At 46.7% G+C, this 57,671-nt stretch carries 45 protein-coding genes and 2 tRNA genes (2 of these 47 only partly in view); 28 read left to right on the top strand and 19 right to left on the bottom strand.

The genetic code is table 11. The annotated features are described in order from the left end of the window. The 8 genes in view from nuoG to L3C95_RS08395 are tightly spaced (at most 25 nt apart) and all read left to right on the top strand, a layout consistent with a single transcriptional unit that may run on beyond the window. Positions 1–2,462, top strand: partial view of an NADH-quinone oxidoreductase subunit NuoG gene (gene nuoG / locus L3C95_RS08430; RefSeq protein ID WP_236386652.1) — the 3' portion only. It extends 247 nt beyond the left edge of the window; 2,462 of the gene's 2,709 nt are visible here — the last part of the coding sequence; its start codon lies off the left edge, out of view; it ends in the stop codon at positions 2,460–2,462. Then, entirely contained in the window at positions 2,459–3,415 is a 957-nt protein-coding gene (gene nuoH / locus L3C95_RS08425) for an NADH-quinone oxidoreductase subunit NuoH (protein WP_236386650.1), read from the top strand. Before nuoG ends, nuoH begins: the two co-directional genes overlap by 4 nt. A gap of 25 nt (positions 3,416–3,440) precedes the next feature. Further along, positions 3,441–3,956: an NADH-quinone oxidoreductase subunit NuoI gene (gene nuoI / locus L3C95_RS08420; RefSeq protein WP_236386649.1), complete on the top strand. Its 516-nt coding sequence runs from the start codon at positions 3,441–3,443 to the stop codon at positions 3,954–3,956. Between the two features lie 12 nt (positions 3,957–3,968). After that, positions 3,969–4,502 (top strand): NADH-quinone oxidoreductase subunit J, encoded by a 534-nt coding sequence (gene nuoJ / locus L3C95_RS08415; RefSeq protein WP_236386648.1) that lies wholly within the window; start codon positions 3,969–3,971, stop codon positions 4,500–4,502. After that, positions 4,502–4,810, top strand: coding sequence for an NADH-quinone oxidoreductase subunit NuoK (gene nuoK / locus L3C95_RS08410; protein ID WP_149694548.1), 309 nt, complete (start codon positions 4,502–4,504; stop codon positions 4,808–4,810). Before nuoJ ends, nuoK begins: the two co-directional genes overlap by 1 nt. 7 nt (positions 4,811–4,817) lie before the next feature. After that, complete coding sequence (nuoL, locus tag L3C95_RS08405) at positions 4,818–6,707, top strand: NADH-quinone oxidoreductase subunit L (protein ID WP_236386647.1); 1,890 nt, start codon at positions 4,818–4,820, stop codon at positions 6,705–6,707. Next, positions 6,704–8,173 (top strand): NuoM family protein, encoded by a 1,470-nt coding sequence (locus tag L3C95_RS08400; protein ID WP_236386646.1) that lies wholly within the window; start codon positions 6,704–6,706, stop codon positions 8,171–8,173. The genes nuoL and L3C95_RS08400 overlap by 4 nt, the downstream gene beginning before the upstream one ends. Then, positions 8,166–9,605, top strand: coding sequence for an NADH-quinone oxidoreductase subunit N (locus L3C95_RS08395; RefSeq protein WP_236386643.1), 1,440 nt, complete (start codon positions 8,166–8,168; stop codon positions 9,603–9,605). Before L3C95_RS08400 ends, L3C95_RS08395 begins: the two co-directional genes overlap by 8 nt. Before the next feature lie 125 nt (positions 9,606–9,730). Here L3C95_RS08395 and L3C95_RS08390 read toward each other — a convergent pair whose 3' ends face one another. Then, positions 9,731–10,372, bottom strand: coding sequence for a MarR family winged helix-turn-helix transcriptional regulator (locus L3C95_RS08390; protein ID WP_236386640.1), 642 nt, complete (start codon positions 10,370–10,372; stop codon positions 9,731–9,733). A 129-nt stretch (positions 10,373–10,501) separates the two neighbouring features. Here L3C95_RS08390 and L3C95_RS08385 point away from each other — a divergent pair, with 129 nt between their 5' ends. The 4 genes from L3C95_RS08385 (at position 10,502) to L3C95_RS08370 (ending at position 14,116) form a co-directional block, all read left to right on the top strand. Next, entirely contained in the window at positions 10,502–10,963 is a 462-nt protein-coding gene (locus tag L3C95_RS08385) for a hypothetical protein (protein ID WP_236386639.1), read from the top strand. Positions 10,964–10,982: 19 nt separating this feature from the next. Further along, the gene (locus L3C95_RS08380) at positions 10,983–11,369 is read left to right on the top strand and encodes a DoxX family protein (RefSeq protein ID WP_236386637.1); all 387 of its coding nucleotides are present in this window, start codon (positions 10,983–10,985) and stop codon (positions 11,367–11,369) included. A 140-nt stretch (positions 11,370–11,509) separates the two neighbouring features. Further along, positions 11,510–12,967, top strand: a complete 1,458-nt coding sequence (locus L3C95_RS08375) for an SDR family NAD(P)-dependent oxidoreductase (protein WP_236386635.1) — start codon at positions 11,510–11,512, stop codon at positions 12,965–12,967. Between the two features lie 39 nt (positions 12,968–13,006). Next, positions 13,007–14,116, top strand: coding sequence for a hypothetical protein (locus tag L3C95_RS08370; RefSeq protein ID WP_236386633.1), 1,110 nt, complete (start codon positions 13,007–13,009; stop codon positions 14,114–14,116). Between the two features lie 4 nt (positions 14,117–14,120). Here L3C95_RS08370 and L3C95_RS08365 read toward each other — a convergent pair. After that, positions 14,121–14,192 (bottom strand) — tRNA-Cys (locus L3C95_RS08365). Positions 14,193–14,202: 10 nt separating this feature from the next. After that, positions 14,203–14,275, bottom strand: a tRNA-Gly gene (locus L3C95_RS08360). Between the two features lie 159 nt (positions 14,276–14,434). Between L3C95_RS08360 and L3C95_RS08355 the strand changes: the two genes are divergently transcribed. Both L3C95_RS08355 and L3C95_RS08350 read left to right on the top strand, forming a co-directional pair. Continuing rightward, positions 14,435–14,902 (top strand): ankyrin repeat domain-containing protein, encoded by a 468-nt coding sequence (locus L3C95_RS08355; protein WP_236386631.1) that lies wholly within the window; start codon positions 14,435–14,437, stop codon positions 14,900–14,902. Positions 14,903–14,940: 38 nt separating this feature from the next. Next, positions 14,941–15,879 (top strand): hydrogen peroxide-inducible genes activator, encoded by a 939-nt coding sequence (locus tag L3C95_RS08350; RefSeq protein WP_236386629.1) that lies wholly within the window; start codon positions 14,941–14,943, stop codon positions 15,877–15,879. A gap of 200 nt (positions 15,880–16,079) precedes the next feature. On the opposite strand, the gene L3C95_RS08345 is transcribed toward L3C95_RS08350, so the two are convergent. Beyond that, positions 16,080–17,558: a catalase gene (locus L3C95_RS08345; protein WP_236386627.1), complete on the bottom strand. Its 1,479-nt coding sequence runs from the start codon at positions 17,556–17,558 to the stop codon at positions 16,080–16,082. 210 nt (positions 17,559–17,768) lie between these two features. Between L3C95_RS08345 and L3C95_RS08340 the strand changes: the two genes are divergently transcribed. From L3C95_RS08340 to L3C95_RS08305, 8 genes are all read left to right on the top strand, one after another. Continuing rightward, on the top strand, positions 17,769–18,251 hold the full coding sequence (locus tag L3C95_RS08340) for an ankyrin repeat domain-containing protein (protein WP_236386625.1): 483 nt from the start codon (positions 17,769–17,771) through the stop codon (positions 18,249–18,251). 301 nt (positions 18,252–18,552) lie between these two features. Next, positions 18,553–21,981 (top strand): PA14 domain-containing protein, encoded by a 3,429-nt coding sequence (locus L3C95_RS08335; RefSeq protein ID WP_236386623.1) that lies wholly within the window; start codon positions 18,553–18,555, stop codon positions 21,979–21,981. 94 nt (positions 21,982–22,075) lie between these two features. After that, positions 22,076–22,762 (top strand): RibD family protein, encoded by a 687-nt coding sequence (locus L3C95_RS08330; protein WP_236386620.1) that lies wholly within the window; start codon positions 22,076–22,078, stop codon positions 22,760–22,762. 85 nt (positions 22,763–22,847) lie between these two features. Next, positions 22,848–24,173 carry an APC family permease gene (locus L3C95_RS08325; protein ID WP_236386617.1) on the top strand — a complete coding sequence of 442 codons (1,326 nt, stop codon included), beginning with the start codon at positions 22,848–22,850 and terminating at the stop codon, positions 24,171–24,173. Positions 24,174–24,287: 114 nt separating this feature from the next. Then, positions 24,288–24,905, top strand: coding sequence for an RNA polymerase sigma factor (locus L3C95_RS08320; RefSeq protein ID WP_236386615.1), 618 nt, complete (start codon positions 24,288–24,290; stop codon positions 24,903–24,905). 93 nt (positions 24,906–24,998) lie between these two features. Further along, the gene (locus L3C95_RS08315; RefSeq protein ID WP_236386612.1) at positions 24,999–26,045 is read left to right on the top strand and encodes a FecR family protein; all 1,047 of its coding nucleotides are present in this window, start codon (positions 24,999–25,001) and stop codon (positions 26,043–26,045) included. 36 nt (positions 26,046–26,081) lie between these two features. Next, positions 26,082–29,600: a SusC/RagA family TonB-linked outer membrane protein gene (locus tag L3C95_RS08310; protein ID WP_236386610.1), complete on the top strand. Its 3,519-nt coding sequence runs from the start codon at positions 26,082–26,084 to the stop codon at positions 29,598–29,600. A gap of 17 nt (positions 29,601–29,617) precedes the next feature. Continuing rightward, positions 29,618–31,366 carry a RagB/SusD family nutrient uptake outer membrane protein gene (locus L3C95_RS08305; protein WP_236386608.1) on the top strand — a complete coding sequence of 583 codons (1,749 nt, stop codon included), beginning with the start codon at positions 29,618–29,620 and terminating at the stop codon, positions 31,364–31,366. A gap of 195 nt (positions 31,367–31,561) precedes the next feature. On the opposite strand, the gene L3C95_RS08300 is transcribed toward L3C95_RS08305, so the two are convergent. The 5 genes from L3C95_RS08300 to L3C95_RS08280 form a co-directional block, all read right to left on the bottom strand. Continuing rightward, entirely contained in the window at positions 31,562–32,305 is a 744-nt protein-coding gene (locus tag L3C95_RS08300; RefSeq protein ID WP_236386606.1) for a hypothetical protein, read from the bottom strand. A gap of 266 nt (positions 32,306–32,571) precedes the next feature. Then, a complete protein-coding gene (locus L3C95_RS08295; protein WP_236386604.1) occupies positions 32,572–34,083 on the bottom strand; it encodes a RagB/SusD family nutrient uptake outer membrane protein in 1,512 nt (503 codons plus the stop codon). 25 nt (positions 34,084–34,108) lie between these two features. Then, complete coding sequence (locus L3C95_RS08290) at positions 34,109–37,195, bottom strand: SusC/RagA family TonB-linked outer membrane protein (RefSeq protein WP_236386602.1); 3,087 nt, start codon at positions 37,193–37,195, stop codon at positions 34,109–34,111. 441 nt (positions 37,196–37,636) lie between these two features. Further along, positions 37,637–38,311, bottom strand: a complete 675-nt coding sequence (locus tag L3C95_RS08285) for a GNAT family N-acetyltransferase (RefSeq protein ID WP_236386600.1) — start codon at positions 38,309–38,311, stop codon at positions 37,637–37,639. A 31-nt stretch (positions 38,312–38,342) separates the two neighbouring features. Next, positions 38,343–38,630: an ArsR/SmtB family transcription factor gene (locus tag L3C95_RS08280; protein WP_236386596.1), complete on the bottom strand. Its 288-nt coding sequence runs from the start codon at positions 38,628–38,630 to the stop codon at positions 38,343–38,345. Positions 38,631–39,035: 405 nt separating this feature from the next. Here L3C95_RS08280 and L3C95_RS08275 point away from each other — a divergent pair, with 405 nt between their 5' ends. Further along, positions 39,036–39,575: a hypothetical protein gene (locus L3C95_RS08275; RefSeq protein WP_236386595.1), complete on the top strand. Its 540-nt coding sequence runs from the start codon at positions 39,036–39,038 to the stop codon at positions 39,573–39,575. A 255-nt stretch (positions 39,576–39,830) separates the two neighbouring features. Here L3C95_RS08275 and L3C95_RS08270 read toward each other — a convergent pair whose 3' ends face one another. After that, positions 39,831–40,706: an alpha/beta hydrolase gene (locus L3C95_RS08270; protein WP_236386593.1), complete on the bottom strand. Its 876-nt coding sequence runs from the start codon at positions 40,704–40,706 to the stop codon at positions 39,831–39,833. Positions 40,707–40,811: 105 nt separating this feature from the next. Between L3C95_RS08270 and L3C95_RS08265 the strand changes: the two genes are divergently transcribed. Further along, the gene (locus L3C95_RS08265; RefSeq protein WP_236386591.1) at positions 40,812–42,287 is read left to right on the top strand and encodes a S8 family serine peptidase; all 1,476 of its coding nucleotides are present in this window, start codon (positions 40,812–40,814) and stop codon (positions 42,285–42,287) included. A gap of 9 nt (positions 42,288–42,296) precedes the next feature. After that, positions 42,297–42,539 (top strand): hypothetical protein, encoded by a 243-nt coding sequence (locus L3C95_RS08260; RefSeq protein ID WP_236386589.1) that lies wholly within the window; start codon positions 42,297–42,299, stop codon positions 42,537–42,539. A 2-nt stretch (positions 42,540–42,541) separates the two neighbouring features. Here the strand turns inward: L3C95_RS08260 and L3C95_RS08255 are convergent, their stop codons facing one another. The 7 genes from L3C95_RS08255 to L3C95_RS08225 form a co-directional block, all read right to left on the bottom strand. Then, the gene (locus L3C95_RS08255; RefSeq protein WP_236386587.1) at positions 42,542–43,201 is read right to left on the bottom strand and encodes a DUF4272 domain-containing protein; all 660 of its coding nucleotides are present in this window, start codon (positions 43,199–43,201) and stop codon (positions 42,542–42,544) included. A 167-nt stretch (positions 43,202–43,368) separates the two neighbouring features. After that, positions 43,369–43,641 carry a hypothetical protein gene (locus L3C95_RS08250; RefSeq protein ID WP_236386586.1) on the bottom strand — a complete coding sequence of 91 codons (273 nt, stop codon included), beginning with the start codon at positions 43,639–43,641 and terminating at the stop codon, positions 43,369–43,371. Between the two features lie 816 nt (positions 43,642–44,457). After that, the gene (locus L3C95_RS08245) at positions 44,458–46,821 is read right to left on the bottom strand and encodes an ABC transporter permease (RefSeq protein ID WP_236386584.1); all 2,364 of its coding nucleotides are present in this window, start codon (positions 46,819–46,821) and stop codon (positions 44,458–44,460) included. A 188-nt stretch (positions 46,822–47,009) separates the two neighbouring features. After that, the gene (locus L3C95_RS08240) at positions 47,010–47,762 is read right to left on the bottom strand and encodes an SDR family oxidoreductase (RefSeq protein WP_236386582.1); all 753 of its coding nucleotides are present in this window, start codon (positions 47,760–47,762) and stop codon (positions 47,010–47,012) included. A 67-nt stretch (positions 47,763–47,829) separates the two neighbouring features. Next, complete coding sequence (locus L3C95_RS08235; RefSeq protein ID WP_236386580.1) at positions 47,830–48,864, bottom strand: alpha/beta hydrolase; 1,035 nt, start codon at positions 48,862–48,864, stop codon at positions 47,830–47,832. Positions 48,865–49,109: 245 nt separating this feature from the next. Next, positions 49,110–50,480, bottom strand: coding sequence for a sigma-54-dependent transcriptional regulator (locus tag L3C95_RS08230; RefSeq protein WP_236386578.1), 1,371 nt, complete (start codon positions 50,478–50,480; stop codon positions 49,110–49,112). A 261-nt stretch (positions 50,481–50,741) separates the two neighbouring features. Next, positions 50,742–52,898 (bottom strand): sensor histidine kinase, encoded by a 2,157-nt coding sequence (locus L3C95_RS08225; protein ID WP_236386576.1) that lies wholly within the window; start codon positions 52,896–52,898, stop codon positions 50,742–50,744. A 314-nt stretch (positions 52,899–53,212) separates the two neighbouring features. Here L3C95_RS08225 and L3C95_RS08220 point away from each other — a divergent pair, with 314 nt between their 5' ends. After that, positions 53,213–53,908 carry a LytR/AlgR family response regulator transcription factor gene (locus tag L3C95_RS08220; protein WP_236386574.1) on the top strand — a complete coding sequence of 232 codons (696 nt, stop codon included), beginning with the start codon at positions 53,213–53,215 and terminating at the stop codon, positions 53,906–53,908. A gap of 202 nt (positions 53,909–54,110) precedes the next feature. Then, positions 54,111–54,875 carry an SDR family NAD(P)-dependent oxidoreductase gene (locus L3C95_RS08215; RefSeq protein WP_236386571.1) on the top strand — a complete coding sequence of 255 codons (765 nt, stop codon included), beginning with the start codon at positions 54,111–54,113 and terminating at the stop codon, positions 54,873–54,875. A 214-nt stretch (positions 54,876–55,089) separates the two neighbouring features. Here L3C95_RS08215 and L3C95_RS08210 read toward each other — a convergent pair whose 3' ends face one another. Beyond that, complete coding sequence (locus L3C95_RS08210; protein ID WP_236386569.1) at positions 55,090–55,854, bottom strand: SDR family NAD(P)-dependent oxidoreductase; 765 nt, start codon at positions 55,852–55,854, stop codon at positions 55,090–55,092. Between the two features lie 96 nt (positions 55,855–55,950). Further along, the gene (locus L3C95_RS08205; RefSeq protein WP_236386565.1) at positions 55,951–56,403 is read right to left on the bottom strand and encodes a helix-turn-helix domain-containing protein; all 453 of its coding nucleotides are present in this window, start codon (positions 56,401–56,403) and stop codon (positions 55,951–55,953) included. 162 nt (positions 56,404–56,565) lie between these two features. Here L3C95_RS08205 and poxB point away from each other — a divergent pair, with 162 nt between their 5' ends. After that, positions 56,566–57,671: the 5' portion of a ubiquinone-dependent pyruvate dehydrogenase gene (gene poxB / locus L3C95_RS08200; protein ID WP_236386563.1), read on the top strand. 619 nt of this gene lie beyond the right edge of the window; only the first 1,106 of its 1,725 coding nucleotides appear in the window; its start codon is at positions 56,566–56,568; the stop codon falls past the right edge of the window.

The following is a 57,671-nucleotide window of genomic DNA, read 5'->3' as shown; positions in this document are numbered from 1 at the left end:
CAGCCAAAGCGTTTCGCTCGCAGGTCGTGGAATGGCTGATGACCAATCACCCGCACGACTGCCCCGTATGCGATGAAGGTGGCTGCTGCCACCTGCAGGATATGACTGTTATGACAGGACATAACTACCGGCACTATCATTTCAAAAAACGCACCTATCCCAATCAATACCTGGGCCCTCTCATTAATCATGAAATGAACCGCTGTATCCAGTGTTACCGCTGTGTACGTTTCTACCACGATTATGCAGGAGGAAAAGATCTTAACGTTTTTGCAGCACACAACCACGTTTATTTCGGCAGGGAAAAAGATGGTGTACTGGAAAGTCCCTTCAGCGGTAATCTTGTGGAGGTATGCCCTACAGGGGTTTTTACCGACAAGACTTTAAAAGAACATTATACCCGCAAATGGGACCTCACCAATGCACCTTCCGTTTGCCAGCATTGCAGCCTTGGCTGTAACACGATTGCCGGCGAACGTTACGGACAACTGCGTAATATCGTCAACAGATATAACCATGAAGTGAACGGCTATTTCCTGTGCGACAAAGGACGCTTCGGATATGAATTCGTCAACAGTGAAAACCGCATCACACAGCCTCTCATCCGTAATCAACCCGTAGAAGCAGCCGGACATGATACAGTGCTACAGTATGTACGGTCATTGGTGGCCGGACATAACCTGATCGGCATCGGCTCTCCGAGAGCTTCTCTTGAAAGCAATTACGCCCTTCTTGAACTGGTAGGCAAGGAAAACTTCTACCAGGGCGTACCCGATGACCTGGTATATGTCGAACAGAAAATAATAGATATCCTGCAATCAGGTTGTATCCATACTCCTTCTCTGAAAGAGATCGAACAATCAGATGCAGTGCTGGTATTAGGTGAAGATATCTGGAATACGGCGCCCATCATGGCGCTGGCTGTTCGCCAGTCAGTCATGAAAACGGCTGCCACGCATACCACCGAACAACTGCCTATTCCTACCTGGCATGACGCAGCCATCAGGGAGCTGGTGCAGGAGGATAAAGGCTTCCTGGCCAACATCACCATGCTGCCCTCACCGCTTGACGAGATATCCTCTTCTTCCATGAAGGCCACACCGGACGACATGGCAAGACTGGGCTTTGCAATAGCGCATATACTGAATCCTTCACTGCCCGAAGTACGTAATGCGGGAGAAGCACTGCTAGCTACCGCCAACACGATCAGTAAAGCACTGCAACAGGCAAAACACCCTGTGATCATTACGGGTACTTCCTGTTGGAACAATGCCCTGATCAGGGCCGCATTTGACATTGCCGCAGCGCTGGACATCAACGAAAAGAAAGCCGGGCTGGCATTTGTCATGCAGGACTGCAACAGCATGGGCCTCGCTATGATGCGTGCATCATCTTTTGACAGAGCCGTAACACATGTGCAACGCACTACCAACGTTACGGCTATCATCCTGGAAAATGATCTTTACCGTAGTATTCCGGCGGCCAAAGCAGATGCATTCTTCAGCAAGTGTAAACATATCGTCGTGCTCGATACATTGCACAATCGCACTACAGAGAAAGCGCATGTGCTGATCCCGGCCGCTACATTCGCTGAGGCAGATGGTACTTTCGTGAACAACGAAGCCCGCGCGCAACGCAGCAGCCAGGTATTCATGCCGGCCAACAGTGAGATCAGGGAAAGCTTTAAGTGGCTGGCAGACATCAAATCGTTAGTGATGACTTCTTCCAACGGTCATGGAAAGCACATGGAGGATCTCCTGCATGGATTAGAGATCAAATTCCCACAGTTTGCAGGTGTATCCAGGGTAGCACCGCCACACGACTTTCGCGTACATGGCGCCCGTATTCCACGCGAATCACACCGCTATAGCGGTCGTACGGCCATGCTGGCCAATCTGACCGTAAGCGAACCTAAACCGCTGCAGGACGACGATTCATCGCTGTCATATACGATGGAAGGATACAGAGGCTTGCCGCCTTCTCCCCTTATTCCTTTCTTTTGGGCGCCGGGGTGGAACTCCAATCAGTCGGTCACCAAGTACCAGGAAGAAGCCGGTGGTGCGCTGAAAGGAGGAGATCCGGGTATACGGCTGTTTGAGCAGACCACCACCCCTCCTGTGTTCTCAAAAGACATCCCTGATGCATTTACGCCCCGGGCAGGCAAGTGGATGCTGCTACCACAGTATCACATGTTTGGCTCCGGCGAACTAAGTGTATATACAAAAGGGATCGCCTCACTTTCTCCGGAACCTTATGTCTCATTGTCCAGGCGCGATGCTGAACAGGCCCAGTTGAAGAATGGGGACACTGTTGCCATAAAGACCAATGGTTCAACGTACACACTCCCGCTCTCTATAAATGAATCATTGCCCGATGGCATTATGCTGGCGCCGGCAGGGCTAACAGGTATGGAAGCACTCAGCTGGGGTGCATGGGTAAACCTCTCAACTGTAATCGTATGACTGTAATGCAACACATCTGGATCGTTTTAGGTGTACTCTTCGTATTCCTGAATATTGCCGCAGGGCTCATATGGGTTGAACGCAGGCTGCTGGCCTTGTGGCAGGACAGATTAGGACCCAACCGCGCAGGACCACTGGGTCTTTTCATTGTGCTGGCAGATACATTGAAGCTCTTCTTCAAAGAAGACTGGATCCCGCCGTTCGCCGATAAATGGGTATTTATCCTTGCCCCTGCTATCGTAGTGGCCAGTGTACTGATGGGCCTTGCCATCATTCCTTTTGCACCCGGCATTGTGGTAGCCGATCTGAATGTTGGCCTGATGTTCTTCCTCGCCATGTCATCGTTGGGCGTATATAGCATTGTACTGGGAGGATGGGCTTCCAACAACAAATACTCCCTCTTGGGTGCATTACGTGGCGCTTCTCAGATGATCGCTTACGAAGTGTTTATGGGCCTCTCCCTGATGGGTGTGGTGATGCTGAGCAAGTCTTTCAACCTGACGGAGATCGTAGCCGCACAGCAGGACCTGTGGTTTGTTGTTACGCAGCCCGTTGGTTTTGTTGTTTTCTTTATTGCGGGCCTTGCAGAGACCCATCGCCTGCCCTTTGATATCCCTGAAGCAGAGAGTGAGCTGATAGCAGGTTTCCACTCGGAATATTCCGGGATGAAATTCGGGATGTTCTTCATTGGCGAATACCTGGGAATATCATTGATCTCTGCAATGACCGTCACGCTGTTCTTTGGCGGATGGCTGGGACCTGCATTCCTGCCGCCGGTAGTATGGTTCTTCCTGAAAACATTTTTCTTCATAGGGCTTTTCATCCTGCTGCGTGCATCACTGCCACGCCCCCGTTATGATCAGCTGATGGGCTATGGCTGGAAACTGCTGTTGCCGCTGGTATTGCTCAATCTCTTAGTTACCGGTGCAATTGCACTCTGGCTCAGATCTTAAATGAGATAACATAAAACTTATAACAATGATTAGTCACCTGCGTACAATGTGGTTGGTATTCCGGCACCTCTTTCATAAGAAGGTCACTATACAATACCCGGAACAAAAAGCGCCCTTGTATCCGCGATGGAGAGGACGTATTGTGCTTACAAAAGATCCTGATGGCGGTGAACGCTGTGTAGGTTGTTACCTGTGTGCCGCTGCATGCCCGGTAGATTGTATTGCGCTGCAGGCTACAGAAAACGAGGAAGGCCGCAGATACCCTGAATTCTTCCGCATCAATTTTTCCCGTTGCATCTTCTGCGGATACTGTGAAGAAGCATGCCCTACATACGCTATTCAGCTGATCCCTGATTTTGAGATGGCCGAATACAATCGTCAGGACCTGGTGTACGAAAAAGAAGATCTGCTGATCGACAGCCAGGGAAAATATCCCGGTTATAACTTCTATAATGTGGCTGGTCTGGATGCAGGTGTGAAAGAAAAAGGTAAGGGGCAGGACGAAGAAGCCCCTGTAGATATCAAAAGCTTATTACCCTGAAAATCTAAGGATATGTCTCTGGTCTTCTATATATCGTCATTCATTGCGATCCTGTCTACCATTATGGTGATCACACGCTACCAACCAATCCATGCGCTGTTGTACCTGGTCGTATCTTTCCTGGCGCTGGCAGTTACATTCCTTTCACTGGGAGCTCCCTTTGCAGCGGCATTGCAGGTGATTGTTTACGCAGGCGCCATTGTGGTGCTCTTCATTTTTGTGGTGATGATGCTTAACCTTGGCAAGCAAACCGCCCAACAGGAGAAAGAGTGGCTGCAATTGCGGGCATGGCTTGGCCCATCTATATTATCGCTGGTGTTGCTGGCAGAAATGGCTGTGTTGCTGTTACAGGATAAACCTACCCCCATGCCGGCTGCTGTCGTTACAGCAAAGCAGGTATCCTTATCGCTGTACGGTGAATACATCATTGCTGTGGAGCTGGTGGGTTTTCTGCTAATGACGGGTATTGTAGGAGCAGCACATATCGGTAAGCACAAGAAAAAGAACCTGCACAGGTTCCTTCAAACATATCCAAACCTGAACTGATGTCAATTGTTCACGCACACACGGTCTTAATAGTCGCTGCAATCCTGTTTGTATTGGGACTGGCAGGCGTACTCACAAGAAAGAACATCATTTTTATGCTGCTCTCTATCGAGATCATGCTCAATGCCGCAGGACTGGCCTTTGTAGCTGCCGGCTCCAGGTGGCAGCAGCCGGACGGACAGGTCATGTACCTGTTCATACTGGCCATGGCAGCAGCAGAAGTGTCTGTTGCACTGGCGCTGGTATTACAGATCCAGCACCAGCATAAAACATTGGATGTTGAAGAACTCAAAGAACTAAAAGATTAAGTTTTATATGGAACAGTACCTGTATCTGATACCTACCCTGCCGCTACTGGGTTTCCTGGTGTTATCAATGGCGGGGAAACACCTGTCCCGTAACTTCATTGCGGGCATCGGGGCCGGTAGTATCTGCATTTCCGCCATCATTGCACTCATCATCAGTGCAGGCTTCCTGCAATCGCCTCCCGAGAGTGGAGCTTACACACAGGTGTTATGGCACTGGTTCCTTACCGGTCACTTGTCGGCAGATATCAGCCTGCGCATCGATGCATTGTCGCTTGTCTTCATTTGCGTCATTACGTTCATAGGAGCCCTGATCCATATTTACTCCGTTGCATTCATGCGTCACGACCGGGATTATGCCCGCTTCTTCGCCAGCATGAACCTCTTCGTTTGCGCCATGCTGACGCTGGTGATGGCCGACAACCTCGTATTGATGTACCTGGGATGGGAAGGCGTGGGATTGTGCAGTTACCTGCTCATCGGCTTCTGGTATGAAACACCGGGCAATTACCGGGCAGCCAATAAAGCCTTTGTGATCACCCGTATTGGCGATACCGCGATGATCATTGGTCTGTTTCTGCTATTTAGAGAGCTGGGCACATTATACATCCCAGATATCCTGGCAAAGGCTCCTCAGCAATTCAGCAGCGGTTCTACTACTATTACACTGATCGCATTATTACTCCTGTCGGGCGGAATCGGTAAATCTGCACAGCTGCCCCTTCAGACATGGCTGCCCGATGCAATGGCAGGCCCCTCGCCCGTGAGTGCATTGATCCATGCAGCCACCATGGTAACAGCAGGCGTTTATCTCATAGCAAGAATGCATACGCTGTTCGAACTCTCACCCACTGCTATGCAGATCACTGCCATTATAGGAGCCGTAACACTATTCATTGCAGGCTGCAGCGCTATGGTGCAGACAGATATTAAGAGAGTACTTGCCTACTCCACCATCAGCCAGATCGGGTATATGTTCCTGGCACTGGGTGTAGGCGCCTGGAGTGCAGCGATCTTCCATTTCTTCACACATGCTTTCTTCAAAGCCCTGCTATTCCTTGCTGCAGGAGCAGTTATTGAAACCCTACACCACGAACACGACATCTTTAAAATGGGAGGCCTGAGAAAGAAAATGCCTGTTATCTTTTATACGTTTACAATAGGCGCAGCTGCACTGGCCGCATTGCCCCTGGTCACTGCCGGCTTCTTTAGTAAAGACCAGATCCTCTGGTATGCATGGAGTGCCAATGGTGGTCACCCGGTACTCTGGACATTAGCCCTGCTGGGTGCGTTCATTACCGCATTTTATTCCACGAGGCTGATACTGGTCGTTTTCTGGGGAGATATGAAAACAACACCGGGACATCTTCCGGCACGTGCCATGACCGTTCCGCTGGTCATACTGGCATTCTTCTCTATAGCAGTAGGCTGGATAGAATGGCCGCATAATCTCTTACACGTTTCTGTGTTCTCGGAAATAGTCCAGCAGGCATTGCCCGCTACCGCACTGAAAAGCAACCTGCCACCTGAAATAGTATTCCAGCTGATTGCCGTGGGTGTTTCTCTTCTCGGCATCTATACCGGTTATGTGTTATACTACGGACAAAGCGAACTGCTCTTGCGATGGAAGCAATCTGACGGTCTGATGAATGTGCGGCATTTCCTGTTTAAAGGATGGAAGTTCGATCAGCTGTATGACATACTGCTGGTAAAGCCTTTCCTCTTCATTACCGGTATTAATAAATCTGATGTATCCGATAAACTATATACAGCCATCGCTAATGCCAACCTGCATCTCAACAGGCTGTTCTCCGTATCGCAGAATGGCTCCTTGCGATGGTATGTAACTGGTGTGCTGGTAGGTATCCTGTTCATCATCACCTTACAAATACTGTTATGATACTGATATGGATGATATGCATTTTACTGGCAGGAGGCATAGTAAGCTGGCTGGCAGCGCGAAGATCACCCCTGCTGGCAAAATGGATTGCCCTGCTTACAGTCACTGCCGATCTGCTGATCGCATGCTGGCTCTTTAGCGTCTATAAAGCTTTCCCGGACAATACTTCCTGGTATATCAATTATCAGGCAGACTGGATACCTGCATTGGGTATCAGTTTCCACGTGGCCATGGATGGATTCAGCCATGTATTGCTGCTGCTGACCTTTTTCCTGGGCATCCTGGCTGTGCTCTGTTCATGGAAAGAGATTAAAGAAAAAACCGGCTTCTATTTCTTCAACCTGTTATGGACACTGGCAGGTATCAGTGGTGTATTCATCGCCATGGACCTGATACTGTTCTATTTCTGCTGGGAAGTGATGCTGATACCGATGTATTTCCTGATCATCTTATGGGGTGATGCACGCCGCCGTTATGCCGGTTACAAGTTCTTTATTTTTACGCAGGTAGGCAGCCTCTTCATGCTGTTGTCTATACTGGCCTTATATTTTATTCACGGCGACCAGACAGGCAGATATACTTTCGATTATTTCAGCCTGTTGCAAACCGCAACAGATCCTGCTATAGCAAAATGGCTCATGCTGGGCTTTCTCATCGCGTTTGCTATTAAACTACCGGTAGTGCCTTTCCATAACTGGCTGCCGGATGCACATGGAGAAGCGCCGACGGCGGGTAGCCTTGTACTGGCCGGCTTGTTACTGAAGACAGGCGCCTATGGCATCATCCGTTTTGTGCTACCACTTTTCCCCGAAAGTGCTGTAGCTATTGCCCCTGTAATGATCCTATTTGGCGTGGCCGGCATTATCTATGGCGCACTGCTGGCCTTTTCGCAAACCGATCTCAAACGCCTGATCGCATATACCTCTGTGAGTCATATGGGCTTTGTACTGGTAGGCGTCTTCTCTTTCAGCACCATTGCTATGCAGGGCGTCGTGATGCAGATCCTGACCCATGGTCTAAGTACAGGGGCCCTTTTCGTAATGGCGGGCATGCTGAAGGAAAGATTACATACGAGGGATATTGACCGGATGGGGGGCCTGTGGACCTCCATGCCGGCAATGGGAGGCATAGCGATATTGTTTACAATGGCATCCGCTGGTTTGCCTGCACTGGGCAATTTCATTGCTGAATTCTTCATCCTGCTGGGAACATTTGGCAGTCATCCGGCATTCAGCATCATTGCCACCCTCGGACTGATCCTGTCTGCCGTATATTCTCTGCGTATGCTGCAGAAAGTATTCATGGGACAGCAGCATTTTACAGAGCCTGTAAAAGAGATCAGCGCCAGGGAACTGGTTATTATGGCTGCCCTGAGTATCAGTATTGTGGTACTCGGATTATTCCCGCAGCCTGTCATCGATACCGTGCAACATTTATCTACTATTCATCCGTCACTCCATGAATGAGCTACAACTATCAGCCCTGCTTCCTTTCATTGTACTGGCAATGGCCTCCGTCGTTGTCATATTGCTGATCGCTTTCCGCTTAAGCCATACTGTTATCCAGGTGGTAGGTTTCCTGATGATGTGCCTGGTTGTCTTTGCCACCTGGTATGTCAGAGATACACTTCCCCAGGAAATACCCCCCCTCTTTATTGTAGATGGGCAGGCAGCGGTATTTACAGGCCTGATCATATTTTGCGTGCTGGTGATCGGGTTGTTTTCCTATATCTATTTTGAGGAACGGGAAGAGAACCCCAAAGAGTATTACATACTCCTGTTCCTTGCTACGCTGGGCGCAGCCATCCTGACCATCAGCCAGCATTTCATTTCCCTGTTCATAGGACTGGAATTACTGAGCGTAAGCTTATATGCACTGATTGCCTACCTGCGCAACAGGAACAATGCGGTGGAAGCCGGCATGAAATACCTTGTACTGGCAGCGCTTTCTTCCGCATTTCTCTTATTCGGGATGGCGCTTATTTACATGGAAACCGGCAGTATGAAATTTTCCGGTATTGCGGAGCAGCTGGCAACGGTAGGGTCATCTCCCCTATTCCTGATGGGACTTGGCACCATCATCGTTGCTGTGGGCTTTAAACTGGCGCTGGTGCCATTCCATCTGTGGGCGGCAGACGTTTATCAGGGTTCGCCCTCTCCTGTCACTGCCTTCATCGCTACTATTTCGAAGATAGGCACATTTGCAGTGTTGCTCCGCTTTGCACAGAGTATTCACCTGCAGGAGTATCCGCTGGTGGTTACTATTTTTTCTGTCATTGCCATTGCGTCTATGGTGACGGGTAATATACTGGCCTTACAACAGCGTAACCTGAAGCGCCTGCTGGCCTATTCGTCTATTGCCCATTTCGGCTACCTGCTTGTAGCATTTCTGCCAGGGAACAATGCTGGCACCGAAGCCGCCATCTTCTATCTGACTGCTTATTCCATTACCTTATTATCAGCCTTTGGCGTGATCATTCTCTTGTCATCCAGGCACCATGAAGCAGAAGAGCTGCATACATATGATGGGCTGATCTGGAAGAGACCTATCATCGCAACTGTATTGGCCATCTCCCTGTTATCTCTGGCAGGCATCCCGCTAACTGCGGGTTTTCTGGCGAAGTTCTTTGTACTGTCAGCCGGTGTACATCAATCTGTCTGGCTACCGTTGATCGTGCTGGTGCTGACCAGTGTAATCGGTCTGTATTACTATCTGCGGGTCATTAATGCGCTGTTCTCTACAACTGTATCGGCAGAAGCGATACCAAAGCCGGTCCATCCTTTCTTCCATGTATCCACCTACATCACATTAGTGATCATGGCCGGACTGATATGCTGGTTAGGAATATTTCCCAATCTGACACTGGAGGGCATACGGGATTTTCTGATGCTACATTAGCATCAAATAGACTATCATACTAAAATATTAACCAGGCTGCAAAACAGAGTATCTCTTCCTGTTGCACCCTGGTTAATTATTTAACACGGCATTACATTGAGCATGTCACAATATGTGATCTAAGTTCATTTCGCAGACGTGACGATCTCCTCATAAATATCGTCAAACTCCTTGCCTTTATGCGACTGCCAGATACCGGCAAATTTTGTTTCGACGCCTTTCAGCAGTTGGAAGCATAACATCTTGTCATCTTCATTCAGGTCATGGAACATGATCTCAGCCAGTTGGCTCATTCTTTTTCTACAGGTCACCAATACCTTCTCACCCTTCGGGGTTACTTTCAACCGTTTTGATCTTTTATCCTCTTTATCAGCATACTCCGTCAGATAACCCAGTTTCTGTAACCTGGCCAGCATATCTGTGCCGGTGGATAGTTCTTGTAATGCCGCATAGATCGCCTCGGTCTTTCTCGGTTCATCCAGCTGCTGCACGGTATTGAGCAGGGAATATTCGTCTACTGTATTGATACCGGTCCCCTCCATGGCAGCAGCCGTATAAATAGCATGTAGCTTGAAGATCCTGCCTATCAGACGCATTAATACCCCGTCAGTACTGACAGGCAGAAATTTACCCCTAGGCAGGGGCGTTTTATCTTCTTTTTCTTTTTGATTAGCAAGGTAATACCGGCAAAAATCGGCAACGCTGCCCTCCGGATATTTATCATCGAAAGCCCCCCATTCATTGACGAGCGCAACTGCTTTATTCATTAAATTACTCTGTTTTCGAAGCAAACATAAAATAAATACTTCGGAAATGGTATATTTACTACGGAAACGATATATATTTGTAAGACAAATCACGAAATCGAAATATTATATCCGCTAAATCACTATCCAATGATCTTTCAAAGCTTTCTGTTACTTCACCTGGTGGGGCTGGTGCTGTTTGCAGGGACTACTACCGCCGACTTTGTCTCCTTCCGCCAATTCTGGAAACAATATGCACTGGATGCCATTGCGGCAAGACCCATGTTGCAGAGCATGATAAAATTCCCTTTGCTGATGGGACTGGGAATGGCTGCCATCATTCTCAGTGGCGTCGGTATGATGGCTATGACCCATGGCGTATTTGGCGAGCAATTATGGTTCAGGATCAAGTTTGCCATTGTGGTGCTTATTATTCTCAACAACATCATCATTGGCAGACGTCTGGTGATCAGCCTCAGAAAAAGAATGACGGAGGTTACCAGCGAGGCCGGAGAAACCTTACAGATAAAGCATAAGCTTCGTCTGTTCCATTATGCACAGCTGCTCATGTTCTTCGTCATCATCCTGCTCAGTGTTTTCAAGTTTAACTGATCCATTCAAAACAAAGACAATGAAAAAAGATAAAATCATCTACTGGATAGCAACAGGTATCGTAGCTGCTGTCATGCTGTGGAGCGCTATCAACTTTTCCTTCAATGAGGAAATGAAAGGCGCGTTTGCACACCTGGGACTTCCCGGCTGGTTCAGAATAGAACTAACAGTGGCGAAGCTCCTCGGAGTACTGGCCTTAGTGCTTCCTATGGTACCACACAGAATTAAGGAGTTTGCCTATTTCGGCTTTGCGATCACGCTTATCTCGGCAACTATTGCTCACCTATCCAGTGGAGACAGTGTGCTGCTTGAAATAGGACATACCTTTTTCTTTGTCAGCCTGGTGGTTTCGTACCTGTATTATTACAAAATAAATGGCCTGAAGCTGTCAGGGCCGGCCAATTAATATATTGGCTTTCAGGGTTCTTTTATTCCGGATCATGTACGATCCGGGATAAAAGACCATTTGTTGGAGAGCAGCTTTTTGGGCAAGTTCTTTAGATAGATATATATTTCATATTTTTATCTATCTAAAGATCCCTTCCTATGAAGAATGATTTCACAAAAGAAGAGTGGGAAACGTGTATCAAGGTATTGCAGGTGCTATCCCGGGATCCTGATAAATCACTGGACACCCTAAGCCTGAAAGGGCTGGTAACCAAACTCTATAAGCGGGCCAAGAAAGACAATAAACAACAGGTTGCTGATGAACTGCTCAACAAGCCGGCCGTATCAACACAGCTACTGTCATTGAAGAAAGTACAGAAGTTGTCTCAAAAGCAAAGTTTACTGAAACAATACGATAAAAAAGTAGTGCTGGCACAGACTGCCATGCATCGCAAATATGAGCTGCCTGATACAGAAGACGTACCGGACGCAAAGGAACCGCTGGAACTTGCAGGCTACCAGCGATGTTATATCTGCAAAACACCCTATAAACAGGTACATTTCTTTTATCACATGCTTTGCCCTTCCTGTGCTGATGTCAACTACACCCGCAGACATCAGCAGGCCAACCTGGAAGGCAGAGTAGCGCTGATCACCGGCGGAAGAATAAAGATAGGCTATCTCACCGCCCTGCGCATGTTGCGCGATGGCGCTAAAGTATGGGTCACTACCCGCTTTGCGAAGGACTGCGCTATGCGCTTCAGTCAGGAAGCCGATTTTGCTGAATGGAATCATCGGCTGAAAATAGTAGCATTAGACCTGCGCAACCTGGCACAGTTAAACAGTTTCATACAATACCTGCAAACACAGGAAACACACCTGGATATCCTTATTAATAACGCCGCCCAAACCATCAAACGGCCGGTAGCGTTTTATCGGCACCTGTTTGAATTGGAAGAAAGCGATTCAGATAATCTGCCGGAAGCGGTAAGACAATGCATTGCTTTTTCAACTCCCTTCCAGTTCCTGACCAGCAGCCATGAACAACAGTTGCTGCCATACGAAACGGCTACTGCTTTTCCGGCAAACCGTTATGATAAAGACAGGCAGCAAGTGGACCTGAGAACAAGCAATAGCTGGACAATGCGGCTCCAGGAAGTGCCTCCCGGCGAGATGCTTGAAACGCAGCTGGTGAACGTCACTGCGCCTTTCATGCTGAATAGTCAGCTGAAAGACATGATGATACGCTCTCCCTTTGAAAGAAGGTTCATCATCAACGTTTCTGCCATGGAAGGACAATTCAATCGCATATCAAAAACACCTTTCCATCCGCATACAAATATGGCCAAAGCGGCCCTGAACATGATGACCAGAACGTCTGCACAGGAATATGCACAGGACCATATATTCATGAACAGCGTAGACACCGGATGGATCACACAGGAAAACCCTTATCCTAAAAAAGAACGCTTATATGAGGAAGAAGGCTTCGTACCTCCCCTGGATGAAACTGATGGCATGGCAAGGATTTACGATCCCGTAGTAAGAGGCATTAATTTGCCTGAACTACCTTTGTTCGGTCATTTTCTCAAAGACTATCTCCCACACGCGTGGTAAACAACATTATTAAGTATAATAACAATAAACCCATTTCATATGCAAGCAGCACAGGTAATTTGTCCGGTTGATAACGTTGTCGCTACCTTTCCCTTTTCCAGACAGGCGCTTCAACCGCTTATTGACTTCCTGTTAAACAATGCCCCCCTGCCCGCCACAGATAAGGCATTCCCTGTCGGTACAGTTACGTCAGACGGACGTCTGGATATGTGTAAACAAAAACTAGGTGTGGAAGGCATTGAACTGGTCGCAGCAGCATTAAAGCACAATACAGTTATAAAACATATTCTGTTAGGAACAAACGCCTTCGGCAATCCTGGCGCCATAGCAGTAGCAGATTTACTAAAGACAAACAACTCAATTGAAACCGTTTACCTCGGATGTAATTATATTGAGCATGCAGGTTGCAAGGCTATCTGCGAAGCATTGGAAGAGAATCAAAGTGTAAAAAGCATCTGGTTCAAAAGAAACCCTATCGGCGGGGAAAGCGCAGCATCGCTTATAAAACTGTTGTCAAAGAATCAACATATCCGCACGCTTGATCTTGTCAATACCTGTGTAGGTGAAGAATTACATACCCTGCTGCAATACCTTGCAGAGAACAACACCATTGAAAGGTTCTATCTCAGCGGGAACTACCTGACTGCCGCCACTATGAAATATGTAAATGATATGCTGCTCCGCAACACCCACATGAAGTCACTATACCTGAGTGTAAACAATATCGGAGATGAAGGCATAGCGGCACTGGCGCCTGCATTAAGTACTAACGCCACCCTGCAGGACCTCAGCCTGGCAAGTTGCGGCATTGCCGATAAAGGCATGCAATTGCTGTTTACGGCCCTGAAAACTAACAAAAGCCTCCGAAGCCTTGACCTTGGTTATGCAGCATCCACACGGGCATTGGGAGCAAAAGCTAACCAGCTGTCTTCCGCATCCGCACAACTGCTGACTGAATACTTTATCGAACAGGCGCAGATAGAAAACCTGGATCTTACCAAAACCAATTTGCCGGAAGAAAATAAAGTAATGCTGAAAAAAGAAGTGGAAAAAAGGGGCGTAAATACAATCATTATGGATGGCTTCCCTGAGAAGCCTGCTTATCACATCCATCCTGACAGTAAAGCTATAAAAAGCGTTTATAGATAAGCTGAGGAGGAGCGGGGCTCGAACCGACACGTTTTCAGATTTGCAATCTGATATTTTTCCAGTTAAATTATCCTCCATAAAGTGGATGGCGACGCTAGGCCTCGAACTTAGATCTCTTTCCTGGCAAGAAAGCGTTCTTCCATGTTAAACTACCCCGCCATCACGGGCGCAAATATATAATAATTTGACTATTTAAATTATTTCTATCAAATCTGCCATAGGCTATAGATTTCATCTATAGCCTATGATATTATCTTATCCCTGGCCATTTTCCAGCTGGTTTATCTAATATTGAGCATAAATTAAACCAGTTAAGCGATGGACATCTTCGAAGCAGCACGTACAAATAATGTAACGGCATTGAACGATCTTCTGAAAGAAGGCCAGATAAATAAAAAAGACACCAGGGGTTCTACTCCGCTTATTTTAGCCACTTATTACAACAATACAGCCGCAGTATCTGCCCTGCTCAAAGCAGGTGCTGATACGGAAATACAGGACGGTATGGGCAATACCGCCCTGATGGGAGTTTGCTTTAAAGGCTATACACAGGTAGCTCAACTGTTACTCGAAAACGGCGCATCCGTACACACTGAAAACGGCAACGGCGCTACCGCATTGACCTTTGCTGCTACCTTCGGACATAACGACATCATCACGCTGTTACTTCATCATGGAGCATCCCCGCTTAAGAAAGACAGGTTTGGCAAAAACCCGATCGATTATGCACTTTTACAGGAAAATGCAACAGGTTATGAAACAATGGTAGCTGCAGCAAAGCGCTGACCTGCACCATGCCTGTTTGCCAGGGATAAACACTTTGTATGACTATTGTACAGTTCGAATATATCGTCGCCGTAGACACCTACCGCAGCTTCAATGTGGCGGCAAAGAAATGTTTTGTCACCCAGCCTACGCTCAGTATGCAGATCCAGAAACTGGAAGACTTACTGGGTGTAAAAATATTTAACCGCACCAAATCGCCGGTAGTACCCACAGAGATCGGAGCCGAGATTATCATGCAGGCAAGGGTACTCTTAGCCGAATACCAGAAGATCCAGGACCTGGTAACAGACAGGAACAAAGAACTCACAGGTGAACTGAAGATCGGGATCATTCCTACAGTAGCGCCTTATATTGTTCCAAAGATCATCACACAATTCATCAACAAGTACCCGGGTGTAAAACTGATAGTGGGCGAACAGAACACAGAGCAGATCACGCAACAGCTGAAGCTCGGCCATATAGATTGCGGTATTGTATCCACTCCGGTACATGAGCCACAATTCACCGAAACGCCTTTATTCTACGAGAATTTTGTGGCCTACGTTTCAGCCGAAAGCGTGTTGTTTAAAAAGAAAAAACTGAAGCCTTCGGATATCAATATAGAAGAATTGTGGATATTGAATGATGGTCATTGTATGCGCGACCAGGTGCTGAACATTTGTCAGCGCCGCAAAACCACGAAGGGTTCACAGCACTACGAATACAATACCGGCAGTATAGAAACGCTGAAACGTATGGTAGATGAAAACAATGGCGCCACCATTCTTCCTGAACTGGCATTAACCGACCTGACAGACGCACAACGTGAAAAGCTCAGATACTTTCATTTTCCCGAGCCAGCCCGTGAAATAGGTCTGATCACGCCTAAAAATTTTGTAAAACGGAAAATGATAGAAGCGCTGAAAACGGAGATACTGGCCAGCGTGCCACAGAAATTGAAAACAAAGAGCAGGAAAGAATTAATAGAAGCAATATAAAAGGAAGATGTATCCAAACAAACGAACATCCTAAACTTGCTCAAATAACTACCTGGCGCTATTAGGTAGCGAATAAAAACAGGCTACATAATACTTTGAAGTGCCCCCAATAAGTAAGACACTTATGGGGGCACTTCTACTTTTTAGCAATTCTCCTTTCTTTAGCTTATCTCCTGTCATTGTGCATTTGTACAACATCCTTATTTACCTGCTTTCTTTAAGCCTTCTGCTATACGGCGTCCATAATCCTCATCGCATTTATAAAAATGCTCCACCATCTTCTGCTGTATAGCAGGCGTAGCGGCTACCAATGTATCTACCAGGTTATTGATCAGGTCTTCGCGTTCCCATTCCTGGAACGACCTGTAAAGCTCACCTGCCTGCTTATAGTTATTAGTACGGTCAATGCTCTGGCGCACTATCCTGGCTGCTGCATATGTCGGTTCGTATGGTATGTCTGTCTGAGGAGCTTCCACCAATCCGTTCAAACTGGACGGCTCATAATTCACATGCGGATTGGCACCTGCAGGAAGATCCACTTTGTAGGTCATACTACCATCTCTCTGATTAGTACCGATATGATTTTTAGGAGCGTTAATTGGCAACTGCAGATAATTAGGCCCTACGCGGTAACGCTGTGTATCAGAATATGAGAAAGTACGGCCGATCAGCATCTTATCATCAGAAAAATCAAGACCATCCACGAGTACTCCCGGGCCAAAAGCTGACTGCTCCACTTCTGCAAAGTAGTTCTGCGGATTCCTGTTCAAGGTCATTTTACCTACAGGCAGCCATGGAAATTGCTCCCGCGGCCAGATCTTAGTATCGTCTAAAGGATCAAAATCCAGCTCCGGATGTGCATCATCACTCATGATCTGCACAAACAGTTCCCACTCGGGATAATTACCTGCTTCTATTGCGTCATACAGGTCCTGTGTAGCATGATTGAAGTTCTCTGCCTGTATCTGCTTTGCTTCCTGCTGCGTTAGATTCTTTACACCTGCCAGCGGCTCCCAGTGATATTTCACTAAAACGGCTTCTCCCGCCTTGTTCACCCATTTATAAGTATTTACACCTGAACCCTGCATCTGGCGATAATTAGCAGGGATACCCCATGGAGAGAACACCCAGGTGATCATATGCATCACTTCAGGGGAATTACTGAAGAAGTCCATGACACGCCCACCATCCTGGCGATTATGAACAGGGTCCGGTTTCAGGGCATGAATAAAATCAGGGAACTTAATAGCATCGCGGATAAAGAAGACTTTCAGGTTGTTCCCTACCAGGTCCCATATACCATCTTCTGTATAAAATTTCACTGCAAAACCTCTCGGATCTCTTAATGTTTCCGGAGAATGGCCACCATGTATTACTGTTGAAAAGCGAACAAACACAGGCGTCTGTTTTCCCTTCTCCTGGAACAACTTTGCGCGTGTATATTTCGCAACCGGATCATTTCCTACTGTGCCATAAGCTTCAAATATGCCGTGTGCACCCGTTCCACGCGCATGTACCACTCTTTCGGGCACACGCTCACGGTCGAAATGAGCGATCTTTTCAAGGAACTGATAGTTCTCTAAAACAGCTGGTCCCCGGTTACCCAGGGTACGCATGCTCTGGTTGTTATGTACAGGGTGTCCCTGGCGTGTAGTTAAATGATTGTTCTGCTGATTCATAAAACGCATTTTTTTTGTGTAATTGTTGGACACAAAAGTATCTCTGCAGATATCAACAGAGAAGAGAATAAGGAAATAAGATGGCCTATAGATGATAGCTATCAGAGACGTATTGAAGCATCAATAGACGAAATCTATCGCCTATGATATTATTCTATTCAGTATCTGTAAGCCACCGGAATAAATAATATTGCACAAAAGATTTCTCACATGGACATATTTGAAGCCGCAAGAACAAACAATATTTCACTCCTGCGGGAATACATAACAGATGGTCAGCTCAATGCAAGAGATAACAGAGGATCCACACCACTGATCATTGCCGCCTATTACAATCACAGCAAGGCAGTAGATTTTCTGTTAAAGGCAGGCGCTAAAACAGAACTGAAAGACAACCTGGGACATACAGCGTTAATGGGCGCCTGCTTTAAAGGACATATAGACATCGTAAAACTTCTGCTAAAAAAAGGTGCTTCCATTAGCACGGAAACAGACCACGGCGCCACTGCCCTGACCTATGCGGCCACATTTGGACATAACGACATCATAGACCTACTGCTCGACAACGGCGCTAACCCGCTTAAGAAAAAGGTCATGGCGAAGATTAAGTTAATAACAGGCTTATTGGGCAGAATATTGTTGCCAACGAAGAAACAGCCTGCAATCATGACAGAAAGTGTATCCAAAGCCTGATACACTTTCTGTTTATTCCGAGGCCTCATGTTGGCTTGTCATCGTTTAAGCAACGCCGGGGTCTTCATTTATTTTTTGATACCTCTTTCCACATCACCCGTGAAACCCCTTTAGAAACAATCTCTTATCCGCACGCCGGCTGATAAATATTATTTTACACTATGAAATAACCATCCCGGTTATTATATTTAATGCGTGTAACCCGCTCTGTAGCTCGTAATAGCTGAAAACTATCTACGCCCTCCACTTACATACATTCCATTTCACGTACAAGTACTCATGTAACCAAATCAATTCCATCATGAAAAAGAGAATCATTTACACACTCCTTGTTGTATGGATGCCCACACTGTTTACCCAGGCACAGACAACAGTACCGAGGGTGCCGGGAAGCCCGTTTCCGCTTTCTGCCGTGCCCGACACCTTATTCCTTACATCTGAGAATTATGCGGCATCTGAAAAGATAGCCCTGCAAACGCTGATGGGGGTTCTGGCGCAAACGAAACCCGCTATCCTCAGAGACATTTCAGGTCATCGTACACTGGTGGAAAATGCCGGTGTAAAGATCAATGACACCTATTACACCAATTTTTCCGGTCTGCTCAACCGCTTTGCTAACAGGTTATCAGGCTACATCCTGTGCAACCAGAAAGACAAATCGACTAATGTTGCTATCTCATTGGCGGGTGTGATGAATGCTGTCGCTGTTCCGGCCGACATCGAACAGACAGCCATCAATGCCGGTCTCACCCGTCTGCTCGATGTACGCACCCGGGATGAAGCCTGGGCATTGGCCAACTATGGCAGTCTTTTTAGTCAGAAAATAGCTGCTTATCAACAGAGCTCCGATGACCGCGTATTCTCTCTGGGCGACTACAGTGCCTACACAAAAGCATTTCAGTTCTGGGATAATTCGCCTTCCGGTACACTGGCTACAAGTGTGTATAACCGCATGAATAAAGGTGCTACCTTCTTCGGCTGGGGACCGGCGGAATATGAAACAGTGGAACAACTCTCGCTGAAGTCCATGAGTATCCTTCCCTCTGACTGGGCGCCCAATATGTCTGCGTTGAGCAATATCCCAGCCAGGTCGAAGATCTTTAAACAGAAAGATCCCATTAAACCCTTTGAAGTGAAACCCGGCGTGCATACCGTTTGTTTTGTGATTACCGACGGAGATAATGTGCAATGGCTCCTGGGTTCTCACGATAACATCAACAACTGGAATAATCCTAACCGTGCACATGTCAACCTGGGCTGGACCATCTCTCCTTCCCTATCTGAACTGGCGCCTGTGGTATACGAGAAATATGTAGAGAACTGCCTCACCACGCCCGATGGCAGGAATGTACTGATAGCTGGTCCTTCCGGAAGAAGTTACTACTTCCCCGGGCGTTATCCGGATGCCGATCTTGAAACGGAAAATAAGCTGCTCAATAGTTATATGAAACAAGCCGACCTGCGTATTGTGAACATCATTGATGCAGACGACAGCGATAATGATCCAAGCGCTTATCTGAAACAGGATAACATCGATGCGCTGTTCTATTACAGCTATGGTGCCAATTATACCGGCAGACATGGACAGATCGACTGGTATAAAGACAAACCATCCATTGGCGGAAGGTACACGCTATGGGGAACGCTTTCTTCTCCGCAATCATTGGCCAATCAACTGAACCAGGCATCTACCAATATCAACTCAGCAGATGGGTACAGCCTTGTTTCCGTACACATCTGGTCAAGAGATGTCGACGATGTACAGGAGTGTATCAGCCGCCTTGGGCCTAATGTACGCGTAGTAGCACCCGATGAATTTGTATGGCTGATCCGTAAAAATCTGAAAGGATTACCTGTCGGAACCGGCAATGGCCTGAAAGCGGAATACTATAGTGGCTATCATCTCGACAACCTAAAATATCAGCAGACCGATGGCAATGTAGATTTCGATTGGGGCGCCGGTTCTCCCGATCAGGCCCAGCTGGGCAACAACCAGTTCTCTGTGAAATGGTCCGGACAGGTACAACCCTTATACTCCGAGCAATACACCTTTCATGTATACTCAGATGATGGTGTAAAGCTTACAGTGAATGGTCAACCTATCATCAACGATTTTGAGACACAGGGCGCTTATACCCGAAGTGGCACTATTGCCTTAACAGCCGGCCAGAAATACAACATCGAACTGCGGTATGCTGAAGGCAATGGTGATGCCTTCTGTCACCTGCAATGGGAAAGTGCCTCCCAGTCAAGACAGATCATTCCCAGAGCACAGCTCTACAGCAGACCTGACACAAGCAACGGTCCGGTCACCGTTTACGAGCATGCACAATACAATGGCTTCCGTGCCGGCCTTCCTATCGGCGGTTACAAACTGGCAGGACTGGAGCTGAAAGGTGTGCTTAATGATGACATTTCCTCCGTGAAGATCGCAGAAGGTTATAAAGTGATATTGTTTGAGCATGAGAATTTTGCCGGCGATTCTACCGTATTGACATCTTCCAGTGCTAACCTGGGAAGCACCTGGAATGACAAGACCAGCTCTATTAAAGTACTGGCAAACGGTAATCCTAACCTGGCAGGCTCTTACACCATCAAAAACGTAAGCAGTGGATTGTTCCTCGACGTACGCGGTGGACTCGGTGGTACAGGCGATGGTACGCCCATACAGTTATGGCACGGTACAGGTGCTGCCAATCAGACATTCACACTCAAACATCTTGGCGATGGCCGTTATACTATTACCGCTTATCATAGCGCCAAATGCCTTGACATTCCACAATCCAGCCTGAATGAAGATGTCAGTCTCTGGCAATGGACCAACCAGGAAGCTGCCAACCAGCAGTTCATTGCGGTACAGGCAGATAGCGGTTATTACAAATTCATATCTGTACTGAGTGGTAAAGTGCTCTCCACGCTTAACGAGAGCACAGCACCGGAAGCTAAGGTGGTACAGCATACAGGCACAGGCCAGCTCTCTGCCAGATGGCAGTTGTTATCTGTTCCACCTGTCGGCAATGGTAACGGCCTTACGGGTAATTACTACAACGGCATGAATTTCGAAACATTCGTCTTCTCCCGCCTGGATCCCACAATCAATTTTGACTGGGGTGAAGGTGCTCCTGGCACCGGTGTCAACACAAACGGTTACACGGTACGCTGGACAGGGAAAGTAGAACCAAGATATTCAGGTCAGTATACCTTCTATATCACCAGTGATAACGGCAGACGTTTGTGGGTCAACAATCAGCTCATCATTGACAAATGGCTGGATGACTGGGATATTGAATACTCCGGTACCATTACATTGACAGCAGGTCAGCAATACGATATCAGACTGGAATATTTCGAAAACAACGGCGGCGCCAACTGCAAACTGTCATGGTCAAGTGCTTCACAAGGCAAGGAGATCATTCCGAAAAACCAGCTGTATGCAACGCCATTGTCGCTTGCCAACAGCCGTCTGGCAGCCGCATATGAGAAATCAGCTACAGGCAAAGACATTGTACTTTATCCCAATCCGGCTGCCACTCATGTGCGATTGAAGTTCGGCGCAAAACAAGCGAAGCTCATCATTTATGATGCATTAGGAAGACAGGTTACACCAGTCAGGATCGTTACTTCCGGTCAGGAGATCAGCACCGCGCATCTGCGTCCTGGCGTGTACCTCATCCAGATCGATATTAATGGTGTAAAGACAACGAAACATCTCATAAAGAGCGCAGAGTAAGCTGCTATCTTTGAAATGAGTAAGTTATACTTTGTTTTCTACCAGATCCTGTTCGTCAATTGTCTCATCTTTGTGATAAATAACACTGAGCAATATGAAACCATACGTTATTTGTCACATGCTTTGTTCAATTGACGGCAGGATCATTACAGACAACTGGAAGCCGTTTAAAGGAGCTGAATTGTATGAGCAGACAGGAGGGAAACATGAAAACGCAGATGCCTGGTTCTGTGGAAGAGTAACAATGGAACAACATTTTGCGGCTGAATTGCCAGACTTATCATCCTTTGAAAAGATACAGGACAAAACGGACTTCATCGCTGACGCCAGGGCAGCGTCTTACGTAATAGCACTCGATGCTTCGGGTAAACTCGGATGGGATTCCAACGACCTGGACGGAGACCGGCTGATTGTTGTACTGACAGAAAAGGTAGCACCCGAATACCTGGGTTACCTACAGTCAAAAGGTATTTCTTACCTGTTTGGCGGCACTACTTCCGTTGATCTTTCGCTTATCCTGAACAAGCTGCAACAACATTTTAATATCAACAAAATAATGCTGGAAGGTGGTGGTGGCGTAAATGGATCATTCCACGCTGCCGGATTGATAGATGAATTCAGCATCCTCTATTATCCTATTGCGGATGGTAGTGACACTGCTACACTCAATGATACCGGACTTCCCACCGTTGAAACCATCCCTTACAAACATCTGAAACTGATCCATCTGCAACAAATGACAGATGACGTGGTGTGGATAAAATATAAAGTATTAAAATAAAGCGTGGCGACTGAAGGGAAAACATTGAAGAACATCAATAAATTTTTCTTCTCTGCGGCGCAAAATATTTATTTTTACGCCTCAAATGAAGCAACCAGAACTATCCCGGCGCATTAGTCTGTTACAGGCTACTGCTATTAATATGACAGACATGGTGGGCATAGGCCCATTTATAGTATTGAGTGTGGTGGCTGAGACCATGCGTGGTCCGGGCTTTCTGTACGCCTGGATAGCCGGGGCAGTACTGTCGTTTATCGACGCCATGGTTTGGAGTGAGCTGGGAGCTACTTTCCCTAAAGCAGGCGGTAGTTATAACTTCCTGAAAGAAGGCTTCGGCCCCAAAACAGGGAAGCTCATGAGTTTCCTGTTTGTATGGCAGACCATGATCCAGGCGCCCCTTGTCATCGCTTCGGCTGCTATTGGCTTTGCACAATACGCAGGGTATATATTTCCGTTAGGCTTCTGGGGCATAAAGGCTGTCAGCGGTGGTATGGTACTACTGATTGTTTTCCTGCTGTACCGCAATATCGAAACCATTGGCAGGATCAGTGTATTGCTGTGGATGGGGGTACTTGTTACCATGGTCTGGATCATCGGTGGAGGAATAGTACACGGCAATTTCCTAGATCCCATTAAACATATCAACGACGGGCTGAAACTCAATTCTGCATTTGCAGCCGCTCTGGGTTTTGCCAGCGTAAAGACCATTTACAGTTACCTCGGTTATTATAACATCTGTCACCTGGGTGGAGAAATCAGGCAGCCGGAAAAGAATATTCCCCGCAGTATGCTGATTTCCATCGCAGGTATCACTGTACTGTACCTGTGTATGAACATCAGTGTGGCATCGGTATTACCCTTCGACCGGGTAGAGAGCAGCCCCTTCGTAGTAAGTGAGTTCATCGAAGTACTGGGAGGACCCACTGCCGCCAAAATTGCCACTATCCTGATCCTCTGGGTGGCTTTTGCGTCTGTCTTCTCGGCTACCCTGGGTTACAGCCGTATTCCTTATGCCGCTGCACAGGATGGCGCTTTCTTTAAGGTATTTGCACGTCTTCACCCTACGAAAAATTTCCCTTATGTATCGCTGCTTTTCTTAGGAGCAGTGGCGTTTATATTCAGTCTCTTATTCAAGATCAAAGAAGTCATCAGCGCTATCCTCGCCATGCGCATTATGATACAGTTCATTGCCCAGGCGGTGGGACTCATACTACTCAGCAGAAGACAGGGAAGGGATTTCTTCAAATGGCATATGCCTTTATATCCGCTGCCTGTAATTCTCGCTATCATGATCTGGATAGGCATTTTCATCTCTACCGGACTGCATATGATGCTGGCCGGCGTCACGGTGACAATGGCAGGTATCATTGTTTATATTATTAAGTCAAGGCTGCAGAAAAGGATGTTATAACGGTTATAATAGCGGTTGACCAGCAAGGATGACTTCGATGAAAGCAGTCCTTTAATTTTCTAAAATGATTACATTTATCCTCGCTAGAGGATTACGTCAACCAAAAAGACCAGCATGAAAGCAGTAAAAACAGCTGCCACTGCTTCCCATACGGCATCTCCCCACGAAGAACTTTGGAATAGCTTCCGGCAAGGCAGCCGGGAGGCCTTTGCCCGCATCTACCACGACCATGTGGATAATCTGTACCACTACGGCGTTCACCTTTGCGGCGATGGTGAACTGGTCAGGGACTGCCTCCAGGAGCTTTTTCATGACCTCTGGCAAAGCCGGGAACATTTGTCAGAACAGCTCCTCAACATCCGCTATTACCTGCTTAGCAGCCTGCGTCGCCGCCTCTTGCGTACCCTGGAAAGAGACCGCCGCTCCCGGGTTGAAACAACAGAGATACCTTTCGACTTCGAACTGATCCCCAGCCCGGAACACGCAATTATACAGGATGAAAGGCAGCAGGAACAGGTAAGACAACTGCATTCAGCCCTCAACGCTCTTCCTCGCAGACAACGGGAGGCCATCTACCTGCGCTTCTTTCATGAGCTTTCCTACGAGGAAGTGGCAGATATGATGTCCATGAAGGTCGACTCCGTCTACAATATCATTTCCAGGGCCATCGGCGTACTCAGGAAAACGTTGCCTCCGGCTGTACTACTGCTTTTAATGCAACCCGGGAAGTAAGCCCCGCCACCCGTCTGAAAATAATTTCAAAAAAAGTTGCCCGAAAGTGATGAGATTCCTCCCACCCTTGTCTCTTTATATAAAAGCGACCATTTGCAGCAGTACCATTTATATACCGCCCGTGACTTTGCCCTCGATGAATACTTTCAGGAGTGGGTGCTGCGACCGGATGTAAAAAACACTTATTACTGGGACACCTGGTTGAAACTACATCCCGAAAAACAGGAAGCCGTGGATATGGCTATTCAGCTGGTGAAATCTATTCACTTCCGGGGCTATCAGATGACTGCTGCCGACAAAGAACAGCTATGGGAGAATATATGGGACAGTATTGCTGCAGATGATATAAACGCCCTATCCTCCACGCCTGCCCCTGCAGCCAGCCGCTTTCGGATCTTTTCATGGAAGTATGCCGCTGCCATTTTATTGTTCATACTTCTGGGCATACTCTGGTTGTTTATGAGAACACCGCCATTCCATACGGTTACTGCCACCGTAGCCACGCAGCCCGGACAAACGAAAAGACTGCTTTTACCTGATAGCTCTGAAGTGTTCCTGAATGCCAGCTCCCGCCTGCTCTACACCCAGAAGGAGCGTCTTGTACGGGAAGTTTGGCTGGATGGTGAAGCATGGTTTCACGTAAAGCACAAGGAAGACAACAGGAGCTTTATTGTACACACCTACGACCACCTGTCAGTTGAAGTATTGGGTACACAATTCAATGTGAACAACTTTGGAAATAAGATAGCGGTCGTATTACAGGAAGGAAGTATCAAACTGAATATTACGGAGCAACAGGGACAGCATGTTACACAACTTTATCTCACGCCGGGAGAAATGCTTCGTTATGACAAAAAAGACGGTGATTATTCCAAAAGCAGGACTGATGCTGAAAAAGTAACTGCCTGGACACACGGACAATTAATAATGGATGAATATACTGTTGCTGACGCTATACAATTTATGCAACAGGTGTTTGACAGGCACGTTACTATAAAAGACCGCCGGTTACTACAGTACAGTGTTTCCGGATCCATGCCGATTATTTACAATGCAGACACGATGTTAATGCAGTTTGAAAAGGCCTTCAATGTACGCTTTGACAAACGCGATGATACAAACCACGTAAGGGAAAACTGATACCCGGATTTTTTATTAACCAAAATTAAATCGCACATGAAAACAAATTTACGTGTGCTGCTGATGCATGCCCTTGTGTCAGGCGCCCTATGCTCGCATGCGCTGGCCCATAGTCCAGATGCCACACCGGCCCTGCATTTGCTGAAACAGCAGGATAACATATCCATCAGGCAGTTATTCCGGCAAACGGAAATAAAATTCGGCGTTTCCATTGCCTACAAAAGTGAACTGATCACAGATCAGAAAGCCAGCGTCGATATCGCCTCCTGCAGGTCGCCGGAAGAAGCGCTCGAAAAAACACTGGCCCCCTTTAACCTGTCTTTCGAAAAAGTACGTGACAAATTTTATCTCGTTAAAGCAAAGGAGGCCTCGCCGGTTACCATCGTCATGACCACTCAGCGACCCGTGCGCGGAAAAGTCACTGATGTAAAAGGCGCAGCATTGCCCGGCGTAACTGTTCGCGTCAAGGGCACAAACACCGGCGCCGTAACAGCTGCCGATGGCACCTATACAGTCAATGTTCCAGGTACAGGGAATGACATACTCGAAGTAACCTTGGTCGGTTACCAGTCGCAGGAGATCCCTGTCGGTACACAATCTGAAGTCAATATTACACTTTCAGAAAACACCAGTAACCTCAACGAAGTGATCGTAACCGGTTATACCGCACAACGTAAAAAGGACCTCACGGGCGCTGTTACAGTTGTAGATATCGGCGAGATGGTCAAACAGCCTTCCGGACAGGTCACCAGCCAGTTACAGGGGCAGGCTTCCGGTGTGACCGTCATCGGTTCCGGACAACCAGGCCAGGAACCTGTGGTACGCATCCGCGGTGTGAACACCTTTGACAACAACACGCCGCTATACGTAGTAGATGGTGTGCCCACACAAAGCATCAATGACCTCAACCCCAATGATGTAGCTTCGATGCAGGTATTGAAAGATGCAGGTGCTGCCTCCATCTACGGCTCACGTGCTTCAAACGGTGTCATCATCATTACCACCAAAAAAGGCAGTGGCAAGGTAAAGATCAGGTACGACGCCTATTATGGCCGTCAGTACCCTAAGGGCGGTAACGTGTGGCATACACTCAATTCGCAGGAAATGGCCAATCTCCGCTGGTTGCGTTATAAGAACACCGGTATGCCACTGAGTGATACATTGTATGGAAACGGCGCTACTCCCGTATTACCAGATTACATACAACCTGTAGGATTAAAGGAGGGCGATCCACGTGTCAATCCCGACCTCTATTATGTCAATCCCAATTACACTGACCAGGACGACTACAACAGTTTCTACTATATAACAAAGGCGAATAAAGCAGGCACTGACTGGTTTCATGAGATCTTCAATCCTGCGTCCATGACAAGTCATAATCTATCTGTAAGTGGTGGTACAGACAAAGGTAGTTACCTGTTCTCGCTGAACTATTTCAATCAGCAGGGTACATTAATGAACACTTATCTCAAAAGATATATCATCCGTTCCAACAGCCAGTTTAGCATCAGCAGGAATATCCGGATAGGAGAAAACCTTTCCTTCTCCATTACCGATAATCCCACTGTAGACCTGCTTACATCCAGTGGTACGGTAGGCATGGCTTTACGTGAGCAACCCATTATCCCTGTATATGACATTAAAGGGAATTTCGGAGGCTCCAATGGCCTGGGCCTGGGTGATGCCATGAACCCGGTTGCCATGCAGTACCGCACCAGGAATGACCGCGGACAGGTGAACAGGGTATTTGGAAATATCTATGCAGATATCGACTTCCTTCGCCACTTCACTTTCCACACCAGCTTCGGCGGCGAGGTGAACTCCGGATGGCGGCACAACTTCACATATCCGCAATATGAGAATAAAGAGAACGCAGGAGTGAACGCCTATACAGAATCCAGCAATTTCGAACATAACTGGACATGGACAAATACACTGAACTATCACAATAGTTTTAACACCGTACATAACCTCAATATACTGGTAGGTGCGGAAGCCTATGATGAACGCTCACGCCAGCAGGTAGGTACTACACAGGACTTCTTCATTTTCGATCCTGATTATGTAGACAATGGTACGGGCTCCGGCGGACAGGTCATCACAGCCACCCGCTATTCTGCAGGCCTCTTATCACTCATCGGCAGAATAGACTATAACTTTAGGGATAAATATTTGTTGAGTGGTACCCTGCGGCGCGACGGTTCCTCCAAATTCGGCACTAACAATCGTTATGGTCTCTTCCCGGCTGCCAGTGCAGGATGGCGGATCTCGCAGGAACCTTTTATGAAAGACATCCACTGGCTGACAGACCTGAAGATCCGCGGAGGATGGGGCATTATGGGTAATCAGCTCAGCCTTACTCCCGGTAATGCCTTTACACTGTATGGCGGTAACAAGAATACGTCCTTCTATGACCTCCTGGGAACAAACAACAGTATTGTACTGGGCTTCCAGCAGGTGCAGATCGGCAACCCGGATGCGAAGTGGGAAAGCGATATCAATACCAACATCGGCTTTGACGCTACCCTCTTTGGCGGAAAGCTGGAAGTATCCGCAGATTATTACCAGAAAAACATCAAAGACCTGCTCTATAACAGCGAGCTGCCCGGTACTTATGGCACCGCACCGGCCCCCTACTCTAATGTGGCCAACATGAAGAATAAGGGGATAGACCTTACCATTGCCAGCCATACAACTATTACCAGAGATCTCAAGTTTGATGCCACCGTTACCTTTACGACCTTTAAGAACAGGATCGTAAAAATAGCGCAAGGTGTAGATTACTTCGACAGGGATCCCCGCAACTTCTCGGAAAGCATCATCCGTAATGCGGTAGGACAGCCTATTTCCAGTTTCTATGGTTATAAGATCAATGGCTTCTGGAACAGTCAGAGCGAAATAGATAAAGCCGATCAATCAGCACAGTCGGCCACCGGCGACCCTTCTGCCAGCTTCCAGGAAGATGCAGCTCCCGGTCGTTTCAGGTATACAGACATTAACAAGGACGGTGTGATCAATGCGGATGACCGTACTTTCCTTGGCAATCCAAATCCGAAAGTATCATATGGTATTAACCTGGGATTGACCTACAAACGGTTTGACTTCAGCATGTTCCTGTTCGGCGTACAGGGCAATGAGATCTGGAACCAGGTGAAATGGTGGACAGACTTTTCTTCCTCCTTTGATGGCGCCAAGAGCAAAACGGCTTTGTATGAATCCTGGCTGCCAGACCGGATGAACGCCAAAGCACCCATACAGGAGGGTGAAGGCTCTTTTAGCACCAATGCCGTTCCCAACTCTTACTATGTAGAAAACGGGGCTTACCTGCGCTGCAAGAACTTGCAGCTGGGATATACCTTCCCTCAACAGCCGGGTGGCAGATGGCATATAGAAAGACTTCGCATTTATGTACAGGCGGCTAACCTGTTCACCATTACAAAGTACTCAGGGATTGATCCGGAAATAGGCGGCGGCGATGTAAGGAGCTTCGGCATTGATGAAGGCACTTATCCCAGTCAGCGGCAATTCCTGGCAGGTCTTAATCTTACTTTCTGATGTTAAACTTGAAAACCATGAAACTGAATAAACATATAGCGACACTCTTCATAGCAGGCATTGGCGTAAGTGCTCCTTCCTGCAGCAAATTTCTCGACAGGGTGCCGCCTTCATCTTTAAAGGAAGAGCTGATAGCCAATAAAAAAGGCGTCAATGCTTTACTGGTAGGTGCTTATGGGGCACTCGACGGACAGGACTTCACCGGTGGCGATATGACCAATCTCTCTGGCGGCGCTGGTTACGCCGTATCGCCGGACAATTGGATCTATGGCAGCGTATGTGGCGGTGATGCCCACAAAGGGAGTGATCATTTTGATTCCCCGCCCACTCTGGACCTCGCCCGTTTCAGTGCAGGCGCGACGAACAGTTTCCTGAACGATAAATGGCGGGTAGACTATGAAGGTGTGACCCGCTGTAATTCGGTACTGAAACTGTTAGCTCAGGCAACCGATATGACAGATGCCGAAAAGACAGAAGCGGCAGCAGAAGCACGATTCCTGCGGGGCCATTACTATTCTGATCTTAAAAAGATGTTCAACATGGTGCCCTGGATAGATGAAACTACCACAGACATGAAGACGCCAAATGACAAAGACATCTGGCCTCAGATAGAAGCCGATTTCAAATTCGCCATGGACAACCTTGCTCTTACACAAACTGAAGTTGGAAGACCCAATAAATGGGCAGCAGCCTGTTACCTGGCCAAGACATATATGTTCGGGCGCAAATACACAGACGCGAAACCACTGTTCGACCAGATCATTACCCAGGGTATTACGTCCCGGGGCGATCGTTACGCCTTGAGAGATCGTTTTGAAGATAACTTCGACGCTGCTACAGAGAACACGTCTGAATCTGTTTTTGCAATACAGTTTAACGCCAATGACAATTCAGGCACTTCCGCCAATGCCAACCAGGGGCAGATGCTGAACTATCCGTACAACGGTCCATTCAGCTGCTGCGGATTTTTCCAGCCTACACAAGATCTTGTGAACTCCTATATTACCGATCCTCAGGGGCTTCCCTTCCTGGATAGCTATAACACGCACAATGTGAATACAGAAACGGTAGATCCACGCCTGGACTGGACAGTAGGCCGTCAGGGCATTCCCTATCTTGACTGGGGTGTACACCCGGGCGATACCTGGATAAGGGAAGCCTCTACAGCCGGTCACTATTCTCCCAAAAAGAATGTATACTGGCAGGCTACCCAGGACAAATATTACGATCCCCGCGGATGGGCGCCAGGCAATGCTATCAACTACAACCTGATCCGCTATGCCGACGTATTGCTCCTGGCGGCGGAGTGCGAAGCACAACTGCAAAACTTTGATGCAGCAGAAACATATGTAAACATCGTACGGCAACGTGCGGCTCAACCGGCAAGTGCTATTTACAGGTACAAGAACAACAATGCCCCTATGGATGGCTTTTCTAACGTGCCTGCGGCCAATTATAGGGTCGCCCCTTACCCCACAGGCTCCTTTGCAGTAAAAGGTCAGGAATACGCCTTAAAAGCCATTTATTTTGAACGCAAGCTGGAGCTGGCAATGGAAGGTCACCGTTTCTTTGACCTCGTACGCTGGGGTGTGGCTGACCAGGTGCTGAATGCATTCTTCGCTTTTGAAGGTGCACTGACATTAGATGTACAAGGGGCCGGTTTTGTGAAGGGAACGAACGAATACTTTGCCATTCCTCAGCGGCAGATAGATCTCTCAATGAATGGAAGTACAAAAACGCTGAAACAGAATAACGGATACCATTGACAGGATATGGTTGGCTGGTGCCCTCCCTTTACAATTGAAAAAGGCTTTCAGGCGTGTGCCTGAAAGCCTTTTGGTTATTTAGCCGATAAGTTGCGAATGTTCACACAGTCCTGCATTTAAGCACACTTGCCAAACATTGATTTCCTGTTGTAGCGCATAAAGGCTCAGACTTTTTTTGTGTGTTCCATTACGGGTTTAATAAGTGATCTTTTTATGCACTGCGCCTTTTTCATCATAAAAAAGGATCTCTGGTTCATTTTTCTCATTAACGATCATTTCCAGGCGTATTCTGCCCCTATCATCACGTACAAAAACGCCAGTTCTTTGTCCCTGCTGACCGGCAAACATGCGTGTATAACCGAAAAAGCCTTCCTTTTTAAGTTGTTCCAGTATGCTGTTCTGTTCCTGAACATCTTTTACATTCTTACGAATCGAGTCAATTTTATCCATTGTCATATTAAGGGGAAATTCGGGGCGCTCATAAACACTTAGTCCTTTTGTATGGTTGCCGTTCTCCCGTTGAATATAAGATAACTGTACCACCTGGTCTTGTTTGTATTTATCGAATGTCATACTCAATTCATTCTGCCCTTTGCCGTTCTTACCGTTTCCGGAATATACCAGACCACCGCACTCCTCTCCTTCTGTATTGTAAAACATCAGGCCTGATTCATCTCCTCCCTGGCGAGTTAATTGTTTGCCATTAATAACGGCAAACGGAAGATGTTTTTTGCTGAACAGCGAAAGTTTAACGGTACCGTCAGGTTCTACAATTTCGATCCTTTCAGCGCGTAGACTTTTCACGATGTCGTCCTGGACAGATTTGCGGAAGCCATAGCCAATGAGTGCGAATATCAGAACGGATGTGGCAATAACATATATACGAAAATAGTTCATCTGGCGACGTAGGCGTAGTACTTCACGGTGGATGTCCTGCATGGTTTGAAATGGGTTTGGTTGTTAATGTGTCTGTGGTAAATTAATAAAAGTCGGGAAATACTGGTCGACTAAGTGTTATATTTCAGGCGACAAAGCGTTTTATTGTTTACCCAGGTAAAGAACGCTTTCCGTCGTCGAATGGAGTGAACATTTTGCCCCTGACTGACATGATGGAGGAAATACGGCGAATGAGGCAATGAGGATGAATTAGCGTCATCAAAAAAGGGTGCCTTTCGACACCCTCTTTACTTATATCTTCAATTCCCCTACTTATTAAGATTCGGATTATTCTGTTCTTCCGCCTGCGGCACCACAAAAATATAATAAGGACTATTCGGCACAAAGTTACTCTGATCAGAAAAACTGAGTGCTGTATGATATCTCGCATTCACCTGTTTGGTAGTACCATCTGGTGTTACTACAGTCACCTTGATATCGTCGCCGTTTGCATCTACATAAGGTTTACGCACAACAGGCAACTGATTGCGGATAATATCAGACAAACCAAACCCTTCACCCCACAATTCTTTTCTTCTTTCTACCAGGATCTCTTTTATCAGGTTCTCCTGCGTAGCTCCTGCTGGTTCAAATATTTTGGCGCCTCTTGCTGTACGGAGCTGATTTAACGCATTGATGCCTTCAGTAAGATTGCCGGCCCGTGCATAACCTTCTGCTTTGATCAATATAGCTTCTGCACTTCTCATCAACACCAGGTCTGCCGTCTGATCTGCCCTGAATTTAAACTTCCTGTATTGCAGGAATCCTTCCCTGGCTGCTGCGGAACCGTCCCACGAAAAAAGTGTTTTACGTATATCACCAGCGTCAAAGAGCTCTGCAAAAAAAGGATCGGCCATAAAGCTATAATAGTAGGAGGATGCGGAGGATACATCCAGGAAATGAAAGCTGTAACTGCCATCACTCTGGCTCGGTATTTCGGTATGCCCCCAGATCCATTCAGAGTTGCCGACATCATTGAAACCTTTGCTGTATTCAGCTGGCGCCATTAATGGATAGTTGCGTTGTGCTTCATCTGCTGCGGCTGCAGCCAGGGTCCACCTACCGGTGTTTAAGTAGGCACGTGCCAGCAAACCGTTCACAACATCTGCATTGATCTTGTATTTAGCCGGGCGCTCGTAATTAGTCAGCAATTCTTTTGCCTGCAACAGATCAGAAAAAATCAGTTCATAGATCTCTTTCAGCGAGGCTTTAGGATTGCCCTGCGTCGCTGCTGTTGTTGGTGTGGTGTAAATAGGCGCTGTTTTGGCCAGAGAATCTTTCAGGAATGAGAACTGATAAAAGGAGGCAATGGTCAGATACGTATGGGCTCTCAATGCCAGCGCCTGTCCTTTGAGTACCTTCTTCGCAGTAGCGTCACCGTCTACCCTATCGGCATTAGCAATGATGATATTGCTATTATTGATAATCTTGTAGAGTTGTCCCCATATAGCACTTACACGAGCTTGCGTCTTATCGTTCATTTGCGTAAAACGGTATGCCGTAGGGAAACCATATTTGGTAGTGATCAATGCTACATCATTCGCCATCGCATCGCTGGTAAGTGCGATGGTCTTGAAGCCCGGATTACTAAAGGTACCGCCATAAAAATCATCCATCATAGCTGCCCAGGTACCTTCTGAAATAGTACTGAGATTATCCACATTCTTCAGTACAATATCCTCAGATACTGCATTGGATGGAGCAGTGTCCAGTTGCTTGTTGCAGGCTGATAAACCAATGATCAGCGCTGCTGTATATGTATAAATTCTGCTTGCTTTCATTTTCATTCAATATTAACGTTACACATTAGAGTCCTATCTGTACACCCAGCGAGAATGTCTTCATTGCGGGATACTGATAGTAAGTGGTACCATCTATGGACTGTTCCGGGTCCATACCCTGGTGACCGTAAAAGGTAAGCAGGTTTTCACCCAGGGCATATACCTTCAGGCTTCCAATACCCATACGGGACAACAGCTGTGCGGGCAATGAATATCCCAGTGAGACCGTTTTGAGACGTGCATAAGTAGCACTGTACAGGAATCGTGTAGAAGTGGACGTCCAGTTCAGGTTATCAGTTGTAAGTCTTGGTACATCGGTGTTGGTATGCTCAGGCGTCCAGCGTTCCAATAATTCTGTAGACCAGTTACGACCAGGACTTGCAGCACCGCTTAACAGAGATACATAATCAAGGTCCAGTACTTTACCACCGATGCTGTACGCTAATAAGAATGACAGCTCAACATTTTTATAGTTAAGCGTATTGGTGAAGCCTCCCGTTACATCCGGCAAAGCAGAACCGGCATAGTACTGGGTAGCAGCAGCATAGTTGGTAGTAGTTACTTTCTTACCGTCTGCACCGGTCTGATACCAAAGCGGGTTACCGGTTTTTGCATCTACCCCCGCCCATTCACGCAGGTAGAATTCATAAATGGAACTGCCCACCATCAGTTTTTTAGTGCCACTGATAATTTCCTTCTGTGGCAGCTCTGTAATCTTGTTTTTGTTATGCGCTACATTTAGTCCGATATTCCATTTGAAATCGCGGGTGCGCACTGGTATCACATTCAGCTCCAGCTCCACACCGGTGTTACGCAGGGCTCCGATATTCGCGCTGATAGATCCGAAGCCGGTAGATGGCGCCATAGGCTTTGCATACAAAAGATCCTTGCTGGTCCTGTTATAATAGTTGATGGTACCATACAACCTATTGTCAAACAATCCGAAATCGAGTCCTATGTTCAGGTTAAGATTGCTTTCCCATTTCAGGCCTGGTGTAGCCAGCCTGGACGTGATAACGCCTCCGTTACCCAGGTTGTTCTTGATATCAAAAAGCGCCAGATATGCATAGTAGCTACTCAGATTGTCATTGCCGGAAGCGCCATAGCTACCTTTTAGTGTCAGTGCATTCAGCCAGCTGACAGAGCGAAGGAATGCTTCTTCCGAGATGCGCCAGGATGCGCCGGTAGACCAGAAAGTACCCCAACGGGAATCGGGAGAGAAACGGGAGGAACCATCCCTTCTCACTGAAGCAGTGATATAATATCTGTTCAGGTAATTGTATTGTCCCTGGCCAAAGAAACTCAGTTTTGTATAGTTGTCTGAAATGCCTGAAAAATCATTCAGCTGAGAAGCTGCCGCTGGCTCGTACAAGTCAGGTAGTGCAAACTTCTGCCGGCTGCCGCTCTGGGTGCTGGAATTGAAATAATAATATTCATGTCCTGCCAGCAGGTTAAGATGATGACCGCTCGGGAGGTCTATGTCGTATGTAAGAATATTATTCCAGGTATAGATCAGTTTTCTGCCATTGCCTTTGCTGATAGTACCTCCGATCTCGGCGTCCCCACCTACTATAGGATTGGTATACACCAGCGAATTGTTGTTGACGTAATCGATATTATAACTGGTTTTGAATTTCAGTGTTTTAATAATCGAGGCCTCGAGGAATGTTCTTGCAGAAACATTCTCATTGGTATACCTGTTTTTATCCAGCGGCAGGGAACCGATCAGATTCTCACGGGCAAGCGCTGCGGAAGGACGATAGGCGCCATAATCAAACTGCTTTTGTCCGCTGGCATCCAGCTTATAAGAACCGTCCGCATTACGCTGATAGATGGGATAAAAGCTGGGAACAGTTCTGCCAAACAGCACCACGTTGTCTGTACGTGAATCAGCGGATGTAGGATAATCCTGTGCAGAGCTGGAACCCGTTACATTCAGACCAGCCTTCAGCCATGGCTTTGCCTGCAAGGTGATATTACTTCGCACATTATAACGTTTGAAGCCGGAACCCATGTAAGCACCTTCATTATTGACATAGCCACCGCTGACATAGTAAGTAGATTTGTCACTCCCACCACTGAAGCTGAGCTGTGCCTGTGTATATTTTCCGGATTGCTGTATACCTTTTTCCCAGTCATCATTCCATAAAGGCCTCGCTCCTGCTACAATTTTGCCGTCTGTACCAACGGGCTGAGGAAAGTCAGGACCATATGGATTGATACCCAGATCTGACACGACACGTGCACTGGCTGTAGCCGCCGCCTGTGCCGGCGTTTGTCCGTTCGTCAGTTGCTTGTTACGTAATGCTTCCCAGTAAAGCTGAAAATACTGATCTGTATTGATCTTGTCATAGTCCTCCACAGCGCGGCTGCTCCAACCCTGATTAAATACAGCATTCACTGCCGATTCTCCCTTCTTACCCTGTTTGGTTGTGATGATGATAACGCCATTGGCAGCACGAGAACCATACAAGTTGGCAGCAGCAGCATCTTTCAATACACTGATAGCCGCAATGTCTGCCGCGTTGAGTGCATTAATGTCACCGTCGTACGGCGCGCCATCCACAACGAACAAGGGAGCGCTGGAAGCATTGATAGAGCCAACACCGCGGATACGTATAGTGGAGCTGTTACCCGGTTGTCCATTGGCCGATGTGGTTTGCAGCCCCGTGACTAATCCTTGCAAAGCATTGGTCACATTAGGTGTGAGCCGGTTATTGATCTTCTCTGCACTTACTGTTGATACGGCCCCCGGATATCCCGAACGTTTTACACTTGTGTAAGCCACTGCTACTACTTCGTCCAGCGTAGTATTAGCAGGCTTCAGAAGAATGGTGATATTCGCGTCACCTTCATGTACTTCCGTTTCAACGGTTTCCCTGCCAATGAAGGAAACTGAAAGCACTGTCTTGTTGCCGGGAACATTCAGCTGAAAGCGTCCGTCCTGATCTGTCGCCGTACCAACGGAAGTACGGTTGATCTTGACAGTTACTCCTGGCAATGGCTGCCTGTTTTCTGCAGCCAGTACCTGTCCCTGTACCTGTCTTTGCTGCGCAAAAAGCCCTGTGCTTAATAGCAGCGTAAGCACGAGGGTTACATTTTTCTTGAACATGCGTGTTTAGATTATAAGAATAGAGAAATACATTACCTGGAGGCAATAGTATGTTATTCAGCTGCCGGGTGAAAGCAGCTGGCAATAGTTAAATTTATTATGTGTGTAAATCAGGAAGAGCTACAGTAGCAACTAATGCTTACAGACAAAGATGTTGAATGGAGTAAAGTTGATAAAAGTACAGCTGGTTTCATATAATCCTGGTTCTTGTCGTTTATCCCAGTCATTGCTGAAATAACATATCGGGCACTGCAAAAATAGGATAAATTAATAGTCCACCAAAATAGTGGGGTAATATTTTCAGCTAATTTCAAACTTCTTATCTTGAGTGATAGAGGCAGGATTTATAATACCGAGCGTTAGTTTCGGATCATTTAAAAGAAAAGAATTGACTGCTTTATTTTCGTCTTCGTCACAATGAAGGTTAACTAATCAGCCTACTTATGTGTTCCTCACAATTTCCCAAAACACAATCGGCCTCCTATCTCTGAACCCTAGTCGCTCATACACCTTCCTTGCCCGCTCGTTATTCGTCAGGAAATGTAAATACAACGCATTGCCCTCCGCTACTTGCTTATTCACAATATGTGCTACCAGCTGTTGCGCATATCCTCTGCCTGTAAATTCCGGGTGTGTGCATACAGCGCTCACTTCTACCAATCCAGTTATCTTCGTACGTTCACCCGCGATAGCAACAAGCTGTCCTTCCTGATATATGCCATAGTAAGTCCCCAGTAAAGGTGTATGCTTATAAAAGAATCCCGGCTGCACGAGATTGACAAGCGCCAGCATTTCTTCAACATTGTCCAGTTGAACTACATCGGGGCTGGCAACGGACGTTGGTTCATCGCATATCATCTGTATACAATCCAGTTGCCGGAGCAGCGTCCAGTTGGATGGTAAAACAGGTAGCTCGCCTATCATGATCATTTTCTCCCCTACAGCTGTCCAGGGTAATATTTCATTCAGATCAGCGCGCAGTGGATCGGCACATCCCACAAATTGCAGCGTATCGGCAGGATAGCGCTGAACGCGTTCAGTTCCCTGTGCAAATGCTTTATGCGTTGTTTGTAAGGCGTGCCATACCGGGTTATCTAATGCAGCATAGTTATGCATGGTACAGATTGAGCTTGTTTGAAAATAAACCTTATGCGGTGAAGAGCGACAGGAATGTTACATACTCTTCAAAGACCTCTTTATTGATCTTATATTTTGTATTACGGCCTTCTTTTTCGGCCAGCAACAGATCGGCGTCTACCAGCTGTTTGATGTGGTGGGAAACAGTAGACTGCGCCAGGTCAAGCATATTAAGTATCAAAGTACATGGGGTCCAGTCCTGCTCTTTTCGTATGGCCTCCATGATCTTAATACGGTAGGGGTCGCCAAGTGCTTTGGAGATCTTTTCAATTCTTTTAATGTCTAATTTCTTATTCATTGATGCAAATTTATCGATTATGCTTCTTGAAAGACGTAGATGCCCTCTCCTACAGTGTCATTAAAATGTCATATATCGATATGTTTTTAATCGCCGGGGGCTCCTTTGCATGGCAATCCTGATCGAATGGCTTAAACCATCCGGCAATCTCACACATCAAAATAATAAGACTACCCAGGTATACTTAATCCTTTCTCCTGCTCGGGAAGTACGCTATCGGTTCGCGATAAACTTACTGAAAGGTCTCCACAAGGGTATTAAAAGGGTATCAAAAGGGTATTTATATATCTTTTCGATATTGAAGTGACCTTTAAATATAATTTTGGTGTCAATTATGAAAGTTTATCGATACCTTAGAGAAGCGAAACAGTACACTTGTAATTAATAACCTCAAAAAACCTTTTTATGGCCATTGTTAAAGACAATATCCTCCTCCAATTTGTACGGGGAACCCTCGGCAAACAACTCACGATCTACGAACGGAATGGGCAGATCATTATGGCGACCAAACGTGGCCCTTCAAGGAAAAAGCCTACCCAAAAGCAGTTAGAAGCAAGGGAGAGGATGACCATTGCTTCGGCACGTGCGCAGCTAATGATGGCTGATCCGGAGGTAAAAGCCTACAATGCGTCGCTGGCGGGCCCAGGACAAAATGCCTATAATATGGCAGTGAAGGATGCTTACAACAGTCCTGAGATCCAAAGTATCAGGTTAGAAAAGGAGGAAGTGGTAGTGACTGCGAAAAATGAGTTCCGCGTAGCAGAAGTAGAGGTAAAGGTAGTAGACGCTGACGGTGTTGTTACTGAGAGTGGGCGGGCAGTTTTAGGCTGGAACGGCGTTGATTGGCATTATAAAGCAACAGCGTTGCCTGCAGGCGGTAAAGTCGTTGTGGAAGTGGAAAATTTGCCGGGGAGGTATACGGTGAAGGAATTGCTGCTTACATAAAAAACGTCTTCACTGTTTACGAATGGCTTCTTTCTGATTGGGGACTTTTACCTGTATAGCTGGAATATTCTCCAATCTGCCAGCCAGCGACAATTATTTGATAGGTGTTGTTCCCTCCTTAAAAGCGGGTAGGCATAGCCTTGCCCTCAGTTTTTCAAGTTGGTCCCTTATCATCAGGGACAGCATTGATATCAAGCACATATAGGAGTACGACAAGGCCGTACTCCTGCACTGCTATTGAATTTTTGAAATTGCTTATCTGGCGGCTGTAGTTGCCGGAGAAAGGAGTTTACAATCCGTCATCCAGTTGGTGAGCAGCTGTGGCCACGCGCGGACGGACTGTAAATTGGAGCGGTAACCCATATTGAAGGCATGGTTGCCATTAGCGAAAATATGTGCCTCTACTGGCACTTTTGCCTCCCTATAGCGCTCCAGGAGGCTGACAATAGGTGCAGAACAGCATTCATCATCGTTGGAGGCGATCAGGAAAGCTTTGGGTGCATCTGCCGGCACCTTTTCCGGAATGCCCAGGGGCCCCGGATACACTAATATCTGGAAATCCGGCTTACCATTCAGGCGGTCGATAGGGTCTTTGGCTTTCGGATCACCATCCCCCCGGCCATACGCCACCTGAGCCACCACTTCTCCTCCGGCTGAAAAGCCCCAGATGCCCACCCGGTTCGTATCAATGTTCCATTCGGTTGCATGACTGCGCACAAAACGCATAGCACGGTAGGCATCCTGCCTGATCTCCTTTTCGAGCGTATAAGGCGAGTTCTCCTCACGGAACAGGCGGTATTTCAGAATGATCGCGGCTACGCCTATACTGTTCAGGAAACGGGCAGGATCTCGCCCTTCGGAATTGTACACAAGCAAACGAAAGCCTCCTCCCGGACAGATCACCACCGCAGCACCGGTCGCTTTTTCCTTCGGAGGAAGATAGATCGTGACAGAGGGATTATGGATGTTCTTCACATAATAATCTTTGGCCTCTTCCGATTCGTTTTTCCGGTTTTCGTACCCGGGGGCACCGTTAGGCCACAAATAGAAAGTCTTGGCGGTATCCTGGGCTATAATCGTGGAAAATGGCACCAGGAGGAGCAATGCCAGAAGAACGTACCTGCGTTGCATAGACTAAGTAGTTTTACTACAAGATATACTTTACCGGCCGTATAAATTAGTAAATTAGTAAGAGCAACTGTCAGTATACTTTTTTCACTATCAAAAGTTACATCCATGGCAAACTTCATCCTGCTGCCCGCTACTCAAACCCAGACCAACGAAGATACCAACCCGAAAGTGAAAGACTTCCTCACTACAGTACTCGAACCTGCTGTTAAAAGTGAATTACTGAAACTCAATGCGAGGATGCCCGCCAGACAGGAGAAAAAGATTCCCGTAAAGGTACTGGACTCAATACAGGAAGATGGCGCCAAACTGGTAGAACTCAGCAACGATGAGCTGGCAGATTTCCGCTTCTCTTATCCGGGCTTCAGGATCATCAGGGAGAAGTTTTATAAAAAGGCCATTATTTATCGCGAAGCAATAGAGAAAAAGGCGAAGAAAAACCAGATCAATAATAAGCTGCAGATCACAGTAACAGACAAAGCTGGCAATCTGCTCAAAGATATATACATCGTAGCCTTTACTGATTTTGTAAACAGACTGGGCGATTCCGGTACCACCAACAGCAAAGGCAGGGTCACACTCAACCTGAAGGGTAAACGCATACAGCGGATGTATGTTTACCCGGAACATAGTTACTGGGGATATTATCGCAGCAGCTTTACCGCTACCACCACACTCAATATCGCACTGACATCTATTGACATCAACTACAAAGATGTATTACGGCATTTTTATCACACTGCAGGCTGGCCCTCCATCCCTGCCAGTATCCGAATAGCTGTTATCGATACAGGCGTTGGCCCGCATAAAGACCTCATGGTATCTGGTGGGATGAATTGTGTAAAAGATGAAGACCCGAAAGATTACAAAGACAACGGCGAAGGACATGGCACACACGTGGCTGGCATCATCGGCGCATCAGGAGGCATACATGGTATGGCAGCAGGTGTGGAGATCTTTAGTTACCGGGTATTCCCTGTAGGTCAAGCTGCCTCTAATTTCTATATCATGAAGGCTATCAACCAGGCCATCCTCGACAGATGTGATCTCATCAATATGAGCCTGGGAGAAGCTGAACAGGATGAAGGTATCATCAGTTATATCAAACAGGCTTACAATGCCGGCGTATTGTGCTTTTGTGCCAATGGCAATGACGACCGCGAGAAGGTGAGCTTCCCTGCCTCTTACAGCCTGTCTGTAGCCGTATCGGCGATGGGTAGAAAAAAGACCTTCCCCGCCCGTACCGTACAAACTGCTATTATAAAAGCGCCTTATGGAAAGGATAAGGCCAATTTCATTGCGGACTTCTCCAACATCGGCCCGGAAACAGACCTGACAGCACCAGGCGTAGGCATTATTTCCACTTTCCCTAACGACCGTTACGCCATCATGGATGGCACCAGTATGGCATGTCCGGCAGCTACCGGAATGGCAGCCCGTTTATTGTCTGCCGCCCCTGAAATACTGGCCATGCCACGTACCCAGGCAAGGGCTGATGAGATGCTGAAATATTTGTCGGCCAGGATCAAATCCCTGGGATTTAAGCCTATCTTTGAAGGGAAAGGTATGCTCCTGGGGGAGTAAACGATAGCTATGGGCAACTATATTCTGCAATATATCGGAGATGGGACGCCTGATGCACAACAGGCGCAGGAAATCATACACAATTGTCAGCTGCGTATTATAGACGACAGTCTCTTTCCCCAAACAATACTGCTGGAGCTGGCAGGAACTGATATAGCCAAAGTACGGCCAGCATTAGGGACAGAATGGTCACTTACCCCTGAAAAGGAGTATCGCGTACCTGATACCAGGCGAAAAATAAAGAAAGGATAATATCAGGTGGAAGTATCTGTATCGTCCCAGTCCTGAACATTCATAAAGCGTCTTAGCCAGTTCAGCGCCAGATGCCGTTCAAAAGAAGCCGGCACGTGTACGTCCGCCCTGCTTTTACCGCCACTGAACAAAGTATCCCTGAAATGAGTGGTGGTCAGTTCATAAAAGATATTCTCATCATAGATCTCTGCCGTATCCCTGAAAGTCAGGTTGCTTAGGAACGATTCCAGCTTATCGCCCAGCGCAGGCAGCTGCTGGATCATGTTGTTGATCTGCGCTTCAGTAGCTTCCTCTCCGGGCATTGGTTTATCGTCCACCAATCCTAAGGCCCAGGCCAGTATATAAGCTGCTTCTATTTTCCAGGACAGGTCTAATATCTCGTCTTCCTTTGTTGTCCGGCTATTCAGGTACGCTGCCTCCTTTTCGCTGACATGCGACCAGATATTCTCGTTCTTGAGCCAGTTAACGATACCGTATTTCTTTGTATCATCCTGTATTGTGTAGGCAATGGCAGTGAGGATCATCACTCTGCATCCCACTTCCCTCGGCGTGGCAAAATGTTCCTGATCAAAATTCAGGTACTCCGGATAACTGATCTGATAATTGTCGATACCATGTAGTGAGAGCCGTTCCTCAATTTTTGTAATTCGTGTTGCTAGCATTTATCTTTTAAACTTCTACTTTGTTTATTCACAGGATTTTATGGCTATAAATATACAAATTATCCCAATATATAAACTTTTATATACAGCAAGTACATTTTTGTCAAAAAAAAAGCAGGGCATGCTCCCTTGCCCTGCCGCTCCAAAAGGCCAAACGGCCTATATTTTTACATAGTATCCATAGTATCCTTTTTCATCTTATCCATTTTCTTGTCCACCTTTTCCATTTTTTTATTTATTTTCTTCTCCGCCTTATCTTTTTTATTGTCAACCTTTTCCATTTTCTTATTCAGCTTATCCATTTTTTGCTTCTTATCCGTCTCGCGGTAAAGTTCAGAAGTGTCCTTCTTAATTGGTTCCTGTGCCTGTGCATTTAAAGCCAGGAATACTGTGATTGCTGCAGCAGCAAACCCTTTAGCAAAAACTGATTGGAAGTTCATGATATATTGTATTTATGGATGAATTAATCTCACTCCTTGTCGGCCGGTAAACATTCTCATAACTTCTCTTCCTACCCCACAAAGGCGGGGGCAACTACTATTGTATTTCTGGCATCAGTCCGTTGTTAACTATTATCAGGAACCATCAAAGATATTCCCTTTCCCAGGCCTCTATTTCAGGGGTTAGTCGGTTCTTCAATCAAATACTTGCAAAATCTGTTCCTGTTCCATCAAGGAGAAAATTTTAACACTTCAACTTGTCGTCATAATACGGAGCGGTCTGCTTATCTATCGGGGCAACTGTGTAACGCCGTCTTGCGACTAGCACACACAGCTATTATTCTTGTAGGCATGGGCGCTATCATCACCAGTCCGGCTATTTATAAGCTACCACCATTATCTTGACCATACCTGCTTTGCGTGGATATCAATTTAACATGCTGCATGTTACATTAACAATTAGCGATGTGCTCCTTTTCATCATTCATGTTATACAGGCGATTATTATCGGGTGAAATATTTGGAGCAATGGAAATGATTGCTGTTCCGCTTCATGGGATGCCCCTTCCACTTGATCAGTTTACTGCAAGAAATCTCAATAAATGTGAGTATTTAACATCTCATTAAGAAGACAATCCAAAGTGGGTGGCTATCTTGCGGGCCTGATAGACATGCGATAAGCGTGTCTCTTCATAACGTGAGATATGAAAGCTGGGTATTCTTATCCAGCTCATTCTTCCTCAATCTCAGTATGTATATTCAGTTCTGCCGCAAATGATGCAACAAAAAAGATAATGCTATTACGGCGCTCATTCCCTACTCCGCTTTCAAACTCCTTACCGGATCTGTCAATGATGCCTTTATACCCTGATAACTAACAACTACCAACGTAATAAGAATAGTTGCAACACCGGCAATTAAAAACACATCAACCCCGATAGCAGTGCGATAAGCAAAACCTGCCAGCCATTGGTTCATGAGCCACCCCGCCAGGGGGAATGCGATAAAAACAGCGATCAGCACCAGCTTCAGAAAATCAGCCGACAACAAGACCACTACACTTCTTTCTGATGCACCCAATACCTTGCGGATGCCTATCTCTTTATTTCTTCTCTGTGCGGTGAAAGCGGCCAGACCAAACAAACCCAGACAGGAAATCACTATTGCCAGTCCGGCGGCATAGGCGGACAAAGCAGCCAGGCGGTTCTCAGCAGTATATTGCGCCTGGTATTCACTATCAACGAATTTATAAACGAAGGGAAAACCCGGATCAAATTTCTCATAAGCCTTACGCAGCAGATCGATCGTTTCACGGTTCTTACCGGCTTTGATCCTGACCATTATCCTATAAGTAGCCGCAGGCTCCAGTCGCATGGCAAAGGGTTTCACATGCTGATGTATTGATTCAAAATTAAAATCCTTTACCACACCGGCTATTTTCCTGTTCACGCCCCACATCTTTACTACTTTACCAACCGGGTTAGTAAGTCCCATGCTTTTAACAGCAGCTTCATTAAAGATGATCTCTGTACTGTCAGAGCTTACATTGTTATTGAAACTCCTACCTTCTTTCATGGTCATGCCCAGGGTTTCAATAGCGCCATAGTATACACCAATGTTAGCGAAACTGGTTTTATCATCCGGTTGTTTACCCTCCCAGTGGATATCTGAGGTGCTGCCATAGTCGGCCACTATACTGGCATGATCAATACTGGATGCCGCCACCACCCCGGGCAGGCTCCTGATGGCATTCACAAACACAGGTGTTTTTGTGATCACTTCTGATCCCAGCTGAAAGCTGATAATGTTGTCTACATTATAACCCGGGTCCTTTGTTTGTATATACCTGATCTGTTTATACACCACCAGTACAGCTATTATGAATACCGCTGAGATAATGAACTGGAACATGACCAGTCCTTTCCTTACCCAGATCTCCCCTAATGAAGCCCGTAATTTGCCTTTCAGGATAGCTATTGGATTGAAACCAGAGAGATAAAACGCGGGATAAAATCCGGCCAGAATACCCGTAAAAAGGGTAATGCCTAAAACAGACAGCCATAATACAGGTTCAACATATAGTGATATCTGTTTGCCGGTAATATGGTTAAACGCAGGCAATAGAAATGGTAAAATTACCAGCGTGACTACCAATGCTAAAAAGGTGATCAGGATCGATTCTCCCAGGTACTGAAAAATAAGCAGCTTTCTGTTTGCACCTACCACCTTGCGGATACCCACTTCCTTCAATCTTTTAGACGCCTTCGCGGTAGACAGGTTCATGAAATTGATGCTGGCAATGATGAGGATGAAAAGGGCAATGATAGAAAACATACGTACATATTCTATCCTTCCTCCTACCTGCATGCCATTTACATACCGGTTGTATAAGTACCCGGAAGAATATTGACGGGCAAACAGCTTGTAGCCGGCATTTTTATCTTTAGTCCTGGTGAAGTTTAATATTTTCTTATTGAACTGCGCTATATCCGTGCCCTTCTTCAGGACCAGGTAAGTTGACGGATCAATGCTTCCCCATGACTTCAAAAAGGAATATTGCTCGAGGTACACATCAAAAGGCAGGATGTAGTCATGTTTTACAGACGAGTTAGCGGGCATATCATCAAACACGCCTGATACCTGGTACTGCTTTTCATGCTGCCACTCAATAGTGCGGCCCACTACGTTCTCTGTAGTATGAAACAGCTTCATCGCCAGCTGCTTTGATATGACAATGCTGTTTTTATCTGACAAGACCTGGTCTTTGTTTCCCTGTAAAAGCGGGTAATAAAAGATATTGAAATAGTCTTTTTCGGCATAATAGCCCACCGCGTTCAGGTTGTCTTCTTTTACCGACAATGTGGTCTCTCCTGCCCAGTAAGGATAAATAACGGCAGAAGCGTATTCCACTTCCGGCATATCCTCTTTCAACGTTCTTGCCAGGATCCCCGGCGTGGCAGCCATCGTTTGTACCCCTTCCGAATTCTCCACGTTGGTCATTACCTGGTACAGCTGACTATCTTTCGCGTGAAATTTATCAACGTGTACTTCATCATTGATCCACAGATAGATCAGTATTGCACAGGTTAATCCGGTAGACAGACCAACCAGATTAAGCAAGGTAAACTGGCGGTCCTTCATAAGATTGCGCCAGGCAATTTTGATGTAGTTTTTAAGCATCGGTGGGAGTGTTTTGACTATTCAGCAGTTGCAAAGCCAAGCCAGTGCCAATCTATAGATAGCTATTATAAAAACAAATATACATTATTCATATACTCATATGTTCACTTTTGGAACATTGCCTGTCCGGTAACGTAAAGAGCGGCAATTGTGCCACCCTTTACGTAAATTAAAGTATAAAGCAGTATTTAATTGGTAGCGCCCCCATTTACCAATAGGTGCTGGCCATTTACGAATGAAGAGAGCTCACTGGCAAAGAATTCTGCAACATTTGCCACATCTTCCACTTCTGCCAGCCTGCCCATTGGACAGCTATCAAGCAACTGTTTTCTTAACCGCGGATAAGCAGTGGGATCAACGAAGATACCCGAATGATCTACGGCAAACGGAATGATGGAGTTTACTGTGATACCCTTGTGGCCAATTTCTTTCGACAACACATCCACCAGATAGCGAGGTGTAGTCTTACTGCCGCCGTAAACGGCCATCCCCGGAACGGGGAATGCAGTGGTGGAAGAGGCGATGTAAATGATACGGCCTTTGTCTGCCACGTATTTTGCGGCCTGTTGCAAGGTAAAATAACTGCCCTTCGTGTTGATTGCAAAAACGCGATCAAATTGCTCTTCAGTAAAGTCTACCACAGGCGTTTCGACCATTTCAATACCGGCGTTGGCAACTACGATGTCAATCTTGCCAAATTGTTTCAATGCTTCCTGGAACAGGTAGCTGATCTCTTCCACCTTTGTCAGATCCGCTTTTACTGCAATCACCTTTACACCAGTTTTTTCAATACTGGCTACTGCTTCATCTGCAGAGCTTTTGTCGCGCGAATAATTAAGTACAATATTAGCGCCCAATAATGCATAACGTTCTGCGATAGCCCTTCCGAGGCCTCGTGCTGAACCAGTTACCAGGGCGACTTTATTTGTTAACGATGTCATTGTAATAATTTTTACGGATAAGTTATGAACACCTATATAATATGGGTTTGTAAGCATTGCACTGATATTACTTCAGCGCTTCGTTCAGCTGGCGAACCACCTCTTTTACAGATTCCTGTACGGCGGGAACTTTGTTGATGCCGTTGAGTATGCCAAAGTCATGAATCACACCGACGTAACGGGTTACAACACAGTTAACACCAGCTTCACGCAATTTTTTACCGTATGCTTCACCTTCATCACGTAAAGGATCATTCTCAGCGGTTTGTATCAGGGTGCGGGGTAGTCCCGTCAACTGTTCTTTGGTAGCTACCATTGGTACGGCATAGCGCTCTTTGCGGGTTGCAGCGTTAGGAGCATATAGGTTCCAACCAAATTCCATGAAGTCACGCGTCAGGAAACGACCATCAGCGAACTCCTTATAAGATTCAGTATTAAAGTCTGCGCCCACGGCGGGATACAAGAGTACCTGCATTTTGATAGCAGGACCGTTTTTGTCCTTTGCCATCAGTGCAATGGCGGCTGACATGTTACCGCCAACACTGTTACCAGCAATAGCAAGGCGGGCAGGATCAACATTCATCTCGGCGCCATGTGCCGCTACCCACTGCAGGGTGGCATAGGCTTCGTTGATCTGGGTAGGATACTTTGCCTGGGGAATAAGTGTGTAGTCAGGAAATACGATTACAGCATTTGTACCTACTACCAGATCGCGCACCAGGCGCTTATGGTTTTCAAAATTACCTACCAGCCATACACCTCCATGGTAGAAAACTATTACAGGCAATGTTCCCGTAACGCCCGCCGGTCTGACAATATGTACCGGTACGCTGATACCATCTTGCGTAATTACTCTTTCCGTCACCTCAATGCCTGAAAGATCTACTTGTGTCTGATTTTGCAGCGCAGTTAAAGCGTCAGCAGGACCCGTGCCCGGCAGCTTATAAATCGGAGGCTGGCCTTTACCGGCATCATTGAGCCCTTTGAGAAAAACCCGGATCTGGGGATCAATACGCGGATCCACGCCTGGATCATTTTTTTGCGCATTAGCCTTCATAGCAATTCCTACCAACATTGTCATAGCAATTTTTTTGAGTTTCATTGTTTATTGTTTTGTTGCTGATGTGAAATTATGGCTGTGGAAGAACGTACGTAAATGCGGCTCGTTGAACTGGCCTTCAGACACGTTGAGTTGGGGTTAAAGGCACAGGAAAACAGAATATGGCAAAACAACAAGCCTGTGTACAAGCATATAAAAGCGCTCCTGACGCCATCAGGTATATAAATAAAAATAGCCTGTATCGCACGTTTTGATACAGGCTATTTCTAAAAATGTCTATGTGGAAATTACCTGGGTCGTACTATGCCCAGTTTTTTCATACGGGAAGTGAGTGTTGATACTTTCAGATCTAACATAGCCGCAGCCCCATTTTTTCCGGCCACCTTCCAGTTGCATTTGCCCAAAACTTTTAAAATATGGTTACGGTCATGCGCAGACATAGAAAGATTTTCGGCTTCCGTCTCAGCGGCCTTTGTGTTGAGCATAGGCAGGCGGTCAACCATCGCACCGGGGCTGATAAGAACGCTGCGGAAGATTACATTTTCAAGTTCACGGATGTTACCTGGCCAGTCATACTTCAGCAGTTGTTCCATAGCACCGTCGGTAATACCGGTCATAGGCTTATCCAGCTCCTGTGCGTAGCGTTTAATAAAGTGTTCCGCGAGGAGGGGGATGTCGCCATTGCGTTCACGTAACGGCGGCACCAGTAACGGAAATACGCTCAGTCGATAATACAGATCGATACGAAATCTTCCTTTTGAAATTTCATCTTCAAGGTGGCGGTTGGTGGCAGCCAGCACACGCACGTTGATCTTTTTAAGTTTACCGCCGATAGGCTCAATTTCTTTTTCCTGTAGTACGCGCAGAAACTTTGACTGTAGATCAATGGGTAACTCACCAATTTCATCCAGAAAAATTGTACCACCGTCAGCCTGTTCAAACTTTCCAATACGGCGGGTTTGTGCACCGGTAAACGCACCCCGTTCATGTCCGAATAGTTCTGCCTCTACAAGCGAAGCGGGAATGCCGCCGCAATTCACTGTTATGAATGGTTTGTCACGCCGGGATGATTGTTCATGGATTTCACGCGCCACCAATTCTTTACCAGTGCCGGTTTCTCCAAGGATAAGAACAGATATGCCCGAACTGGCTGCGATACGTATCTGTTCAATAAGCTCCTTCGTTTTTTCACTGTCACCTACAATACGGCAGGGACGAATGTGAGCTTCCTTTAGATTGACACCGGTACTGACAGAGCGGTTGATATCCGGCTTTGGCGTATGTCTTTTATGAAGATGCAAGTACCAGGCAACATCCATGGTTACCAATACATCTGTTTTCCGAAAGGGTTTTACCAGAAAGCCATATGGATGGGTAGCTTTTGCCTGCTCAAGGACTGCCTTGTTAGAGCTGGCAGAAAGGTAAATGAAAGCAACTCCCCGCTGATTGAGCTGGTGAGCCAGATCAATGCCGGTAAGGTCTCCCTTTAAAAAAATATCCAACAACACCATATCGACAGGATTATGATCCAGGATAGCTAATGCTTCCTTCACTGTAGTAGCAACTGGATACACTTCGTAACCGGCGCCGAGAAGCGTCCGCTCCAGAGCATGTGCCTCTACAAACATATCTTCTACAATCAGAATCTTAGTTTTCAAATGAATGTTACTTTATGGTGTTAGTGACGCGATTCAAAAAAATAAGAAAACAGGTGTAGAACAGTAACCATAACACCGGGCAAGTTACATGCCGTTACACAAAAATAAAAACTATCGATATTTCGATAGTTGGAGTTCCCATTTGCGTTTTCTGTCTGAATGACAGTAGAGCAGGACTCCTTTTTTAAGGGCTCGGTCATTCGCGGCCGGACGCTCAGAGAAAACTCAGACAAAACTTGATGATGCTTACTGGCAGGGCTTCTACTTTTTGGGGATACGTAAGCGGATATGTAGCCCCGGGTCGTTGAACAGTTCTGCGGTCGCACCCATTTCCCGGCTGAGCCCATGTATCAGCTTCAATCCCAGGGATCCCGGACGTTCAGGCCGGTCTTTTGCCAAGCCGATGCCATTGTCCACGATGTCAACCTCAAAGTTATCTCCGGCAAATATTAAGCGGATCAGGATAGCCATGTCGTCTGTTTTACGCGGGAACGCATATTTATAAGCATTGGATACGGATTCATTGACAATCAGGCCCAGCGGAACGGCTATATCAAGGCCAACTTCTACCGGCTCCACGTCTAATATAATATTCATGGGTACTTCCTGCCCAAAACTTTCTTTGAGATAGGAAGTCAGCTCACTGATATAATCAGCGAGGTTAATAGTAGCTATAGCATCATCTGCATAAAGTTTCTGATGGATGAGTGACATAGCATATACCCTGTGCTGGCTGTTCTCTATTGCTTTCAATGCGTCGTCTTCCAGAAACTCAGCCTGTATTTCCAGCAGATTTACCACTGCCTGGAGATTGTTTTTAACCCGGTGATGCACCTCTTTCAGCAGCCACTCCTTCTCTCGCAGCAATAGTTCCAGTTGTAAGTTTTTTTGGCTGATGGTTGCAGCCATCCTGAGCTTACTGCGGTTCTGCCGATAAAAAAGTATAATTGCTACAAGAATAAGGACTACGGCCCCGACACTGATATTGCGAATCCATTCTGCATGACGCCGCGTTGCGACATGCAGTTCGTTACTTCGTTGTAGAAGCTTTATTTCCCGGGTCTTCTTTTCTGTTTCATAAGCCACTGTATAGTGCTGTATCTCCCTGACCTTGTTATCCTCAAACACAGTATCATTAGAGGTACGATTCAGCTGGAGATAATGGATAGCTTTGAGGTAGTTGCCCATTGCAGAATCAGCGAGAAAGCGCATATAATACAAATGTGCTTTGCGCTGCAGGCTCATACCCGGTAAATACAGCTCGGCACTGTCCAGATAGCGCTGCGCTCTTTTAAATTGACCGCTTTCAACGTAAAAAAATGCTATCCTGTGAAAAGGCTCTTCCGAGCCTGGCTGCCGCTGCTGAGCGTTGACAAATTCCCGTAAGAAATATCCTTCGGCCTTGCTATACTGCTTCAGTTTCAGGTAGCAATCTCCGATGCGCGCCAGAATAGCCTGTTGATCCTGGAAAGTGGCAGGTGGATGCACCTTTGCCTGTGCCAGGATATAGTTCAGTGCTTCCTGGTACTTATGTTCTTTGAACAGGTCTGACGCTTCACTTTCAAGACTAGTCCAGATACTACCGGTATCTCCACCAAATTCCACCAGATAGTACAGTGCACGATCATAGTTTTCCTTCGCCTTGTCGCGATGCCCTGTTCTGCTAAAAAGCATAGCCAACATCTGGTAAACAGCACCTGCACTGGCAGAGTCGCCATTGGCTTTTACATAATCAACCGCTTTCAGGGCATCGAACAGTGCAACGTCGTAACGTCCCAGTACCCAGTTTATATGAGATAGAGAAAGGTATACTCCCTGCAACTGTTTTGATCCCCGCCGGCGACCAAAAGCCAGCAGGTCGTTCAGAAGCCGCTCCGCATTGTCGTACTCATGACGGCACATCAGGAGTTCAGCCCAATTACGGCGAAACAGCAGATAGGAATCCGGATGATGGACAGAGTCAGTAATTGAAGCAGCTTGCGCGAACAATTGTTCTATCTTTTTTTGAAGTGTCCCCTGATCGGGACGATTGAGGTAACGATAGATGAGACCTATAAGAATGTTCGCATGGGTAGTGTCGTCGGCACTTGCAGCCAGCTGCTCTGCTGCATTATATTGCTCCTGAAATCCAAGCCAGGCAGCCTTTACCAACAGTACCTGATTGCGGACAGATTGCTCATGCAGAATGGTGGCAAGCGAATCAGCCGATCGCAGAAACATACCTGCTTTTTGCACATCAGCCGGATATTTGGCAGACTTATAAGTGTAAAAAGACGCTAGCTTCAACAGTAATTTCAGCCGGGCATCCGCAGATGGATGAGCATGAAGTTCAGCCATCAGTTCCGGTACCTGGCTCGCAGCCACAACTGGTGGTTTTATAGTATACTGCGCCTGCGCATTCCGAATACTCAAACACATTCCCGACAATGATACAACGACGGCTATCAGAAGCCGCTGCAGGCGATGGACAGATACCGCATGCTTAATTTTCCCCAAACATATGTCCATGCTGTGATGAAGCGGTATTTTCCGAAACGCTTATAGCCAGCAAATTACAAGACTTCCGTTAAAAGTAAAACGATCTGCCGAAATATCGACAGCTCCAGCTGGCAACACTATCTAAATGTCGACATATTTTAAAAAGAACAACTCTTAAAATTTTGATTCTAAAAACATTATTGAGTGGCACACAGATTGGCTAATGAAGATGACGAATTAAAGCATAGCAACCGATGACTTGTGTAATTATTGACGACAATCCGATCGCCAGAGCAACGCTGGCGCAGCTGGCCACCATGGTTAACGACCTCGTGATCAGTGCCGAATGCAGCAATGCAATTGAGGCATATAATTTCCTGTTGGAGCAAAAGGTAGATCTGCTCTTGCTGGACATAGAAATGCCAGAAATGTCAGGTCTTGAACTCATAAGGAATCTACAGGACAAAAAGCCAGTGGTCATTTTTACCACTTGTAAAAATGACTATGCGGTGCAGGCATTTGAGCTCAACGTAGCGGACTATCTGGTAAAACCGGTACCACCGAATCGTTTTATACAGGCCATCGACAGAGCCAGGTCAATGCTTCAAACCCGGGAGCATGGCATTCAGGCCATGACTGATGAATTTATTTTCATCCGTGATTCTACCACAATACGCAAGCTAAAGCTGGACGATATTCTGTTTGCCGAAGCAATGGGCGATTACGTAAAAATACATATGCGCCAACGGCACTATTTGATACATGTTAAATTTAAGACTGCAGCCGAGCGGCTGCCGGCAACCAATTTTATTCGTGTGCACCGATCGTTTATAGTGGCCCTTGATAAAATAGACTGCCTGCAGGACGGGGGCCTTGTTATAGAAGGCCGCTTTGTGCCGATAGCCGACACGTATCGCAGGAACTTTATTAATCGCATCAACGTCATATAATGGCACTGGTTTCCATCGGGTCTGGTTGGCCAGCTACCAGAGCATTTCCGCTTTAACAACCGAACAAAACGACGATAACAGACTTCTAACGTTAACGTTTCACATTCACCTTCTGACGCGCAAAGACCGTATCTGAACGAAGGCAGCTTATCCGCCTGACCTCACGCAGATATTTTTGAGGTAATAACATAAACCAATAAAAATGGAAACAAAAAACAAGATTGCACTCATCACCGGCGCCAGCCGTGGATTAGGAAAGAACATGGCACTAAAAATTGCTGAAAAGGGTTTGGATGTTATTATCACTTACCACAGCAAAAAAGAAGAAGCACAGGAAGTCGTTGCTGCGATTCAAAAAACCGGCCGCAAAGCTGCTGCTTTACAACTGAATGCTGGCGATGTAAATTCTTTCTCATCATTCTTCACCGAGCTCGCCAGAATTCTTCAAGACACCTTTGGTGTAAACCGTTTTGACTACCTTGTAAACAATGCCGGCATTGGCATGAATGTTCCTTTCAAAGACACCACCGAAGAACAATTCGACCTGCTGATGAACATTCAGTTCAAGGGTGTCTATTTCCTGACTCAGAAAGCACTTGGCTTCCTCAACGATCATGGTGGCGTTGTAAATGTTTCGAGTGGCCTGGCTCGTTTTAGTTCTCCGGGCTACTCTGCATATGCATCTATGAAGGGTGCTATCGAAACGCTTACCCGTTACCAGGCAAAAGAACTGGGGGCACGCGGCATAAGAGTAAACGCTGTTGCTCCTGGTGCAATTGCCACCGACTTCGCTGGCGGTGTTATTCGCGACAATGCACAGTACAACGCCAATGTAAAGGCGGTAACAGCCCTTGGTCGGGTTGGTGAGCCGGACGACATCGGCGGCGTAGTTGCGTTCCTGTGCACTGAGGATGCCCGCTGGGTAACCGCACAGCGCATTGAGGCATCTGGCGGCATGAACCTGTAATTCTCCAGATGTGTACCCAAATACGATACAACATAGAAACATTAGGGATATATCGATACCGGAGACTTTGACGCAATGTATTTGTTTGCCTGAATATGGGACACTGCCAGCAGCGTCCCAGCTTATTGAGATGATTACAACGCGCCCTGTTAATAGCAGCGAAGGCTGTCTGTTTATGACAGACAGCCTTCCGGTATTCACCGTTTCATGCATTTTACAGAAACATTCCGCCTGATGCTTCTATACACTGCGCAGTGATCCACCTTGCTCTTTCGCTACAAAGGAATGCCACAACACCGCCAATATCATCGGGTACACCAACACGTCCCAGTGCTATCTGAGTTGACAGATACTCTTTTGCACCTGGGTGGTTTTCAAGCGCATCACGGGTAAAATCAGTTTCAATAATGCCGGGTGCTACCACATTGGCGTTGATCTTTCTTGGGCCTAATTCTTTTGCCAGGTATTTTGTGAAGTTATATACGGCTGCTTTCATAGAAGAATAAGCAGCATAACCAGGAGTTACAAATCTTGCCAGACCGGTTGAAATATTTACGATCCTTCCACCGTCAGCAATCACATTCAATAATGTTTGTGTAAGGAAATAAGTGCCTTTGAAGTGAGTGTTCATCAAAGCATCAAAGTCTTCTTCCATTGTATCGGAGATCAGTGAGGCACGGTCAATACCGGCATTGTTCACCAGGAAATCAATATTGGCAGTATCCCATTTTTCTTTCAGTGCCTGCAGCAGGCTGACTTTAAAGGCGGGGAATGATTTACTATCGCCTACATTTAACTGCAGGGCTATCGCTTCTACGTTAAATTTCTCCACCTCAGCAATAACTTTCTGTGCTTCGTCTTTTTTACTGTTATAAGTGAACACAATATGATGTCCGTCCTTTGCCAGTTCTATCACCATATTCTTACCTAATCCGCGGCTGCCGCCCGTTACGAGTGCTATTTTCTTCGTCGTTTTCATTTTGTACTGTGTTTGATTACAGTACAAAGTTGGCACATCGCGGCTCCGGAATTATGGTACCTTCTTCAGTATAAATGGTACCTACTTCAGTATTTTTTAACCCTGCTGGTGTAAGCGCCTGAATTGTGAAGGTGTTACACCTTCAAATGACTTGAACCACTTGGTAAAGTTAGAAGGGTCGTAAGTAAGTAAATAGGCAACATCAGCTACTGAGCGTTTATTATTCAGTAACAATTCCTTTGCGAGCTTCAGCAGTTTTCCTTCATAAAAGAAACAAGGGTGATAGCCGGTATGTTCTTTGATAACATTGCTGAGATGTGTAGGGTGAATGAACAGTGCTTCGGCAAAATCCCTGAGCTCCTTCATTTTGTCTGTCCGCTCTGCTACTATATCAGCCAGATGCTCGTCCAGCAGCCGGAGAAAATCCTGGTAGATCTCTTCTTTGCGGCTGATATATTTTTTGGGGATTTTGATCTGCGCTGCCTCTTCCTTTGTAATGGCTTTTAAGATGGCACTATTCCCGGCCGGAGTTGATACCGCTGTGATCATGACGTCTACGTTTTAAAGAGCAAGTATAAGACAATCTGCCGGCACAAAAATGGTGACTGCTTCAGTTTTTTTGTACAGGTTACGGTTCCTGTTGGCAGAATCCTTACTAAGCTGTAACACATTGATTTTAAATGTAAATTTAAGCAAATAATACCTTGTTTTATGCCCAAAACGATAGCTGCACAAATAGTGGAACAACTGGTAGCCGCCGGCGTCAAAAGAGTACATGGCGTGGTGGGAGATTCCCTCAACAGTATTACAGACGAGATCCGTCAGCACGACGAAATAGAATGGATCCATTACCGCCATGAAGAAGCGGCGGCCTTTGCCGCCGGGGCGGAAGCGCAGCTGACAGGCAAACTGGCCGTTTGTGCAGGGAGCTGTGGTCCCGGCAATATGCATCTGATTAACGGATTGTACGATGCCCACCGCAGCATGGCCCCTGTACTGGCTATTGCGGCCCAGGTCCCTAGTACGGAGATAGGTACCTCTTATTTCCAGGAGACCCGGCCGGAAGCCCTTTTCCGGGAATGCAGCCATTATTGCGAAACGATCGCCTCTGCCCGGCAGATGCCACGCGTATTACAGATTGCGATGCAAAGCGCCGTTGGGCAGGGTGGCGTAGCTGTGATTGCCCTGTCGGGAGATGTTGCCATGCAGACCGTGGAAAGCAACGGCCTGGAACACAGCCTGATGATCAGCCGCCCCACCATACGTCCTTCCGATACCGAGTTAAATAAACTGGCAGCGCTTATCAATCAGTCAGAAAAGATCACCTTGCTCTGTGGTAGCGGCTGTGCTGGCGCACATGATGAACTGATAGCTGCTGGAGAAAAGCTGCTTTCTCCCATGGTGCATGCATTACGGGGTAAAGAACATGTGGAATATGATAATCCCTTTGATGTAGGCATGACGGGCCTGATAGGATTCTCTTCCGGCTACCATGCTATGGAAAACAGCGACCTGGTGATCATGCTGGGAACGGATTTTCCTTACAAGGACTGGTTCCCATCCCGTGCACAGATCGCACAGATCGACATTCGTGCGGAGCGGCTTGGCAGACGTTGCAATATTGCCCTGGGATTGGTGGGAGATGTGAAAGAAACGCTTCATTGCCTGCTGCCACTGGTAAAACGGAAGACCGACCGTTCTTACCTGGATAAGTGTGTGGAGCACTATAGGAATAGCCGTGCATCACTTGAAAGCCATGCTACCGGCAAAGCAGATAAAACGCCTATACATCCGGAATACCTGGCGCATATGGTCAA

Source organism: Chitinophaga filiformis (assembly GCF_021646545.1).
Classification (GTDB): domain Bacteria; phylum Bacteroidota; class Bacteroidia; order Chitinophagales; family Chitinophagaceae; genus Chitinophaga; species Chitinophaga filiformis_A.
This window is presented reverse-complemented; position numbering and strand designations above follow the sequence as displayed.

Excerpts from the sequence above, each read along its gene's own strand:
- nuoH (WP_236386650.1), top strand. The coding sequence starts at position 2,459 with ATGACTGTAATGCAACACATCTGGATCGTTTTAGGTGTACTCTTCGTA.
- nuoI (WP_236386649.1), top strand. The coding sequence starts at position 3,441 with ATGATTAGTCACCTGCGTACAATGTGGTTGGTATTCCGGCACCTCTTT.
- nuoJ (WP_236386648.1), top strand. The coding sequence starts at position 3,969 with ATGTCTCTGGTCTTCTATATATCGTCATTCATTGCGATCCTGTCTACC.
- nuoK (WP_149694548.1), top strand. The coding sequence starts at position 4,502 with ATGTCAATTGTTCACGCACACACGGTCTTAATAGTCGCTGCAATCCTG.
- nuoL (WP_236386647.1), top strand. The coding sequence starts at position 4,818 with ATGGAACAGTACCTGTATCTGATACCTACCCTGCCGCTACTGGGTTTC.
- L3C95_RS08400 (WP_236386646.1), top strand. The coding sequence starts at position 6,704 with ATGATACTGATATGGATGATATGCATTTTACTGGCAGGAGGCATAGTA.
- L3C95_RS08395 (WP_236386643.1), top strand. The coding sequence starts at position 8,166 with ATGAATGAGCTACAACTATCAGCCCTGCTTCCTTTCATTGTACTGGCA.
- L3C95_RS08390 (WP_236386640.1), bottom strand. The coding sequence starts at position 10,372 with ATGAATAAAGCAGTTGCGCTCGTCAATGAATGGGGGGCTTTCGATGAT.
- L3C95_RS08385 (WP_236386639.1), top strand. The coding sequence starts at position 10,502 with ATGATCTTTCAAAGCTTTCTGTTACTTCACCTGGTGGGGCTGGTGCTG.
- L3C95_RS08380 (WP_236386637.1), top strand. The coding sequence starts at position 10,983 with ATGAAAAAAGATAAAATCATCTACTGGATAGCAACAGGTATCGTAGCT.
- L3C95_RS08375 (WP_236386635.1), top strand. The coding sequence starts at position 11,510 with ATGAAGAATGATTTCACAAAAGAAGAGTGGGAAACGTGTATCAAGGTA.
- L3C95_RS08370 (WP_236386633.1), top strand. The coding sequence starts at position 13,007 with ATGCAAGCAGCACAGGTAATTTGTCCGGTTGATAACGTTGTCGCTACC.
- L3C95_RS08355 (WP_236386631.1), top strand. The coding sequence starts at position 14,435 with ATGGACATCTTCGAAGCAGCACGTACAAATAATGTAACGGCATTGAAC.
- L3C95_RS08350 (WP_236386629.1), top strand. The coding sequence starts at position 14,941 with ATGACTATTGTACAGTTCGAATATATCGTCGCCGTAGACACCTACCGC.
- L3C95_RS08345 (WP_236386627.1), bottom strand. The coding sequence starts at position 17,558 with ATGAATCAGCAGAACAATCATTTAACTACACGCCAGGGACACCCTGTA.
- L3C95_RS08340 (WP_236386625.1), top strand. The coding sequence starts at position 17,769 with ATGGACATATTTGAAGCCGCAAGAACAAACAATATTTCACTCCTGCGG.
- L3C95_RS08335 (WP_236386623.1), top strand. The coding sequence starts at position 18,553 with ATGAAAAAGAGAATCATTTACACACTCCTTGTTGTATGGATGCCCACA.
- L3C95_RS08330 (WP_236386620.1), top strand. The coding sequence starts at position 22,076 with ATGAAACCATACGTTATTTGTCACATGCTTTGTTCAATTGACGGCAGG.
- L3C95_RS08325 (WP_236386617.1), top strand. The coding sequence starts at position 22,848 with ATGAAGCAACCAGAACTATCCCGGCGCATTAGTCTGTTACAGGCTACT.
- L3C95_RS08320 (WP_236386615.1), top strand. The coding sequence starts at position 24,288 with ATGAAAGCAGTAAAAACAGCTGCCACTGCTTCCCATACGGCATCTCCC.
- L3C95_RS08310 (WP_236386610.1), top strand. The coding sequence starts at position 26,082 with ATGAAAACAAATTTACGTGTGCTGCTGATGCATGCCCTTGTGTCAGGC.
- L3C95_RS08305 (WP_236386608.1), top strand. The coding sequence starts at position 29,618 with ATGAAACTGAATAAACATATAGCGACACTCTTCATAGCAGGCATTGGC.
- L3C95_RS08300 (WP_236386606.1), bottom strand. The coding sequence starts at position 32,305 with ATGCAGGACATCCACCGTGAAGTACTACGCCTACGTCGCCAGATGAAC.
- L3C95_RS08295 (WP_236386604.1), bottom strand. The coding sequence starts at position 34,083 with ATGAAAGCAAGCAGAATTTATACATATACAGCAGCGCTGATCATTGGT.
- L3C95_RS08290 (WP_236386602.1), bottom strand. The coding sequence starts at position 37,195 with ATGTTCAAGAAAAATGTAACCCTCGTGCTTACGCTGCTATTAAGCACA.
- L3C95_RS08285 (WP_236386600.1), bottom strand. The coding sequence starts at position 38,311 with ATGCATAACTATGCTGCATTAGATAACCCGGTATGGCACGCCTTACAA.
- L3C95_RS08280 (WP_236386596.1), bottom strand. The coding sequence starts at position 38,630 with ATGAATAAGAAATTAGACATTAAAAGAATTGAAAAGATCTCCAAAGCA.
- L3C95_RS08275 (WP_236386595.1), top strand. The coding sequence starts at position 39,036 with ATGGCCATTGTTAAAGACAATATCCTCCTCCAATTTGTACGGGGAACC.
- L3C95_RS08270 (WP_236386593.1), bottom strand. The coding sequence starts at position 40,706 with ATGCAACGCAGGTACGTTCTTCTGGCATTGCTCCTCCTGGTGCCATTT.
- L3C95_RS08265 (WP_236386591.1), top strand. The coding sequence starts at position 40,812 with ATGGCAAACTTCATCCTGCTGCCCGCTACTCAAACCCAGACCAACGAA.
- L3C95_RS08260 (WP_236386589.1), top strand. The coding sequence starts at position 42,297 with ATGGGCAACTATATTCTGCAATATATCGGAGATGGGACGCCTGATGCA.
- L3C95_RS08255 (WP_236386587.1), bottom strand. The coding sequence starts at position 43,201 with ATGCTAGCAACACGAATTACAAAAATTGAGGAACGGCTCTCACTACAT.
- L3C95_RS08250 (WP_236386586.1), bottom strand. The coding sequence starts at position 43,641 with ATGAACTTCCAATCAGTTTTTGCTAAAGGGTTTGCTGCTGCAGCAATC.
- L3C95_RS08245 (WP_236386584.1), bottom strand. The coding sequence starts at position 46,821 with ATGCTTAAAAACTACATCAAAATTGCCTGGCGCAATCTTATGAAGGAC.
- L3C95_RS08240 (WP_236386582.1), bottom strand. The coding sequence starts at position 47,762 with ATGACATCGTTAACAAATAAAGTCGCCCTGGTAACTGGTTCAGCACGA.
- L3C95_RS08235 (WP_236386580.1), bottom strand. The coding sequence starts at position 48,864 with ATGAAACTCAAAAAAATTGCTATGACAATGTTGGTAGGAATTGCTATG.
- L3C95_RS08225 (WP_236386576.1), bottom strand. The coding sequence starts at position 52,898 with ATGTGTTTGAGTATTCGGAATGCGCAGGCGCAGTATACTATAAAACCA.
- L3C95_RS08220 (WP_236386574.1), top strand. The coding sequence starts at position 53,213 with ATGACTTGTGTAATTATTGACGACAATCCGATCGCCAGAGCAACGCTG.
- L3C95_RS08215 (WP_236386571.1), top strand. The coding sequence starts at position 54,111 with ATGGAAACAAAAAACAAGATTGCACTCATCACCGGCGCCAGCCGTGGA.
- L3C95_RS08210 (WP_236386569.1), bottom strand. The coding sequence starts at position 55,854 with ATGAAAACGACGAAGAAAATAGCACTCGTAACGGGCGGCAGCCGCGGA.
- L3C95_RS08205 (WP_236386565.1), bottom strand. The coding sequence starts at position 56,403 with ATGATCACAGCGGTATCAACTCCGGCCGGGAATAGTGCCATCTTAAAA.